We start from the raw sequence: 47,313 nt of genomic DNA, 5'->3' as shown, positions 1-47,313 counted from the left end.
ACAGAAGTTAAGCTCTTTAGCGCCAATGGTAGTTGGGGGCTGTCCCCCTGCGAGAGTAGGACGTTGCTAGGCACACTTAAAAGCACAACTGTTTATTCAGTTGTGCTTTTTCTTTTGGCCTATTTTATTAGAATTTCCCTCCTTATCTTACAAATGTAAAATCTTTTATAAAAATCCTACTTCATTTATTTTGTTCTACCTTTTATAGAACAATTTTGTTATACTAACTATATAACAGAAATGGAGGAATTTTATGTTTCTTCAAATTGAACCGTATTCTGATATTCCTATTTATACGCAAATATCACAACAAATTATAGAGGGAATCGCTAATAAAGATATTATCCCTGGGGATTCCTTACCTTCAGTACGTTCCTTAGCAGCAGATCTAGGTGTTAATATGCATACTGTTAATAAAAGCTATCATGAATTAGAGAAAAAGGGCTTAATCACCATCATTCCAAAAATAGGTGCTGTAGTAAATGTAACAAGAGAAGAGGGAGGGGTTAAAGGAGAGCAATTAGATCATATGGAGAAAATGCTACGACCTGTTGTTGCAGAGGGTATTGTTTATGGATTAGGTTTAAGTGAATTTGAACTATTAATTAAAAGGCTAATGAAGACATTACAATAGGGGGATTGTTATGGTTGGATATTGGGTTTCGATTGCAATGCTTAGTTTGTTAGGGGCAATTCAAATTTTTATACCATATATGTTAAAGAGTACGATAGTATTTGGTGTTACAATACCAACATCGCAAATAAAACATGCGACAGTAAATCAAACAAAGAAGACATATAGTGTTGCAATGGCTATTATTTGGTTATTAATGATTGTTAGTTATTCCATTTGGGGATTAAGTATAAACCAAAATGGAGAGCTTCAAATTGTTGTTGGAGTATTCACCATGCTTCTTTTTATATTAATTAGTTTGTTATTCTATACGTATTTTCATCGTAAACTGCAGGTAGAAAAGCAGCAAAAGCAATGGGGAGCAGACTTAACTGAAGTTAAAATAGCAAGTACAAATAAGCAAGATGATATGTTGCCACTTTCTTATTTTTGGAGTTTAGCTTTAGTATCAGTGATACTCATTATTTACACATATTATCAATACCCTTTACTACCTCAGCAAGTCCCCACGCATTGGGGTCCAAGTGGAGAGGCTGATGCTTTTACTGAGAAAAATTATTTTTCTGTAATATCTCTGCCTTTAATTATGCTAGTTACACAAATTTTGTTTGCTACAATATCAGAGGGGACAAAGCGTTCGGGAGTTAAGATTAGTGCACTTAATATGCAAAAGTCTGCTTATAATCAGGGTAAAAAAAGACAGTATACTAGTAGTTTTTTGTTTTTAACGGCTTTTTTGATAACCTTATTATTCAGCTTTTTACAGTTGACGACGATACATCATGCCGCCATTGGAAAGAATTTTATGTTGGCTATATTTATAGGCTTTATCGTGCTGACTTTTATGGGGAGTACTATTTTCTCGATTAAATTTAGTAAGTTAAATAAAGAAATTGCCCCCTCCAATATGTCTAATGGTTTGACAGATTTAGATGATGATCGTTATTGGAAGGGTGGATTAGTTTATTTCAATAAAGAGGACCCATCTTTATTTGTAGAAAAAAGATTTGGAATTGGTTGGACGATTAACTTTGCAAGGCCAACGGGCTATATTATACTATTTGGACCAATTCTTATTATTTTTTTCATAGCGTATTTTTTATAAAACTGAGCGAGTGGCTATAGTCCATCTCGTTCTTTCGTTATAATGGAGAAAAAACTAGAAATGAGGCAATGAGAGTGTCAAAAATTTTAATTGTGGATGATGATAAGAATATTTTAGATTTAGTACGTATCCATTTGACACAAGCAGGCTATCAGGTACTAAAAGCAGAAAATGCAGTTCAAGCACTCGGAGTATTAGAAATGGAGATTCCTGATTTAGCAGTAGTAGATGTAATGATGCCAGGAATGAATGGTTATGAGTTAACAAAACGTATAAGAGATCAATTAGATATTCCCGTTTTGCTATTAACTGCAAAAGGAGAACTGGAAGATAAAGAAAAGGGCTTTTTGTCTGGTTCAGATGATTATATGGTAAAACCATTTGAGCCTAAAGAGTTATTATTCCGTATTGCAGCCATTTTACGACGCTACGATAAACCAAGCGAGACAATTCTTCGAGTTGGTTCGATGACGATAAATAGAAAAAGTTATGAAGTATCTGTAGGACAAAGTATATTATTGATGCCGCTCAAAGAATTTGAAGTTTTAGCATTGCTTGCTACTCGTCCGAATCAGGTGTTTGAAAGAGCAGATATTATGGAGAAGATATGGGGCTATGATTACGATGGGGATGAACAAACATTAAATACACATATCAAGCGAATTCGTGAAAGGTTGGCTAAGTTTGCTACAGGTGTAGAAATTGTAACAGTTCGTGGAGTCGGTTATAAGTTAGAGGTGCAGGGCCAATGAAGTCTTTGTATAGTAAGTTTTTACTTGCAACTATTCTCATTATGATTTTCAGCTCATTAGCAGGATTTTTACTTACGAACACGTATTATCATCAAGTTACGAAGTCAAAGAATGATGCTAAAAATGTAACAATTGCACAATCTGTTATCCAACATATTAATGAGGTGCAGGACCTTAATTTAGACCATTATCTACAAACACTTGGGGATGTAGGATATCAAATTTATCTAGTTAATGAAAATGGTGATTCAAAATTTTATGGAGGAGATTATCGAGTAAAGGATTTAACGGACTCTACTGTTCAACAAGTGTTGAATGGGGAGATTTATCATGGTATGCGAGATTTCCCGAAAGAAACATTTGTAACAGGATTCTTTGCTAATCATTTGTCCAATACAGTAGGGGTTTCATTTCAATATCATCATAAACGCTATGCAATGTTTTTAAGACCAGATATAAAGTTACTTTTCAATGAAGTACATACAATTATGGGTGGATGGACAATATTTATGGGGTTAATTAGTCTAGCAGCCATGTTGTTATTTGCAAAGCTTTTGATCAAACCAATTACAGAGTTGACGGAAGCAACAAAGCGCATTGCTAATGAACGATTTGATACGCCCTTAAAAATTGAGAGTAAAGATGAAATTGGTCAGCTCGCAACAAGTTTTAATACAATGATGGGGCAATTACAAGAAAATGATCAAATACGAAAGGAATTTATTAGTAATGTTTCTCATGACTTTCAGTCGCCGTTATTAAATATTCAAGGATATGCAGGATTATTGGTATCAGAAAATATTACTGATGAGGAACGCAGGGATTATGTTTCTATCATTCAATCTGAAACACATCGATTATCGACATTAACGAAACAGTTATTATTATTAACTTCTCTTGACCAATCTTCACGTAAAATGGAGAGAAAAATATATGCACTTGATGAGCAGATGAAAAGGACGATTCAAAAATATCGATGGTGGTTGGAAGAAGAAGGCATTAATCTATCTATGACACTTGAACCTACACTGATTAATGCTGATGCAGGCTTATTAGAAAATGTCTGGGAAAATTTATTGACCAATGCGATTAAATATAACAAGGAAAATGGAGATATTCAAGTAGTATTAACATCAACCGATCAAGAAGTTACTGTTCAAATTCAAGATACAGGTATTGGCATGAGCGATACAACAAAAGAACAATCATTTCAACGTTTTTTCCGTGCAGATGATTCTCGTACAAAGGATGGGACAGGTCTTGGCTTAGCAATTGTTGAGCAAATTGTTAAAATTCATGGAGGCAACATCCAGGTGGAAACTCAATTAGGGATAGGAACAGTTTTCACCATAATCCTTCCAAAATTGTAATGTGAAGTTCATATAGAGTTCATATAGACAGTTTATATTTACACCATAGAAAGAAATTCTGAAATCTATGGAGGTAGAACATGCTGGAAAGAAAATGGGGTATACGATTAATCCGTTTGGCTGCCATTTTTGGCTTAGTCGGCGCATATTTAGGGTCACATATGGCTGGATCAGGGAGCTATCAATTTCGTCCAATTCATGCACATATTTTAGTAGTTGGTTGGCTTTCTGTATTTGCATGGGGGATTTTCTACAGTCTCTTTAAGATTAAATCAGCTAAATTAGTCGTTGTACATGGTTGGACAGCAATAATTGGTTCAATTGGCTTGACTATGGGCATGTGGTTTAACACATTAAAGCCATTTGGTATTAATGATACATTTGCGTTAGTTTTTTATATAGTAGGCGGTACTGTTTTGTTAATAAGCTTTGGGCTATTTATCCTTACAACATTTATGATTGATTCTAATAGAAAGTAGGATAATGATGAAAATTTTTAAAGAGAAAAAAAGATGGTTTGCTATTCTATTGATTTGGATTATCGCTGCTGCAGCGTTGTCCGGGATGGCACCTCATGCAAAAGAAGTAACATCACCAAATAAAAACTCAGGTCTTCCTGAAACAGATGCATCAATCCAAGCTGAAAAAGCTTTAAAAGAATATTTTCCTTCATCTGAGGGTGTTCCCTTGTTTGTCGTTGTTCATGACAAGGATGGATTGAAGGAACAAGATGTAAATAAGGCAATGATGAATATTGAAAAGGTTATGACAAATGCAAATAAAGATTTTACCGTTGTGCCTCTTTCAAAAATGCCGGAACAAGCACGTGCTTCCTTCTTCTCAAAGGATAATACCACATTCTTTTTACCAGTATTATTCCCTAAAGGTATGGAAAACAAGGTTGTAAAAGCAACAATGGATGACTTAAAAAAACAAGTTGCTAAAGAACAACCATCTAATTTAAAAACCTATTTTACGGGTCCTGCTGGTATCGTAGCAGATACGTATGAGATGTTCTCTAAGGCAGATGTGGTATTAATATTAGGTACAGTTGCTTTAATATTTGTTATTTTAATTGTTATTTACCGTTCACCGTTGCTTTCATTTATTCCTTTAATCGGTGCGGGTATAGCCTATTCTGTTGTAGATCGCTTATTAGGATTGATGGGGAAAGCAGATTGGTTTGCAATTGATAGTCAATCGTTATCTATTATGATGATTCTATTATTTGCAGTTATCACTGATTACTCATTATTATTATTTTCACGTTTCCGTGAAGAGCTTGAAAAAGGCTTACATGTCAATGAAGCAATGAAAAACGCATTGAACTTTGTAAAAGAGCCAATCGTATTTAGTGGCGGTACAGTATTTCTAAGTATGCTAACATTATTCTTTGCTGTATACGAATCATACCGTGGTTTTGCACCAGTATTTGCAGTAGCAGTTGCTTTAATGCTTGTTGCGGGTTTAACTTTAATGCCAGCTTTGTTTGCGATTGCAGGTGAGAAATCATTCTGGCCATCTAATCCACGTAAGCGCGCTATAAAACGTGCAGGTAAAGAAAACTTTTGGCACAAGCTTGGTCACTTTGTTACTGAAAAACCATGGCTTGCGATGATGCCGATTATTGTTATCTTAGTGATTTTTGCCTCTATGATTAGACATGTAAATTATTCATTTAACTTATTGGACTCTTTCCCAAAAGAAATGTCCTCTATTCAAGGGTATAACGTATTAAATGATGCATTTTCTGCAGGGGAAATTGCTCCAAGTACAGTCATTATAAAAGCAAAAGATGATTTAACTAATAAACAATTAACGTCATTAGTAGATAAATTGAATGATCAAAAGAGCGTGAATAAGGCTGAAATTCAAGGAAATCCATATGCTGATAATCATCAAAATGTAGCAAAGATTAATCTTGTTTTAAACAATAACCCTTATACAGAAAAAGCCTTTGATGATCTTGAAAAGTTAAGAAAAGATTCAAATCAGATTTTACATGATAGTCATATTAATGACGCAAATATGCTAATAGCTGGTGAAACGGCTCAAAATGCAGATATTCGTGCAGCAAGTCATGGTGATGAAATACGCATCATTATTTTAATGACAGTATTAATCATGGTAATGCTTGGCATACAAACTCGTTCGCTTTTAGCGCCAGTATATATGATGGCAACTATTCTATTATCATATGGAGCGGCACTTGGATTTACTGTATTCTTCTTCCAAGACTTACTTGGCCATTCCGGAATCAGTTATCGTATTCCACTTTACACATTTGTATTTTTAGTAGCGCTTGGTGTGGATTATTCTATTATGTTAATCTCGCGAATTCGTGAAGAGAAAGTACATTTACCGATTAAAGATGCTGTACGTGAGGGAGTAGGTAAAACAGGGGGCGTTATTTCTTCTGCAGGTTTGATCTTAGCAGCGACATTTGCCGTGTTAATCACACAACCGGTTATGGAGCTTCGGGCATTCGGTTTTGCAGTAGCAGTTGGGGTGCTTGTCGATACATTCCTTGTGCGTCCAATCGTCATTCCGGCTTTAATCGTTATTCTGGGCAAGTTTAGTTTTTGGCCAAAAAAATTAAAACATGATGCATAGTTTAAAAAGTATAGAAAGGCCTGTATGGATAAATTTCTCCATACAGGCTTTATTTGATTGATTTAGTAAAAAATTTTACTTTACGAGAAAGTTTTTCACTTCATGACTATGAAGGCCATCATCATTTTCAACATGCAATTTTAATTGATATTTTCCAGCTTGGCTGAAGGTATATTTTGCTTCATATGTACCTTTGGATGTTTCATTTAAAGTAATCCAAGTTGGTTTACCATCGTCAAATTGAGGAAGGATTTGGTAGTGTACGCTTGCACCTGATAATACTTTATCATCATGTTTTAAAGATACATTAAGCTTTACTTCCGAATCTTTTTTTACCGAATGCTTGTGGTTGTAAGTAATCGCTACATCATGATGGTGTTCATGTTCCTCTGTAGTAGATTTAACAGAAGTATTTTGAGTCGCATGTTCTGATTTTGTAGGGGCATTGTCTACTTCTATTTCAGTGTTTGGCATTACATGGTTGCCGTCCTTTGCAGAGACGTGAGCAGTAATATTATACTTTCCAGCATCTTGTACTTTATAAGTGGCAACATATGAATTATCCATAAGTTTAGCTGCTATCATTTTGTCGAAATTAGTTTTGCTATTTTCAATTTCAAATGCCACATCTTTTGCATCTGTAAATGCTTTACTTTCTTTAGTCACAGTTACTTTCAGTACAACTTTGTCTCCAACTTTAGCCGTATCTGGAACCGTTAATGTGGCTTTTAAAGGTGCTTCTTCTTTTTTACTATCATTTGTTGCATGGTTATTGTGATCATTATTATTACAAGCTACAAGAGCTATTGAAGTAGTCAATGCTATAAATAACATAATCATTTTTTTCATATTAAAAAAACTCCCTTCTTATGACAATAATCATTGTAACAAAAGGATAAAGGGAGTTTGCGAAATAAGTGTGAAATTCTGCTATTTAGTTGAATTTTTTTGTAAAATTGTCGGTAATACCATACCAAATAACACCAATATAATACCACCTACTTGAAGCATTGTTAGTTTTTCGTGAAGAACTATGACAGAGGCAATAATGGCTACTGGTAGTTCAGTTGCACTTAAAATAGACGCTACTCCTCCACCGACTTTAGGAACAGAAATGGTGAAGAGTAGGATTGGTAATATAATACCAAAGAAGCCTAGGGCGAGACCGAAGTATAATAGCTCAGAGGCAAATAGTTTCCCATTAATTATTATTTCTGGTGTTTGGAAAATGCATACTATTAGCATGGCGAAGAATGCCATAATCGTCATACGACCAATCTTCGATACTCCCTCAACTGGTTTGGAATTGAATTGCATGAAGCAAGCAAAACTAAGAGCTGATGCAAAACCAAATAACCACCCACGTATATCGAGTCCACTTAAATCTGCATCTAAGATACCTGCTGCAAGAATTGTTCCAGCTACTAAGAAGACAAGAGATAATAACTCAATACGTGTAGGACGTCTACGATGGATGATGCAATCTAAAAAGAGGCCAATCCATGTAAATTGAAATAGCATAACAACTGCTAGTGAAGCAGGCAAATAGTGAACAGCCTGTCCATATACAATTCCTGTATTTCCAGTAAGTAAACCGGAAATCATAATTATTAAAAAGCCTTTACCAGTAAGCTTTGGTAAAGTGCGTTGTGTAATAATAAATAGCAAGAATGCTAGTAAAAAACCAATCACATATTGACTTGTAACGGCTTCGTTCGTTTCAAAGCCTCGACCCATCGCAACTTTTATAATTGTTGATAAAATCCCATATGAGCTTGATCCAATCACGATAAGCAATGGGTATATGAAATTTTTGTTCATAAGTTGACACTCCAGTTGTAAAAAATCTCAAAGAAGAATTATATCACAAAAAATTCATTTGTTCGCTAAAACATAATTGTCCTTTGCTTTTATCATCATAACAAGGACATTTATAATGAAAAAGGACATATGTCCGAAAGGAAGATTATAGATGAAAATTATCGAAGACACGTCACTACTTCATAGAAAATTAATTGAATATAAGTTTCAGCAGATTTTTGGAGATGTTGATGCACGACCATTTTCACTTCTAAGCTACAAAGAAGGGGAAATCATATTGCACGAGGGAGTTGAGTTGCAATCTTTACTTTACTTAGTTGAGGGGAAGATAAAAGCAACATCAAGTGTAGAAACTGGAAAGTCCCTATTATTACGTTTTAGTAGACCTCTAGCTATAATAGGAGATTTGGAATTGGTTCGGCATGTGCCGGTCCAATCGCAAATTACAGCTGTCACAGATTGTTTTTGCATCTCGTTACCATTCGATTATATATATAACTTTGAAATGAATAACCCACTATTTTTACAGGATCTTTTAAAACATTTAAGTTATAAATTACAAACGAGTACTACAGCTTCTCGGGTTAATTTATTAGCCTCAGTAGAAAACCGTTTTGCGAGCTATTTATTGTCTATAACTGCACCTAATAATGAGTTTGGTTTAGAATTAAAAACAACAAATATAAGTGAAATTGCAGATTTACTCGGAACAACACATCGTCATCTAAATCGTGTTATTCGAGATTTATGTGAACGTAAAATTATTAAAAAGGATCGTAAAGTTATACGGATATTAAATGAGATGCAATTAAAAGAACTTTCACAAGGTATTCGATATGAATAACGATAGTATTATTCTATCTTTTATATTAAAATTAAGCATAATAATATTAAAGGTAGGTAAAAAATGAGAAAAAATATCATATCGTTATTAACTCTAGTTTTTTCTATTGCATTTGTTTTTGGAAACGAACTTGATGCATCAGCAGCTACGTCACTATCTAAACCTGTCATTACGGTAAAGGCAACAGGTACAACAAAGATCAAAATTTCTTATAAGAAGGTAAAAGGTGCAACTTCATATCGCATTTACCGTGCAACTTCAAAAAGCGGTAAGTATAAACGCATCATTTCAACGAAAAGTACATCCTATACAAATAGTAAGTTAAAATCTTCTTTTAGATATTACTATAAAGTTCGTGCTTTAAAAAAATCAGGAAAGAAAACTTATTATAGTAAATATTCAACTGTGAAATCTACAAAAACACTTATTCCATATGCAAAATACGCAGGTTCATATAAAGTAGGGAAAGATATCTCTGCTGGAGAGTACATGATTTTTGGTAAAGATGTATACTATGAAATTTCAAAACAACCATCCAATTTCGATGCGATTTTGACAAATGATTTTGTGTACAATCAAGCGTATGTCCGTTTATCAGTTGGACAATACTTTAAGCTATCTGATTACGGTACAGGAGCGTACTTTATCCCTTCTTCAAAAGTAAAGCATACACTTGCTACATCTGTTAAAAAGCCAGGTATGTATAAAATAGGCGCAGATCTAAAAGCTGGTACGCACAAAATCTCATTTGGTAGCTATTATGAAGTCATCAATAATTCTTCAATTTTAGATATGGAAGCTCTTGAGTATAATGGAGAAATTAATGGAACAGAGTATGTAAAAGTGAAAAACGGACAGTTTTTAAAGATTAATCCATCTTATTAAATAAGTATTTGTGGATATATGTTAAATATCTTTACAAATTGCTAGAATTATAAAAAAGATCACTATAAAAATGTAATAAAGATGACTTCAATATATTCGTGAAGTCATCTTTTTTGAGTGGAAAAATGGAGAGGCTATTCGTCTCCGTCTTTATTGAACTAAATAACTAAATACCTTTTACCATATGATCAAATTCTTCTCCAATAATCATCCAGGGTTCTGAGAATACAAATCCCATTTTCTCATATAAATGTCGAGCACGTACTTTTTGCTTTTCAACACTCAAGGATACTTTTTGGTAACCTTTTTCTTTAGCAATATGATCAGCGTATTGTAATAGTGTAGTGCCAACTCCATGTCCACGGTATTGCTTTGCGGTGCAAATTGTATCAATGTAGAATTCATCTTCACGGGCTTCAACTTCAATAGTTTGAACTCGAGCACCTTTAGCAGCTAACCATGTTTCTAAGTTTTTATCTAAAAGGGGTGCTTCATCACCGCCATAAACCACCATAATTCCAGCAACTCCACCATTTATTTCAGCAATATATGTGTTTTTATAAGAGTGTCTGTTATCTGTACGTGTAAATAGCTCTTCTAGTGAATTGAGAATAGCTTTTGGTTCATCTTCACCTGTAAGACGATTCGCAATTTCATCAATAGCTTCTACGATTAAAGGTGCAACAAATGGTGCGTCAGCTAACTTAGCTTCTCTTACATTAATATCCATATTTATCAATCTCCTTCAGGATAAGTATAGCAGAGGGCATAAAGTTCTGCTGGAAATAGGATTTTTTTGATTTGTAGAATGTGAAAAAAGTATCTTTTTTCATTTCTTATGATGTAATACCTAAATTATTTCATAAGTTACTTTTGCGTTGTCAGACTTCATGGTACGATAGAAGGAAGATATGTGTGAAGGAGTTTGTAAATGTTAGAGTCCAAAAAAGAATTCGTTCTCGTCTACGGGGATGCATTTGTTGATTTTATAGCTAATGATACTACGAATACAACGTTTACCAAGTTTTTAGGTGGGGCAACAGTGAATGTTGCTGCAGGTATTAGTCGAATAGGTGCACCTGCTGCACTGATTACTTTAACCGGAGATGACGAAACATCTGAATTTGTCCGTCATGAACTAGACAATGAAGGCGTTATTATGGATTATGCCAAAATTATTCCAGAAAAACGTGTTAGTGGAGTTCATGTTCATTTAACTGAGAGACATGAGCGTATTTTTACAAATTATATTGATGATACACCGGATCTTCAAGTAGAAAGTGGGCATTTGCAAGAAGAAGCTTTCCAACGTGCTTCTATTTTTAATTTTTGCTCTAATACAATGTTCCATCCAACTGCTTTAGAAACTACCAAAAAAGCGGTTGCTCTTGCCAAAAAACATCAAGTATTAGTTGCGATGGATGCTAATATTCGCCCCTTACGATGGGAAAGCCCACAAATTTGTCATGATACAATTGCTACTTTCTTAAAAGATGCTGATTTATTAAAATTAGCAGATGAAGAATTATTCTTTTTAACACAATCCAATACATTAGAAGAGGGCATTCATGCTTTAAAGAGATTTGATATTCCATTAATCATGGTGACAGTTGGTGATAAAGGTGCATATGTAATCTTTAATGATGAGATGAAACATGTACCTTCTATTAAAATAGAATGTGTTGATACAACTGGTGCGGGGGATGCTTTTATGGCAGGTATACTTCGCCAAGTTCACTTATATGGCATGCCAAAAACAATGGACGAAGCTTTTAACTATGTACGTTTTGCTAACCAATTGGGTGCATGTGCTGCAACAAAAGCAGGTGCGATAACAGCAATGCCTCATTATGAAGAAATTAAAGAATTACTTCACGAAGGAGAATGAAATCGGTGAAAAACTATCAGGAATTAGTTAATAACCAGATTTTCTTTGGAGGAGCTGCTGACGTAGAAGAAGCAATTGCCAATGAACAGATTGATATTGTAATAGATCTACGAGTTGCAGAGCCAGAAAAAGTGGGATATACAAGAGTCCACGCTCCAATTGCTGATAAAGAGGTAGATATAGTTCCATCAATTCAAAATGCAGTTAATGAAGTGATGAAAGCATATCATGATGGGAAGAAGGTCTTTTTCCATTGTGGGAGTGGAAGCGGCAGAGCAGGTACGATAGCTACGGCAACATTATTAGAATTAGGACAAGCAAAAACGGTGGAAGCGGCAGAGCAAAAAGCAAAGGCTATCCGTTCAAAAGTTAATGTCCGTGAACCCCTGAAAAAAGCATTAAAAGAAATTTACGAATAAATCAATGAAAGAGTAGCTCCTAATTAGGAGCTACTCTTTAGTTTTGTATTAATAATATATTTCCTGGGGAATTTTAGTGCTTTTTGGCGAATGGTGTTTAATGTTCATGAGAGAATAACTTTGAGAAGATGCAAAAGATTAATTTTGTTTTGTTTTATCGTTGTTAGAGGCTTTATTTTCATCTCTTGTACAAATATATAGGGATCCATCTGGTTGTAGCTGTGCATAAAAGACATCTTCAACCTTTTGAATATTCTTCTTCTTGAGTTTCTTCATTAATGCCTCTTCAGTTAAATTCATTTCCTCCATTGATTTCCATATAATTTTCCCATCTCCTATTAGTTCTATTGGAATGTGAGGTGGAATGGATACGTCTGCTTTTACGTCTTGTTTGGTAGCTGATTGTTCTGCTGGTTTCTTTAATATACTTAATTGTCCATTTGTCTCTAATATCGCATAATGTATATCCTGAATGGAATAGACAGATTGTTCCCGAAGCATCATGACTAAATCATCCATGTGGAGTTTAGAAGTTTTTAAAGCTTGTACTGAAAGTTCACCATTTTTAATGATAACCGTTGGGCTTCCGTCTACGATATTCCTCATGAAAGACCATTTTAGGGTAATCACACTGGCGAAATATGTTAAAGCTGACCACCAAATGAGAGAAATGATTCCATCAAGAAATGGCGTTTCTTTTACGGAAGCAATTTGAGCAGCAGTGGACCCAATTGTAATACCGGTAATATAGTGGAAATAGGTTAGCTGACTTAATTGTTTTTTTCCGAGTAGACGGGCAAGAATGAGCAATACTATAAAAGAAAGTGTTGTTCGTAGCATCATTTCCCAAAAATTTATTTCTAAAAAGTCACCCATTATTTTCACCTCTCTTTTTATCGCACTTAGTATGAACATGAAAGAAAGGAATATTCTTTTAAAAAGATATTTGAATTTTGGAAAAATTGTTATAATAAATGAATATATTTCACCAAGATATAAAGGAAGTGTAAAGCTTATTATGGCAACGACATTAGTAAGAACGAAAAATCTCACAACGCCTATTTATCCTGTGATGGTTGCAATTGGTATTTGCCATTTATTTAATGATACATTGCAAGCTGTTATACCAGCGATGTTCCCGGTATTGGAAAAGGAGATTGGTTTAACGTTTACGCAACTCGGTCTTATAACATTTGTATTGAATATGGTATCTTCTGTTTTGCAGCCGGTAGTAGGGTTTTTTAGTGACCGTAATCCTAAGCCATATGCTTTACCATTGGGAATGAGTTGTACATTCATCGGACTAGCAGGAATAGCTATTGCACCGAATTACTGGATTATTCTTTTATCGGTTATCTTTTTAGGGCTGGGCTCCGCTATTTTTCATCCGGAAGGTTCAAAAGTAAGTTTTATGGCTGCTGGTTCAAAGCGTGGATTGTCTCAATCTATCTACCAAGTTGGCGGAAATTCAGGACAGGCATTAGCACCATTAATCAGTGCTTTTGTGCTTGTACCATTTGGTCAAATAGGGGCGGCGTGGTTTTTGATTGTAGCAGCTATCGGGATTGTTCTGCTATCTCGAATATCTAGTTGGTATAAAAACCAATTAGAAGAGGAGCGTTTGACGAATAAGAAAAAGACATTGATTTCAAACTTGCCCAATTTAACAAAAAGGCAAGTCGGAATAGCACTAGGCTTATTAATGGCTGTTATTTTTGTTCGCTCGTTTTATGTAACGAACATGACTAACTTTTATATTTTCTATTTAATGGATAAATATCAGTTAACGATTCAAAATGGTCAAATGCTTATTTTTATATTTCTCGGAATTGGTGCTGTTGGAACATTTTTTGGAGGTCCAATGGCAGATCGTATAGGTAGAAAAAATGTAATATTGCTATCATTTTTGGTTCCTATGCCATTAGCGTTGCTTTTACCATACCTTCCTTTGTGGATAGTTGTTGTATTTTTAGTGGTTATTGGATTTTTCATCATGTTGAGTTTTTCTGTAACAGTTATTTATGCGCAAGAACTTGTGCCCAGTAAAGTAGGGACAATGGCGGGCCTAACGGTGGGACTTGCGTTTGGCATGGGAGCAATTGGTTCAGTAGTAATTGGTATGATGATGGATTCGATGGGGATTTTTAATACAATGATATTCATATCTGTGTTACCTTTATTAGCAATTGTCGCATTTTGGCTTCCAACAGATCATAAAATAACAACATAGTTAGATAAAAAATACGGTGAAATCCTGTTTTCATCAAATTTTGTAGGTTCCAATAAAAGGGATACATTTTTTATCAATTTTGCAATACGCTAATCGAGTAAAGTACGAACGTTGCGTCTTGTCGATTCACTGTGTAAAGTCTGCTAGCAGGAAAGTCAATTTACTCGATAGGTTCCACGTGACAAGTTTTCAAAAGAAATAGCATAGGATAAGCATTATGAACAATATGGAAGGCGGAATGCTGTGTATTATCATAACATGCATCAAAAATCACCCGGAGTATCACGTATTATTTCAGTAACGGGGCATGGAAATGTATCTGCAACACCTGATTTTGTTCAACTACAAGTAGAGATAGTAACAAAAGGAAAAGAGGTAAGTAAGGCAACAGAAGATAATGCTGAAATAACGAGCCGCGTGATTGAATCTATATTGGCATTAGGAGTAGCGCGAGAGGATATTCAAACAGCTTCGTATATGATTTCACCCAAGTATGATTACATCGAAGGGAAACAACTTTTTAGGGGATATGAAGTAACAAATGCGATTAGCGTAAAAGTTCGAAATATAAGTCAAGTAGGTATGCTGATTGATACGGCGGTAAAAAATGGGGCCAATAGTATGTCTGGGTTACAATTTAAACTAGAAAATCCGGACTTTTATTATCAACGAGCTTTAATAATAGCCTATGATAATGCACAGATGAAAGCAAATACAATAGCAGAAACTATGCACTTACATATGCCTCCACAACCTGTAGAAATCGTAGAAGAAAGTATGGCAGAGCCAGTTTTATTCAAAACAGCTATGGCCAATCAAAACGTAACAACTCCGATTGAAACGGGGCTTATTACGATTAGCGCTGTATTAAGAGTAAAATTCCGATATTAAACATTGTTATAAGTTAGTTCTATATTTTTTTCTTAAGATTACACTATTCTATAGGATAGACTAATAAGGGTGGAGATGAAATGGCAAAAAAAATTGGCATAATAATGCTCATATTATCTGGAGTTTATGCCGTAGGAATGTACTTTTATATATTTCATAGTGGAAATGGTGAGATTCCAAATTCTTTAAAAGGAACGGTTGCCGATCCAGCGGTTTTTATGTCCAGTCATGAGCTATTGTTAAGTGAAGACTATTCAAAAATAAGGAACTTTCTTTTCTTCGTTGTAACACCACTTGAATGGTTGATTTATTTATTTATTTTACTTTTAGGATTGTCCCGCTTGTTTGAAAAAAAGGCAACTTCAAAAGCAAAATCAACACTTTTCCAGACAATAATTTATGTATTTTGGTTATCTTTGCTACTGTATATTGTAATGTGGCCAATGGATTATTATCGGTATCAATTGAGTAAAGAATATGGAATTAGCACACAAACTGTCTCTTCTTGGGTAAAAGATGGTTTAATCGATTTTGGAGTCAATTATATGATGTCTGTTATCATGATGTCGGTTATTTATTGGCTTATACGAAAGAGTACGAAAAGATGGTGGCTGTATACATGGCTGCTATCCATACCATTCTCTATTTTTTTAATGTTTGTACAGCCTGTCATTATTGATCCGCTTTATAATGACTTTTATCCTTTACAAAATAAAGAATTAGAAGCTAAAATTCTGGCGTTAGCTGATCAGGCGAATATTCCATCAGACCATGTATATGAAGTCAATATGGCTGAAAAAACAAATGCTTTAAATGCATATGTTACTGGTGTTGGAAGTAATTCACGAATTGTACTATGGGATACAACATTGAATCGGTTGACAGATAAAGAAATCTTATTTATCATGGCGCATGAAATGGGGCACTATGTTGAAAAGCATATCTACTTTGGGATAGCTGGCTATATATTATTAACATTTGTCGGTCTTTGGCTCACTTCTAAAATTATGGACTGGATTATTCTGCGATATGGTCAAGCGTTAAAGATAAAGAAGATAGGTGATGTAAGTTCAATACCACTATTTTTACTCGTTACTTCGTTTTTAATGTTTGCATCGAGCCCTCTGTCGAATTATGTTTCTAGATATCAGGAATCACGAGCTGATGAATATGCCATTAAACTAACAGAAGATCATGCAGCGGCTGTCTCATCATTCCAAAAATTAACAAAAGCAGGATTGAGTGAGGTTAATCCACCATTACTTGTGAAATGGTTCCGCTATACACATCCTCCAATGCTTGAAAGAATCAATACGGTTTATGAAAAAAATCCAAATATAGAACAAGAGAAAAAAGAAGAGCGGAAAAAGGGGAAATAGATAGTGAAAACTGTTCATGGGAATTATGATACTCATGAACAGTTTTTTTAGTTATTTTGCTGTACATTTAGGAATCACATTTTTGTCTATCGCAAAGCTCTCAATTATTTGTATTTCATGCATTTTTCCTTCATGCATAAATTTGAAAATACCATTGTCAAAGTCGGTACCAATCTCTTTGAAGAATATACCCGTATGACAGATTTCTTTTGGACATGTAAATACTACTTTGTATTGTTTTTCTTCACGTACAAGATAACCTCTTACACCCTTTTCATAAACTGTGTCTTCTTCATTATGGATAAAACGTTCAACAGATACAACGTGCATATCAACAAATGGGATTTCCCTTAAGAGTAAGTTCATAAAAGACCCCTTTGTAATTTCCTCCCATCGACTTTGGGCTGTTTGACCAATAATAACTTGTGTAATATTAAGGTTATTCGCAACCTCAGCTATGACCGATTGAATAGGCCTTTTTTCATTATCACGAATGATAAATTCTTCTACTTTGTATTCTTCACAAAGTTCTTTCCATTGTTCGATGTATGCGAGTTTTTCGGCATCTAAATCATCATAAGGAAGTGAGTCAACAGTTAAAATATAAAAAGGACAGTCTAGCATCTGAGCAATTTTATGTCCCCTTTTTATCAACCTTTCACCATTTGGTCCATAATAGACACATACTAAAATACTTTCATCCATACGTCCATGCAAATGTTTCACGTTTCTTTCCACCTTCTTTTTAACAATTTTATGACTATTAATAAATAAAAATAAGAAAATATGAGTTTTATAGGGCTTAAAAATATGAATTTAGAGAAAATAATGTATAATTTAAGTATGCGTAGTTTTATGCAACCCCCTTATTAAAGGTACTCCATGCTCCACGTCTTTTATTTTTTGCGTTATTTAGCTACTTATTATGATGGGACCACTAAATTTCGTCAAGCATATACTTATTTGTATTATATTCCCACATCTATTTTGAAGATAGGAGGAAGGTTTATTGACAATACATGTAGCAATTATATTGCCGTTTTTGATGGCGTTTATTATTTCGATAATAAATAAGAAATTCACAAAAATACATATTGGTTGGCTCGCTTTGACAGTTCCAATCATCGTCTTCATCATACTTGCTAGACTAATTCCAATCATAGCAAGTGGCAACCCTTATACGCATACTTATCAGTGGATTCCATCTTTAGACATCAATTTTACGACGTACCTAGATGGTCTTAGTATGATTTTTGGTCTTTTAATCTCTGGAATAGGGAGTTTGGTTGTTCTATACTCCATTTTCTATTTATCTTCAAAAGAATCCCTACAACATTTTTACTGCTATTTACTTCTTTTTATGGGCGCTATGCTAGGCGTCGTATTTTCAGATAATCTCATGGTATTGTATGCATTTTGGGAATTAACAAGTGTGTCCTCTTTTCTATTAATCTCATTCTGGCATCATAGAAAAGCATCTCGTGCGGGTGCTCAAAAATCAATGTTAATCACTGTTACAGGTGGAGTGTCGATGTTAGTTGGATTTATTATGCTGCATATGATGACAGATTCTTATAGTGTGCATGAAATCATCCATCAAATAGAGCATATTTCTGAACATGAATTATTTATTCCAGCGATGATACTTATTCTTTTAGGTGCATTTACAAAATCAGCACAATTTCCGTTTCATATATGGCTACCTGATGCGATGGAAGCACCAACACCAGTTAGTGCATATTTACATTCAGCGACTATGGTAAAGGCAGGGATTTATCTTGTTGCACGTTTGTCCCCAATTTTCGGTGGAGAAATGCTATGGTTTTGGATTGTAACGACGGTAGGACTAATAACTCTATTCTGGGGATCATTTAATGCTGTGAAACAGACTGACTTAAAAGCTTTATTAGCATTTTCAACAGTTAGTCAGTTAGGGCTTATTATGAGTTTGGTCGGTATGGGTTCTGTTGCATATGCACTCGATTTTGAAGCGGATACGGTTATTTATACGCAGGCAACTTTCGCAGCTTTATTCCATTTGATCAACCATTCTACATTTAAAGGTGCGTTATTTATGATGGTAGGGATTGTGGACCATGAAGTTGGTACAAGGGATATTCGACGATTAGGCGGATTAATGTCCATTATGCCACTAACATTTACTGTAGCTGTTATTGGCAGTCTTTCCATGGCAGGAATGCCACCATTTAATGGTTTTTTAAGTAAGGAGCTGTTTTTCGCTGCTGTACTCCATATAAAAGATCTGAATCTATTTTCTATAAGTAGTGTCGGAATTCTATTTCCTGTTATTGCTTGGATAGCTAGTGTGTTTACGTTTATCTACTGTATGATAATCATTTTTAAAGCTTTTTTAGGAAGACCGTTAATTCAGAAAGTAGAGAGGCCTGTTCATGAGGCTCCTTTTCCTTTACTTGTCGCTCCATTTATTCTTTGCATAATGGTAATTAGTCTATTCTTTTTTCCAAATACATTAGGAAAGTATATTTTAAAGCCAGCGATGGTAAGTATTTATCCTAATTTAGCACCAGCTCAAAAACTAACACCTGAAATTCATGCTTGGCATGGTATTAATACAGAAATACTAATGACCATTGCAGTCATTTTGATAGGAGCGATATTGTATCGTTTGTTAGGAAAATGGATGGGGATATATCGTTTTTATCCACCAAATTGGTCTTTGAATGCGTTATATGTCAACGTTATTTTTGGTTCTGAAAGTCTAAGTAATAAAGTGACAAATAGCTATATGACAGGATTGCTAAGGCACTATGCTTTTTATATTTATAGTTTCTTTATTTTTTCGGTTGGGGTTTTCTTTTTCTATAGTGGTGCCTTTTCATTTAGCACAGAGAATAACGCATCTATTGAGTGGTATGAATGGATTTTGATTGGTGTGATGTTATTAGCTGCTATTTCCATACTATTTGTGAAATCACGCATCACCGCTGTTATTTTAAATGGTGTATTAGGTTTTGGCGTTACTTTCTTTTTTGTCTTATTTAGGGCACCTGACTTAGCTTTAACACAACTTGTTGTGGAGTCTGTTACGACCGTATTGTTCTTACTTTGTTTTTATTACTTACCGGAGTGGAGTACAGAGAAATTATCAATCTCTACGAAAATATCGAATAGTATTATTTCAATTACTGTAGGAGCATTAGTAGTGGTTATTTCATTGGCAGTACTAAACTTTGATAAGTTTGAGAGAATATCTAAATACTTTGAAGATGCATACAATCTAGCTGGTGGTGCAAATATTGTGAACACCATATTAGGTGATTTTCGTGGGTTTGATACTATGTTAGAAGTGGTTGTCCTCTTTATAGCTGGACTTGGTGTATATACATTGATCAAGTTTAAAGCGAAAAAAGGAGGGACCGATTTTGAAGACTAACGATGTCATTTTAAAAACAGTAACAAAAGTTGTTGTATTTATCATTTTAACGATGGCCGTCTATTTATTTTTTTCAGGTCATTATTCTCCTGGAGGGGGATTTATCGGAGGACTAGTATTAGCTTCAGCTATCGTTTTGATGTATTTAGCAGCAGGTATAGAAATAGTTCATAAAGGGATGCCTTTTGATTTTAAGATCATTGCTGCTATCGGTGTATTATTGGCAACTGGAACTGGATTTGCTTCTGTATTATTTGGTCAAGATTTTCTAACTCAAGCTGCGATAGCAGTACATTTTCCGCTTATAGGTGAAAAAGAGTTGGCAAGTGTAGTGCTGTTTGAAGCGGGCGTTACGTTAACGGTAGTTGGTGTTGTAGTAACAATCATTTTGAATATTAGTGAAGGTGGTGAGTAGTGATGGAGACAATGATGATTTTATTAATCGGTGTACTAGTTTCAGTTGCTACTTATTTAATTCTTTCAAAAAATGTGATTCGAGTTATTTTAGGGACTGCAATATTGTCTCATGCAGTTCATTTACTTATTTTAACGATTGCAGGCGTTAAAAAAGGTAATGTACCTCTTTTAAAAGAAGCAGAAAGTCCCTATACAGATGCTCTTCCACAAGCATTAATTTTAACAGCCATTGTAATTAGCTTTGCTGTGACAGCATTTGTGTTAGTTCTTGCCTTTAGAATTTATCAAACAAGTAAATCTGATGATTTTGAAAGTTTAAGGGGGCAAAAGTATGAATAATTTAGTTGTTATGCCTCTCGTTGTCCCTATTATGATAGGAATTGTTCTAGTATTTCTTAAAAATCATATCCGAGTACAAAGAGCTCTTAGTTTGATAACAATGCTGTCCCTTATTTTCATCAGTATTGTTCTATTGGAGAATATTCAAGCAAGTGGCATTATGCGTTTGGATTTTGGTGGTTGGCTACCGCCTTATGGTATTTCATTTGTTGCTGATTCCTTTGCCATTTTACTTGTTTTAATCGCTAGTATTGTTACATTAATTTGTTTAATATATGCCTATTCATCTATAGGGGAAAGACATGAGAAGATGTATTTTTACCCATTTGTTCTTTTTATGATTGCAGGGGTAAATGGTTCGTTTATGACAGGAGACATCTTTAATCTGTTTGTTTGTTTTGAAGTAATGTTATTAGCGTCTTATGCATTAATCGCACTAGGTGGTAACAAGAAACAACTTAGAGAGTCTTTAAAGTATGTCCTGATTAATGTCCTCGCTTCATGGTTTTTCCTTGTAGCACTAGCCTTTTTATATGGCACCTTAGGAACACTCAATATGGCTCATCTTTCTGTTCGCGTTGCTGAGGAGGGACAGGATGCACTTCTTACAACCATTAGTTTGCTATTTTTAGTTGTTTTTGCTTTAAAGGCTGGCTTATTATTATTCTTTTGGTTGCCAGGTTCATATAGTGTGCCACCAACTGCAGTTGCAGCATTGTTTGGAGCGTTATTAACGAAGGTGGGTATTTATGCTTTGATTCGAATGTTTACATTGGTTTTCTATCATAAGCCAGAAGTGACACATATATTAATCGAAGGAATGTCTGTAGTTACCATAATAGCAGGGTGTTTAGGAGCAATTGCGTATAAAGATTTAAGACAGGTTGTTGCTTACAATGTTGTTATTGGTGTTGGATTCGTTTTAATGGGTCTTGGGGTAGCAACAGATTCTTCGTTACAAGGTTCGATCTATTATTTAATGCATGACATGATTGCGAAGGCTATGCTATTTCTTATTGTTGGTACGATGATTAACTTAACAGGTGAGAAAAGATTTGATCGGATGAGTGGGCTAATTAGACATTATCCGTTATTCGGTTGGCTCTTTTTTATCGTTATGATATCGCTTGCTGGTATTCCACCATTCAGTGGATTTGTCGGGAAAATATTGATAGGACAAGGATTAATAGAAGCAGAATCCTATGTTGTGTTAGCCATTGCATTTTTTTCTAGTGTTGTTGTGTTGTACTCATTATTGCGTGTGTTTCTACAAGCAATATTTGGCGAAACTTCTGTTAGTATTGGTGACGAAAAACCTCTTCCAAAGGGGCAATTAATACCTATTTTGTTACTTGCATGTTGCACATTTGGATTAGGATTTGGTGCAGAGGGTTTTTCAAGTTTTGTGGAGGATGCTACTAAAACTATTGTAAATCCGGAAATCTATATTCAGGCAGTATTAGAAAAATAGAGAAGAGGTGAACGTGTGCCAACACAGTTTCTATTAAATATTTTTATAGCAGTACTTTGGATGCTTTTAAAGGATGAAAATGAAGCACATTTTACAACGTTCTTTACCGGATTTTTAATTGGAATTTTGATTTTATATTTAATGCACCGATTTTTCGGTATGCAGTTTTATTTAAAGAGGATTTTTGCTGTTGGAAAATTAGTATCGATATTTGTATGGGAATTAATCTTATCTAGCTTGCTTGTGCTACGCCAAATATGTAGCCCAAAACTTAATATTACACCTGGTATTTTTACTTATAAAACTGCTTTGCAAGGTGAGGGTGAAATTACAACATTAGCTCTTCTTTTAACATTGACTCCTGGCTCTGTCGTAATGGAAGTTTCACCAAATGGAAGGAAATTTTATATTCACGCTATGGACATTGAAAAATCGAAAGGTTCTGTACTCCGCTCGATAGAAAACTTTGAAAAGGTCATTATGGAGGTGACCCGAAAATGACAGAGAAAATCTTGATCTTATCTTTAGTGTTATTTTCAATCACGATTATAGTTGCCCTTTTTAGAATTATTAGAGGCCCTTCTATGCCTGATCGCGTTGTGGCGCTAGATATGATTGGCGTTACATTATTATCGATGATTGCAATTGTATCAATTCTACTTAAAACAAAAGCCTTTTTAGAAGTTATTTTAATATTAGGGATTTTATCATTTATCGGTACCATTGCCTTTTCAAAGTATTTGGAGAGGGGGAAAATTATTGAGCGTAAATCCGATTCTTGAATGGACAGGTGTTTTGCTGATTTTAGTTGGAAGTTTGATGAGTGTTGTAAGTGCGTTCGGAATTATTCGTTTACCAGATATTTATACTCGATCACATGCAGCAACAAAAAGTTCGACATTAGCTGTCCTACTATCCTTACTAGGAGCCTTTCTGTATTTTTGGGCGCATGATGGATTTTTTAGCATTCGAATTTTGCTAGGTATTCTTTTTGTTTTTTTAACAGCGCCAGTCGCAGGGCATCTTATATGCAGAGCAGCTTATCGTTCAGGAGTAAAGCTAGCAGAGGGGTCTGGTGATGATGAATTGCATCATGTGCTGTTTCCAGATAAAAAAGACGATGATAGTAGTAATCGTTCATCAACCATTACAAAAGAAGAGTCTCTTCTATAAGGGGAGGCTTATTTTTATAGCAGATTACTTCATAGTAAAAGACTTGCCTCAGTAGCTATTTTGTATAAAAGTACTTAGAAATTAAAATGAATGGACGATATTTTAAAGGTATAGGGACTTAACAATTTCTAGACATAAGAGTATAAAAATTTACATATATATTTCATCGCTTTTTATGTGCAAAAATCATTTTATTTGTAAGGAAAATGCTAAATGATAAAATAATGATTAGAATAAAGCTGGAAGGGGAAATTATAAAATGAGACTGGCTGTTTTGGGTGCAACGGGAAGAGTCGGTGGAGAAATTGTCCGAATGGCACTACAAGATGGACACAAAGTTACCGCTCTTGTCCGCACTCCTCGCACTCCGTCAAAACTAGAAGAACATAACCATTTAACCATTTTGCAAGGAAATGCTTTGAGTATAGAAGATGTTGAGCAGACCATTATTGATGCAGATATCGTGATTAGTGCTTTAAATGCAAATGGTACAACCACATTATCTGAAAGTATTCCACATATTATTTTGTCCATGAAGAAACATGATATAAAAAGAATCGTCACTATAGGCACGGCAGGTATTTTAGATAGCCGTATAGAATCTGGAAAGTTTCGTTTTCAAACAAGTGAATCTAAACAGAAAAAGACATTTGCTGCAGAAGAGCATGCAAAGATTTTTCAAATGCTAAAGAAATCAGATTTAGACTGGACAATTGTTTGTCCAACATATTTACCGGATGGGGAAGAAACCGGAAAATATAGAATAGAAAAAAATCAGCTACCTCTTAATGGACAAAAAATTACAGTAGGTGATACTGCGAGATTTGCCTATGAAGAATGTTTTAAAAAACAATTTTTACAAACGAGAGTAGGAATTGCATATTAGTGAACGAAAGCAAATGGGAATGAGGAAAACACATGAAAAAAAGACATAAAGCTGCAATGGTCGCATTGTCTTTAGGATTTGCCTTAGTTAAATTTACAAAAGATAAAGATACTAAACAAACATTATTGAATGCTGTTCATCAACAAGATGTATATGCGGTAAAAAAGCTAATTCGTTCCGGAGCAGATTTAGATCAAAGAAATGAAAGAGGACGAACTCCACTGATGATTGCTACATATAATAATGATGTGGAAATTGCTAAAATTCTTATTGCAACAGGTGCCGATGTGAATATTCAAGATGATATGCATAATACACCATTTCTATATGCCGCTGCAGAAGGTTATTTGGATATTCTTAAATTATCGACAAAAGCGGGTGCTAATCCAACCAGTACCGATCGATATGGAAACACAGCGCTAATACCAGCAGCTGAACATGGTGATATTCATGTTTTGCGTTGGTTATTAAATGAGACAACAATAGATGTTAATCACATTAATAACTTAGGATGGACAGCGTTACTAGAAGCAGTTATCTTAGGTGATGGCAGTAAGAAATATCAAGAATGTGTCCAATTATTATTGCAACATAAAGCAAATCCAAATATTGCAGACAAAGATGATGTCACACCACTTGAACATGCAGAAAAATTAGGATTTAAAGAAATCGAATACTTATTAAAAAATTCAGTTACTAAAAATATTTATTGATGATAAGAAAAAATATAAATGCCTCTTCAACAAGCTTATCTTAGTTGAAGTAGGCATTTTTTATTTAGCTGATATGTGGTTATATGTATGCAGAATAGTGAAAATATCGTGAAAATTGCTAGTTTTTTAATTTGAATGTATAAAATTCTCTAGTTTAATACAATAATTATTGATAGAATATCCATAATGATTAATAGATTTGGTCTGTAACATTACAAAGGGGGCCCTTACAAATTATGAGGGAACATGATCATTGGCCTTTATCTCCACTGTCTATCGATAAATTGAGTATCGAAAATGAAAGAACGAATTCAAATAGTAATTTAAATTTTGAAATAATAGAAAAACTAAAAGAACAATATAAAAAATATATTGAAAAGAAAAAACCTCAGCATTTCTCCGCAAATAAGTGGATGAAGGTTCAAGCACTCACTCAAAGTGAAATTGAAACGAATGGATTACCAAAGGATATATTTTGGAAGATGGTTGAATTTAATGTGAGTGCGCGAGGTGGTGTTTCTTTTGAAAGAATTGCCGCTATTAGCGAACATATTAACTATCTAGCATCTGAATATATTACGTATAAAGCAAGGATTGAACGTGATTTTGATGGTGAAGAAAAAACAACGCATCTTGAAAAACTAAATAAGATTTTTGGGCGTGGATTTGATCGCCTTTCAAATGCTTACGTAGATACAGTAGGTACGTTCTTTGAACTAAATGAAATTGATGGAGAAAAAGAATTACTTCGTCAATCAATTCGAGCTTTATATGAACGTAAGATTCAGCAATATGATCAGTTTATCAATATTAATCCAGATTATGCCTATATTCAAGGGACAAAAGATGAATGGTTGGAAAGAGATTCTTACTTTATGGGTGATATTCTACGTTTAGCCGTTTCAAAAATTTATACACAATGTATATACTTGCCTGAAGGATTATACACAACGCTAGATCTCGCAGCTGCAGGAGCTTTTTATCAATCAGCGTTTAGATGGCTCATTAACCAAAAATCAACGGCAATTAGCGAAGAACAGTTAGGGATAGAGCTAGGCTATTTAGGCATGAAATTAGAAATTTTGTTGCGTAAGGATGGATTATCTCCAAAGTTGAAAGAAAAACTTATAAAAGTATATCAGTCCTTTACTAAGTATAAGATTGAAGATATTAATAAACGACAAGAAGAGGCTAAGCATTATCCTTATTCACGCCAAAATACAAAGTATGCAAAGTTAGATGAAAATGTTGTTTTATATTGGGCGAATAGAATGCGTAGCCAAATACAAGAAGAGAATATTGAAATAATCTTTTTAGATGTAATACCGAGCGCTTTTGAAGAATTTCAAAAAAAGGTAGAAGCAGGAAGTTTGCTCGAACGTTATCAGGAACAAAATGATTGGGATGAATTTTATTTGGATGCAGAGTCTATTACGTATCCTGCAGGAAAACCTGATGTCTTCCACTTCTACACGATGATCGAAGATTGGAATCTTTTTATCACAAACATAATATCTGAGCCGTCCATGATTTTCTCACCAGGTAGTATAACTGACTAATCTAGGAGACAAGTTTCTATTTGAACTGTGAGTGCACAAAGTGTATTCACAGTTTTTTAGTATGATTGTACATGTACATACACTAATATCTGTGGGATGAAGAAATTCCCACAGATGAGAGGTTCACTTTACATTAATATTCTTATCATTTCTTCTAATAGTTCTTCAGCTGAAATAGTAGGTTCACCGCCACCTTGTACAAAGCTATCACTACCGCCACCTTTACCCTTGATGATTGGAAGAATCGTATTGGTGATTCTTTTCATACTATCAGTTGGCGCTGATTGTCCTTTTGCTGCCACGAATTGTACCCTATCTGTTTGCTCTGAAACGAATAACACTGTACTTTTTTCATCTGCTGCAACGATTGCGCGCGCCAATTGTTGAAGTTCTTGCACGGAGCGAGAAGTGAATATCTTATGGATTAGGTGATTAGATGCTAGATGTAATAATTCTTTAGCCTCGAAGGATAAAATTCTTGCATGTGCATCTGCTAATGATTTTTCAAGTGATTTTTGTGTTTGCAAAAGCTTTGTTACCGCTCGAGCTGTTTCTTCTTCGGGTGCATTTGCTAGGCGAGCTGTTTCAGATAGTTCCTTTTTTCGCCAGTGAAGTTCTTGAAGTACACGCCCCCCGCAGACAAAATGTATACGAGTTTTTTTCTTTTGTTTTTCGGTGGCTAATATTTTAATCGCTTGAACTTGTCCAGTAGAAGTTGGGTGAGTCCCTCCGCAGCCGTTATAATCATAATCTGGGATAATAACAAGTCGAATTTCCCCTGTAACCGCCACAGCTTTTCGTAACGTATAGTTTGTAAGTTCTTCTTCTGTTACCCATTTTGTTTCAATGGGACGGTTTTCTAAAATGATGTCGTTGGCTCTTTTTTCAACAATAGCAAGTTCCTGATCAGAGAGTTTAGGGGCATCAATATCGATTGAGACAGTTTCAGTTCCAAGGTGAAAGCTAATTGTTGGGTAGTTTAAAAGTTCGACAAAAGCTGCTGTTAAGATATGTTGACCAGCATGTTGTTGCATATGATCAAAGCGACGTTGCCAATCTAGTACACCATGTACTTTTGTGGAGCCTTTTGGCAATAATTCGCTTACATAATGTCGAATCTCACCATCGACTTTTTCTACATCAATGACTTTAACATCATTTAACATACCTGTATCATGGGGTTGTCCACCACCAGTTGGATAAAAAGCAGTATTATCTAAAACAATATATTTTCGTCCGTCTACATCTGTTTGTTGTGATTGAATAGTTGCATCAAATTCTTTCATCATCACATCTTGATAATAGAAAAGCTCTTGCATTTTCCAACACTCCTTATCTTTTTGCCCATTTTCATCATAAAACTTTACTAATTGCCAATTTCCTATATTATAAAGTAATGAAAGATGTAAAAGGAGCGATATTATTGGATATTTTAGCATATACAATGGAAGAAATCTTAGATCCAACTCATATAATTGAAGGCCAACGTTATGAATTTGTTTTGGATATCAATGTTGATGAAGAGGATGAGCTTTATACAGAAGGTGGCCTTGAAATCCGCGTGATTATTGCCAAAAAAGATGAAGAGATTTCATTGGCTAATTACTTTATCACGGCAAAAGTAGATGAGAAACTATTAGACTTCGCATTGGAAGATGATGAGGAAGAAATGATTTTGAGCTTTTGTAAAGAACATATTATAACTGGTGAATAAGGATCAAACAGCTATAGGCTTTAGTGAATAGACATTCGGGAATACTCAAGTGTAGGATTTCTGGATGTCTATTTCCGTTCAAATGTTTGTTAAGGGAGATGTAAGAAATGGATACGTATATCCAACCAATTTATGCAGCAATCATTGTGTTTGTTTTGTTGGCAGTTGTCATTTGGATTCCGTGGCTTATTTATACATATCGAAAATATGGATTTATGCCATTATCTACGACAATCATTTCATTTTCATTTGTTTTCTATTTTTTATCAGCCTTATTTCTCGTTCTTTTACCATTGCCAGCAATTCGTGATACTTGTTCGATGCAAGAGCCAGGAACACAACATTATTCATTCGTCCCATTTCGTTTTGTATCGGAAATTTTCGACAGTGGTAATATCGTTTGGTCTAAACCCGGGACGTACATGAACTTATTTACACAATCCGCTTTTTATCAAGCATTTTTCAACTTTTTGTTGTTAATGCCATTAGGCGTTTATTTGCGCTATTTTTTAAAGGAAAAGAAAAAATGGGGGAAAGCGTTAGGGATTACATTCCTTGTAACATTATTTTATGAAATAACACAGGTAACCGGCATTTATGGTTATTATAATTGTGCTTATAGAATTTTTGATGTGGACGATTTAATACTAAATACATTAGGTGGGATTGTTGGCTTTTTCATTGCTCCTGCAGTGTTAGCATTTTTCCCGTCAAAAGAAAGAATACATGAAAAAGCAGATCGCTTATTAAAATTAGATGAAGTCAAACCGATGGCTGTATTACTAGCAATGATTGTTGATTTGTTTGTCTCAGACTTATTGGCACAAACATTCTTGGATATTACGAGTACAAATGATATCAATGAATTTCTTATTCGGTCTGTCTCTTACTTTTTCTTCTTCTTTGTTATACCAATGATATGGAATGGTCGAACGATAGGAACATATATACTGCGTTTCCGATATGATAGTAAAATTAGTAAGATGACTACAATAAGCCGTCTTTTTAAACGATTTGCTGCAATATATGTGACATTTTTTGTAACATTCGTGGTGAATGTCTTAAATCAATCACAAATCTCAATGGCATCACCTTATTATCATGTATCGGTATTCCTTCCACTAGGGATAAACTTATTGTATTTCATCTTAACGATTGTTCTATTTATCCATATAATGTTGGTTGTATTCGGAAAAGGAAAACGTCGATTTTATTTTGATGAGGCATCTGACTTGTACACGACCAGAAAAAATTAGTTCGATAGTTCTTACAAATATTGTATTTTGTATTAGTTGGTGCTACTATAAAAGCAGTTCTTTTTAAAGGAGGAATCTAAATGTCTGCATTATTTTGTAATGCATACTCTAATGCACGAAACTTCATGGTCAAGGAAATCTCCATCGAAGTTTTATAGAATATTCATGTTGGATCATTTCTTTAGGCCATAAAACCAAAAACAAAAAGCCTAAAAAATTGGAGTGATTTCAATGGAAAAACAAACAATTCAACCTTTCTTATCCGTAGCAAATTATCATTTAATCGAACAACAGATGAATAAGCTTCTAAATGCTTATAATACAACAAAGGATCGCAATGTATTACTTGCTGTTAAAGGGCTTGTTGAAACAGAAATTGAAAAAAATATTCAACCATCCGATGTTCAATTAACTGTAATTGAGCAATTATATAAGATGAAAGATCGAACACAAGCTGAATTATATTTGGAGAGCTTAAAACCTTTTGTCATACCTTTTAAAAAAGTAACGACCAGTAATTTAAAGAGTCTTTTTAAAAAGGAAAAGAAATTAAAATTACCCAACATAGAATCTATTGATTTTCGTCATATATGTTATTTTACGTGGCACGATGCCAGCACACATCGAAAATATATCGTTGTTGAACAACAAGGCAAGCTAAAGGCTATTAAAGGCCAGGTAGAAGCAAATACGATTAAAGGAATTTGTGCAATATGTCATCATCATTCCGATGTTAGTTTGTTCACAACAACGAAAAAGGGGAAAGCTATCGATACGTTTAAAAAGCATAGTAATTATATTTGTTCGGACAGTGAAAGTTGTAATCGGAATATTGCCGATTATACAAGAGTCAATGACTTTTTTGAGCGAGTAACAGAGTGATATGCTTTAGCGTTTTAGAACAAGTAAAATTAGTATTAATAAGCGCTTGATCTCCGAAAATAAAAAAACAGGGCCCATGAAATGTTTTTCATGGGCCCTGTTCTTTTTATTTAGAATTATGTTAGGTTTTTGAAAAAGGAAAAGGCGGTTCCTATTATAGCTCCTAGGTAGATTAGACATAAATCATGAAGTTTTTAACTCTAATCTTCTTGCTACAATGGATAGAACGTAATTGACAACCCAGTACATTAATGCTGCAAGTATGAAAATAGGAATGATAAAGTTGACATTTTGTGCATTAATCACTTGTGCATTATGCATCAGTTCCGGTAGAGCGATAACCACTGCTAATGATGTATCTTTTAATAGTGATATAAATTGACTGACAATTGGTGGGACCATTCTTCGTAATGCTTGCGGTAAAACAATATGCCATAATGTTTGAACATAAGTCAAACCCGAAGAACGTCCAGCTTCAATTTGCCCTTTATCAATAGAGTTCAAGCCACTACGAATAATTTCTGAAATCATTGCAGCCTCAAAAATTGTTAGTGCCACAATAGCAGCCATTTCAATACTCATCTCAATACCGATTTCCGGTAAAGCAAAAAAGGTAAAGAAGATAATTAAAAGTAGCGGCAAGTTTCGAATTACTTCAACGATGACAGCGAACACTTGAGAAACCACAGGTATTTTCGTATAGCGAATCACACCAACAATTGCTGCAATAACAAAACTAGCAATAATTGATATAACAGCAATTTTTAAAGTAATTAGAAAACCATCGAACAAGAACTTTAAATGATCTGGAGTATAAGCACCAGTAAAATCCATAGACTCGCCCTCCTTTAATTGCTCTTTGCAAGGCGTTTTTCTAAATAGTTAACACCAGTGCTAAGAGGTATAGTTAGAACTAGATAAAATAATGCAACGAAAATGTAAACATCGAACGTAACAAAAGTTCTAGTAGAGATTAAATCAGCTTGATACATTAAATCCCCGGCAGCTAGAATTGTTAAAATAGATGAGTTTTTAACAAGATTGATAAATTGGTTACCAAGAGGTGGAATAACAATTTTAATCGCTTGTGGTAAAACAACAAGATTCATCGTTTGAATATATGTTAAACCTGAGGATCTAGCTGCCTCTGTTTGCCCTTTAGGTACAGATAAAATACCAGCTCGGACAGCTTCTGCTATAAAAGCAGATGTGTAAATAATAAGTGCTAACGTTCCCGCTTTAAAACCATCTAATTGTATACCAATTGTAGGTAGGGCCGTAAATAAGAAAAATGCAATAATTAATAACGGAATATTACGGAAAAACTCAACATAAATCGTTCCAATCCAATTTAAAGGTTTAAAAGGCGCGATTCGAAAGACAGCTAAGATCGTTCCAAATACAAAACTTCCAATAAGGCCAATTACACTTATATAAATCGTGTTTATAAAGCCTTCTATGTACATATCCCAATTTTCGGTCAAAATTGAAAAGTCGAGCATTCTGGTCACTCCTTACTCAATACGTGTAGTTTAAATTCTAAGCAGTAATACCAAGAAGGAACGGGCAGTAACAACCTAATATCTAATTACATCCATTAGAATAGGTGACTGCCCGTTAAAATTTTCATGGCCATATTTATGCGTCTTTTATAGAGCCATTAGTAAAGATTCTTTAATAAGTAAAACTTTATGAATGAATAGGATTAGTTACTTGTTTTAATCCACTTTTTATAAAGTTCATCGTATTTACCGTTACTTTGTAACTCTTTTAATGCATCATTAATCGCTTTAACTAACTCTGGGCTATCTTTTTTCACAGCAATACCATAAGGTTCATCCGTGAAGATGTCCCCAACCACTTGATAGTTCGGATCTTCGTCTACCATACCGTAAAGAATGGCGTTATCTGTTGTTAACGTATCACCTTGTTTCGCTTTTAAAGCGGTAAAAGCTTCAGCATAGTTTTCAAATTCTAAAACTGTTGCATCGGGTGCTTTTTCGCGAATATTAACAGCTGAAGTCGAACCCTTTACAGCAAGAACCTTTGTCCCTTTTTTAATATCTTTAATACTTTTAATTGGACTCCCTTTTTTAACAAGTAGAGCTTGACCCGCTTTGAAATAGACATCAGAAAAGTCTACTTCTTGTTTACGCTCTTCAGTTATTGTCATCGTAGCAACAATAGCGTCAATATCGCCTTTTTGTAACATAGGTATACGCGTCTTTGAAGTTACTTCTTTAAACTCCGCTTTGGATTCATCACCTAAAATAATCTTTGTGATTTCTTTAGCGATATCAATATCGAATCCTTCAATATTACCAGTTTTAGGATCCTTTAAACCAAATAAGCGGGTATCATTCTTTACACCAAATACAATTTTATCTTTTTCTTTAATGGCTTCTAGTGAATTTTTACTTTCTTTTGAACCACTACCACTGCCTGATTCAGAATCATCCTTAGTACCACAAGCTGCTAACATAAGAACTGAAAGCATTGCTAAAAGTAACACTGTTAATAAACTTTTTTTCTTTTTGAACATCCATTTCTCCCCCTCAATTTACATTAATGATTTAAAATCCGACTAAGGAATAACTTAGCGCGTTCTTCCTTTGGTTCTTGGTAGAACGTTGTCGGATTTGCATCCTCAAGTATTTGACCCTTATCGACAAAAATAATGCGATCGGCCACTTCTTTTGCAAAGCCCATTTCGTGTGTGACAACAACCATTGTCATGCCTTCTTTCGCTAAATGTTTCATAACATCTAGAACTTCCCCAATCATCTCTGGGTCGAGTGCAGATGTAGGTTCATCAAAAAGCATAATTTCTGGATGCATCGCAAGTCCTCGGGCAATAGCGACACGTTGTTGCTGACCACCTGAAAGTTGTGATGGATAAGCATCTGCTTTTTCTGGGATTCCTACTTTTTCTAAATAGGCTAATGCTGTTTTTTTTGCTTCTTCTTTTGATTGGCCAAGTGCCTTAACAGGTGCCAACATAATATTTTCTAGTACCGTTTTATGTGGATAAAGGTAAAAGTGTTGAAATACCATACCAATTTTACGACGTAGTTTGTTAATATCTGTTTTTTTATCGTGTAATTCGACACCATTAATCGTTAATGACCCATCAGAGATTGTTTCTAAACGATTCATACAACGAAGAAGTGTACTTTTACCAGAACCAGATGGTCCAATGATGACTACAACCTCACCTTTGTTAATAGTGAGATTAATATCTTTTAATACTTGGAAATCTCCGTAATACTTATTCACATTTTTAAACTCAATCATGGTGAATCCCCCTAACAAACGAAGACGGAATATTTCGATATTTTTTGGTAGTTCACGAACATATTACGAAAGTCCATCCACCTTTTACAGTATTTGTGTTTCTATAATCATAGCGTATTGTATATTTATAGCGCAAGGAAATTATATAAAAATATTTAAAAAATTGATATATTTTACTTTTTAGTAAAATGTGTAGTTTGGAGAATTATTGATAAATTAAGTGATTTATAGCAATTTTTAGAATAGATAAGAAGATATAAAATGTTTACGTAAAAGTACTATTAGCAAATTAGTGTATAACTATTAAAACTTAGAAAGATGATTTTTTCTTTTTTAGCAAATATAGAGGTGAATGTGTGTATAAATATACACTTGAACGAATATAATCAGCTTTAGAGATGTAAATATTTTTGAAGTGTAAGAGAAAGAGGGAATGATCCTGTGCATAACTAAAATAATCTTGTGAATAAAATCTAGTCCATACCTTGAAATTTGACTTTACAGTGAGGAAGAGAGAAATATTCTGTCAAGAAGTTATACTTTATACACAGATGACTAAAAACTTATGCACAAACTGTTCGTAACAAGTGATTAAAAATAAGTTAATCACTTGTTATCCACAATTTTTGAGGAGCTCTATACATTATCGAATTCTATATTGTGAATAATCTAACCGATAAATGAATAAGCTGAAAGTGTTTGATTTCTGAATCTTTTTTTCATGGGAGACGTAGATTTAGGTAAGAAACAATTATGAGGAGGAAAGTTTTATGTTAAAAAAATTAGCATCTGATGCCTTAGGATTATCTGATATTGGAATCGTCGTACCGAAAGAGGAATTTGATAAAACTGAATCTGATGATTTTGTTATGCATGAATCAGGAGAAGTTGTTTACTTCTTGATCAAAACAAAGTCAGATGAATATTGCTTTACAAACCAAGCACTCATCCATGTTGATGGAGATTCCGCTCTTAGTAAAAAACGTCTATTAAAACGTTATGATTATGAGCATAGTACAATTTCTGATGTTATGTTAGAAACAGCAGGTACCATAGATCTTGATATTGAAATTAAGTTCACTATTGATAACATACCAATGTCAATTGATATCCATAAAAAGTTTGATACTGAAATCAAAGATCTATATAAAGCATTACATGCAATTTCAGTAGAAATGATTCGCAATAAGAAGAATCTTGAAATAGCGCAAAATAGCTTAAGCTATGCTGCTCAATCTATTGGAAAAGTAGAGGCTAAAGATGTGACACCTGCACAATCTTTTGAACAGATTACAAGGTTCGCAAATGATTGGGTTCTAAAAAGCAAAGAACAATATTTGAGAAAAGACTATGGCGACCTATTTGAATTGTATATTAACCGATAAATTATAGAAGAGGCTGGTACAGAATAAAATTAATCCTTGCTAAATCCGAATAATTGAATAATAGAATTAATTTCATAAAGCGTCCTTCTTTAGAAAACACAATTATTTGTTGATGAGCATCACTTAGAATGGCGTGTGTGAAGTGGAGGACGGCGACTCCTGCGGGAATAGCTTGAGCTGAAAGCCCCGCAGGAACGTAGTGACGAGGAGATTGAAGCCAAGCCCGCGGAAAGCGCCGTCTGGAACGGAACACAAAACTAATTGTTAAGAAAAAATATATAATGTGAAATTTAAAATAGAATTTCACATTATAGTTCGTATTTTTCATTAGCTACAATATTTTTGTCCCAAGCTCGTTACTTACTTATGAGTAGATATTCAATATATGCAAAAAAAGAGTCTTCAGCAATTTGCCAAAGACCCAAAAATTAGGTTTATACTCACACGAAAGCTCGGTATTTTATCTAAAAATAAAATACTGAACTTTTAGGATTCTAACATACTATTAAATAGTGTTCAAGCTTTGTAATGATTTTGATAAAATTAGGGTAAATATTAACTATTTAGCCATTTTATAGGCGAATATATGCGCCATTTTTACGCATCTTTTGGTTTTTCATAACTGAAAACCGCTACCACAATATAAAGCAATAAGAAAAGGACTATCGAGCCAGTCCATGTAATATCAATGCGATTAAAACCTGCCACGATAAAATTTTTAAAAATGAAAACACTTACCACATATTGGACTAGAAAACTAATTATATCAATGAATTTGGTTAATTTGAAATTGAAACTTGCAATGGTAAAAAGACAAACAAAATCTAGTAAAACAATCATAGAAAAAATTAATAATATAAACCAACCAAAATAGAAAAAATTTTGATAGCCTTTTTCAAAGATTTCAATATTAGCTAAATCATACATAGCCATTATATTATACAAACCATAAAATCCGAAGTAAGGTATTGTAATGACCAAAGTAAGGGATATGCCAATAATTGCTATAAGCAGTAGCAAGGCTGGCCATCCAGAAACATGAATTTTAATTTTTTTATTCCTAAACATGGAAACCCCTTCTTCACCTATTCAATCTAGGTTTCAATTTGTTCTTATTAGTAGTTATAAAGCTAACTCAATATATCACATTATAGAACAGTAGAGACAACATTGCACTTGAACAATGTAATTTCCAGATCATATTGGTTATTTTTTGGATTAACCTAAAAGGCAATTTAGGTTTGGTTTTGAAAACTTCATATTTTACAATATACAATTCACGTTGTTACAAAAATTTAATAGGCTTGTAAGATAACCAATTCCCTACTACATGTTACTATAAAAGCATCTAAAAAAGACCTAAAAGATATTGGAAATATACATAAAAAATACTAAGCAAAACTAGGTGAAGTTATGTGGAAATATAGGAAATGGTGGATGTCTTGTCTGTTAGCCATCAGCATCGTCTCTTTTCATGCTCAAGATACCTCGGCGTCTGCATCTGAGTACAATGATGTAATGGTCGTTTATAACAATGCAAAAGGAAAGGAACAGGTGAAGAAACTAGCATTTTCTATTGAAAATGATTTTGAAACGTTGAAAATTATCCAAGGAAATTTTAACTCAGAAAATCTTGCACGTTTAAAGCAATCTAAAGATATCCAAGTGATTGAAAAAAATCCAACTACTTTGAAAACAAGAGGGTTGTCCTTAGGTAGCATTACACCATTAGTAAATATGAGAATAATGGGTGTTCAAAATGCGTGGAAACAAAATAATACAGGGAAAGGTGTAAAAGTAGCTATTTTTGATACAGGTGTAGCAGATATTCCTGCTCTAGCCAACGTCAAAAAATATTCGTTTGTTGAGGATAATGAGGAGACTCCTGAGGATGAAAGTTTACCAATAGATACAGATGGGCATGGTACCGCTGTAGCCGGTCTGATTGCCGGTCAAGTTAGTACTCGTTTAAATGATGGATACTTAGTTGGCGTAGCACCAGATGTTGATCTTTATAGTGTGAAGGTTTTTGAGAATGATGGTGCTAATATGGTGACTATTCTAAAGGCTGTTGAATGGGCGATAGAAAATAATGTTGACATGATTAACATGTCTCTAGGAACAGTGAAGGATGACCTTATTCTCCATCAAGCTATAAAAGAGGCATATGAAGCAGGTATTACAATGGTAGCAGCAGCTGGAAATGATGGAAATGCACAGCCAGTACAATATCCAGCGAATTATCAAGAAGTTATTGCAGTTTCTTCAATCGATCAATATAGAAAAATTTGGCGTAAATCTAACACAGGGAAACAGATAGAATATACTGCACCTGGGGTTGATATTAATGTACTCGATTTAACTAAACCCTATACGGAAATGTCAGGTACTTCTATCGCAACTCCACATGTAGTCGGTATGATAGCTTTGATCAAGCAACAATATCCAACATATACAACAAGCGAACTGAGAAATGTACTTCGAAATTATGCAATGGACTTAGGGGATATGGGGAGAGATTCTTTATATGGGTATGGATTACTTACTACATCTATTAAAAATCCAAGTAACGTTAGCAAATTATCAACTCTAGCTATAAAAAAGACATCGGCAATATTACATTATGAGATGGCTCAAAATACTATAGTACCAGTACAAAAATATAGATTAGAGGTAACAGGTAAGAAAGCTATCATTACAACAGATAACAACTATACTTTAAAAGGTTTAAAACAAGGTACAACGTATAAAGCAAAAGTAACGGCCATTAGTTCTCTTGGCAAAGAATCTACTGGAAAAACAATATCATTTACAACAGCTAAGGACTCGGTATCTAAAATTTATGTGAATAAGAATAAAACGAAAACCAATAATACCATCAAGAAGATTCGGTTAGGAAAAAAGCTAAGTTTGAAAACAGAATTTTTGCCAGTATACGTAGTATATAATGACTTAACATCTTCTCAAAAAAAAATAGTGAAAAAATATCGATATAAACAAAACATAACTGCAATATCTCCTGTTACAAAGTCGAAGTATGTAAAAGCAACAAATCTATCGAATATGAAAAATAAAAAGTATACTACTATTACTTTTTCAAAGGCTATTAAACCAGCGGTGTTAAAAGCAAGTCATATATATATCAACTATTCAGGAAGTAACATGAATGGTTTCAGTTTATCTAAAAGTAGAAATGGCAAAATGATTAAACTATCAACCAAAAAAACACTTAAAGCAGGGAAATATGTGATTTTTATTGACCGAAAAGGACTGAAAACTTCAAAAGGAAACACATATAAAAATTCAATTGCAGTAAAATTTACAATAAAATAATTTAGAAAAAATTCTATTTTCAAACAATTTTTAAACATATTAATGAAAAATAATAGTCAAACTAAATCGACAGATGAACCGGAACAGCAATTGTAAACCGGTTCATTTTTTATTATATAGAAATTTCATTATTAACGATTACAATTTAAGTCTTAAAAGTAGAGTCCAATGCTACTTTCATATTATTTTTAAAATTATTCTTCCATTTTCAATAAAATGTGTTAACCTATTATTAAAATAAGTTAACACAAAGGGTGAGAAATAAATGACAGTAAAAGTTTCTGGAACAAAAAGTAAGCTTTCTACATTAGACATTGTCTATTCAGGGTTGTTTGCAACTTTAATGATGATTGGGGCGAATATCACGTCTTTCGCACCATTTCTAGTGGTTGGTGGGGTGCCAATTACTCTTCAACCGTTATTTGCTATATTAGCAGGTCTCGTTTTAGGTAGTCGTTTAGGTGCTATATCAATTACAGTTTATACACTACTTGGTTTGGTGGGGGCACCTGTTTTTGCAAAATTTAGCGGTGGGTTTTCTTCTATACTAAGTCCAACATTTGGATTTATCGTAATGTTTATATTATCAGCTTATGTAGCAGGGAAAATGGTAGAATACCGACGTACAAAAACAATGTATATTTCGGCAGCACTTGTTGGGATAGCTATTGACTATTTGTTTGGTACAAACTGGATGTATTATGCATATAAACTTTGGGCATCTGCTCCAGATGGATTTACTTACAAAATGGCATGGTTATGGATGGTTCCACCACTTCCAAAAGATATTATTTTAGCTGTATTTGCAGGGATTTTGGGCTTCCGTTTACAAAAAATTATAAAGGTAGGTCATTAATATGGATTATGCCAAATTAGCTCAGCAAGTAATTGATGGATATAAAATCAACGATGAAGAAGCACTATCTATATTAGAGAGCCAAGATATTGATCTATTAAAATTACTTGATGCATCCTATCAAATTCGTCATCATTATTTTGGAAACAAAGTCAAACTAAATATGATTATCAATACAAAATCAGGGTTGTGCCCTGAAAACTGTGGATACTGTTCACAATCAATTGTCTCTAAAGCGCCAGTCGAAAAATACCCAATGATGAAGAAAGAAGAAATTATGGCAGGAGCAGATCGTGCAGCGACATTAAATGTAGGTACATATTGCATTGTTGCAAGTGGTAGAGGACCTGTGAACCGAGAAATTGATATTGTTGTAGATTCTGTAAAGGCGATTAAAGAAAAGCATAAAGACATGACCATCTGTGCATGCCTGGGTATTTTAAAACCAGAGCAAGCAGAAAAACTAAAAGAAGCTGGTGTAGATCGTTACAATCACAATATCAATACTTCGGCTAGAAATCACTCTAATATTACAACATCACATACGTATGATGATCGCGTTCAAACAGTTGAACGTGCGAAAGCAGCTGGCATTTCGCCATGCTCTGGCGTAATCGTTGGCATGAAGGAAACAAAACAAGATGTTATTGATATGGCAAGAAGTTTACATGTGTTAGACGCAGATTCTATCCCAGTCAATTTTTTAAATGCAATTGATGGTACACCGCTTGAAGGTACGCATGAACTAAACCCTAGGCATTGTTTAAAAGTACTAGCACTTTTCAGATTTATAAATCCTACAAAAGAGATAAGAGTATCAGGTGGCCGAGAAGTCAACTTAGGATCACTTCAACCGTTAAGTTTATATCCAGCAAATTCTATTTTCTTAGGTGATTATCTTACAACTGATGGACAACCAGGGGATGCAGATAAGAAGATGCTTGAAGAAATGGGTTTTGAAATTGATTTAAATCCCCTTAAAGTATAAAAGGGGAGAGGATTGCAATCATTAGACCAAAGGAATTGTTTTTTTAGATGATAAGACTTTTTGAAGAAATTAGTATATAAATACGCATTTGAAAGTCCATCACTTTGTTATGAAAATTTGAATTTGATTCAAAGGGAAGAATATATTACTTATATAAAGAAGAAAGTCACTATTAATGCAAAAAGCAAAAATAGTGACTTTTTAGTAGATTGAAATAGTTAAATATGGGGGTTAATGGGATTTCAATGCCCGTGTACGTTAAGATGAAGCATCTGAAATCCTGACAATAGTAATAGATGCAGAAACGGAATCTCTGCAAGAAATAATTGTTTCTTCATCCTTGCTTTTTAGCTTTAATTTTAAGCTAGAGTTAGCAGGGATATTCACAATGACGGACATTGTAAAACCATCATCTTGAGAAAACAGAGTGGAAGGAGTGAGCTCTTGACCATTTAATTCTAATACAAAAGCACTTGTACCTTTAAAATTAACAAAAGCGTTTATGAGGTAGAATCCTGGTGTAGTGACCTTGATGCTAGTAGGGTGATTAGAATTTATGTTAATGCCTGAAGAACCAAGGATACTTTTCCACCTAACATATGGGCAATTCTTTGATAAGATTTGCTTCTTATTTCGTCGAATATAAGCAAATGGAGAGTTTGACGAAGAACCAGTAGCACCGTTACGCCCGGTAGCACCAGTAGCACCAGTAGCGCCGTTACGCCCGGTAGCACCAGTAGCGCCAGTAGCGCCAGTAGCACCAGTAGCACCAGTAGCTCCACTACCCCTGAATCCCCTTGGTCCTCTTTCACCTCTTGGTCCAGTAGCACCGGTAGGCCCTGGTAATCCATCCTCGCCTCTTGGCCCTCTGGATCCTCTTGGCCCTTTATTTGTAGTTTCGTTAGAATTACTACAATTACATAAATATCTGTGACAACTAGAACATTTTTTCTTTTCCAAAATCAATTCACCTCCAATCTTAGTATCATATTCAAACGGAAAATATCTATATGAGACAACTATCTATATCTAAAATAAATAATAGATTAGGTGAATAAAATAAATTAAAAAGCCGACACATCAAGTGAATTGATGTGTCGGCTTAATTTTAGGGAGTATTTAGCTTAGTTTTTTGATGAACACGACTTTTAAATAATTAAATTCTGGAAAATCGCGATTTGCTCTAAAGTCTTTAGGGAGTCCATATTGATCAATAATTTTATATTTAGTTTTAGTTTCTTTAAACGCTTTATCTATAAAGGTTTTAAATTTTTTCATACCAAAGCTTGCGTTATTAGTAGAAGCTACAATCACACCATTTTTTTCAGTAATCGCAATAGTATCTGCCAATAGTTTTGGATAATCCTTTGCCGTAGAGAAAGTAGCCTTTTTTGTACGTGCAAAGCTTGGTGGATCTAGTACAACTAAGTCAAATTTCAGATCATGTTTTTCCGCATATTTAAAGTAATGGAAAACATCCATAACTTTAATATCTTGAGCTTCATAGTCAATTCCGTTAACGCTGAATTGTTCAATTGTTTTAGCTAGACTACGTTTAGCTAAATCTACACTTGTTGTTTTTGTAGCACCACCTAATGCTGCTGCTACTGAAAAGGCACCAGTGTAAGAAAACGTGTTAAGCATATTCATATCTTTTGCATAATGATCTCTAATTGCACGTCTAACATCACGTTGGTCAAGGAAGATACCTGTCATGGCACCATCGTTTAGATCAACCGCAAAGTTCATGCCGTTCTCTTTGACGATAATAGGGAAGTCGCCTTCTGTTCCCATTACAAAATCATCCTGGTCGATATATTGTCCTTTTGTGTCAAAACGTTTTTTCTCATAAATTGCTTTATATTCAACAAGTTCGTTAAGTGCTTTGTAAATATATTCTTTAAATGAATAAATGCCTTCACTATACCAACTTACCATATAATATCCATCAAAGTAGTCAATCGCTAAGCCACCGATACCATCGCCTTCGCCATTGAAAACACGAAAAGCAGTTGTTTGGCTATTTTGGTAAAAATCTTCACGATGAGATAAGGCAACTTTCACTTTCTTTGTAAAGAAAGCTTGGTCGATTAATTCATGTTCTTTAGTTGTTAATATCCAGCCAATCCCTTTGTTTTGATGACCATAGTAACCTGTTCCGATATAACGGTTATGTTGATCAACTAAGCGAATTAGTTCACCTTCTGATTCTAATAATTCTTTGTTTTGGATTGCGTCTTTTAAGATAAGTGAATAGCCACGGTTTAAATCCATAGTATATTTAGGGTCCACTCGTAATGTAATCATATTTGTCATCGTGTCATCCTTAATGTTTTACACCATTATCGCATTTTTTTAGAGAAATAAGAAGCAAAGTGAAATGAATTATATGATATTTATTCTGCAATTTACAATGACCTTAAGCATATTATATTGTATAGGCTCTGGTAGAGATTACATTCCTTATTAAAATTCATTGATGCAAGCAACATAAAAAGACAATCAAAATAGCCTTTGTCTTTTAGAGTATCCAACTGACCAAGGTGGATATTTCTTTTTGGAGCCTAGTTGCTATCTATAAAGGGGCGTATACGGATGGAATCCTATATGCCCCTATATTTTGAATTTGAAAATAAGTTGATAATATATTCTAAAAAGTTATAATTTTTATAATAATTAAATCACTAGGGAGTCTTTTCATGGGAAAATATGATGTAATTGTAATTGGTGCAGGATCTATGGGAATGGCAGCTGGATATTTTCTTTCAAAGAGTGGAAAGAAAACATTGTTACTTGATGCATTTAATCCGCCACATGACCATGGTAGTCATCATGGAGAAACAAGAATTATTCGCTATGCGTATGGTGAAGGTCACGAGTATGTTCCTTTCGCATTACGTGCAAGAGATTTATGGAAAGAACTTGCTCAAAATGTACATAAAGAGCTCTTATTGGAAACAGGAGTTATTAATGTAGGGGAAAAAGATGATCCATTTATAAAGAATGTTATTTCAAGCGCCGAGAAGTTTAATTTACCTTTAGAGGTTTTATCTGCAGATAAAGTACATAAAAAATGGTCAGGGCTAAAGATTCCAGAAGATTTTGTTGGATGTTTTGAACCGACTTCAGGGGTTTTAAAAGTGGAGGAATGTGTGTCAGCTTTTCGTGAAATGGCGATGAGAGAGGGAGCAGAAATTCGAACAAATAGTAAAGTAACGAAAGTCGATGCCAAAGAAAATGAGGTAACAATTACTATTGCTGATGGGACGAGGTTTACTGCGAATGCCGCCATTTTTTCTGTGGGAGCTTGGGCACGAGAGTTATTAAAGCAATTAGATCTCGAATTACCATTAAATCCAATTCGCAAAACATTTGCTTGGTACGATGTAGAAGAAGATTTATATAGTTCAAATAATTTTCCAGCCTTTGCTTTTAAATTACCCGATAGTTGTTATTATGGCTTTCCAAGTATTGATGGAACAGGATTGAAGGTTGGAAGACATGATACTGGGGAGTCAATTGACCCTAATAAGGACAAGCTTCCTTTTGGCGAGGTTAGTGGGGAAAAGGAAGATTTGGAAAACATCCTTGATAAGTTTATGCCTCATCAACAACATACATTAAAACACGGAAAAACTTGTATGTATACAATGACGCCTGATGAAGATTTCATTATTGATCTTCATCCAAAATATAAAAATATTGCAATTGCAGCTGGTTTTTCAGGCCATGGGTTTAAATTTGCAAGTGCTGTTGGGGAAACTCTAAGTAATCTTATTTTAAAAGGGAAAACAGATTTAGACATTAAGCCATTTTCGTTACAACGCTTTTTATAGTAGAAAATGAATTGAATTTTTACTACGACGAACCAATGTTAGCTTTCATTGGTTCTTTTTTTATGCTATTTCCATCCAAATAATAGAAGTGACTATCGATTAAAAGGAAAAATATTCCATATTCATTACTGAAATATTAAAAATAACGTAATTACCAAATACTTTGTATTATTTGTAATAAAAAGTAATGACTTTGTAAATGAAATCGCATTGTTTCTTCATCAGAATTTCAATAAGATTAATACATAAGTTAATAAGAATTTTATGAAATACATCGAATATATCAAAAAAAAGCTAAAAACGGAGGTAAATAATCTTTATGAATATAAATAAAAAAAGGTTTTTGAAAGTAATTACAGCTAGCACGTTAACCCTGTCATTAGGACTTGGAACAGTATTAGGAGCAGCTCCTGAAGAACAAGCCCAAGCTAAAGCGAAAACAACAAACATAGAAAAAACTTCAACTATTACAACTGTATCTAGTTCAAAGGCTGTTAAAATTTCAGGTAAATATAAAACTAAAGCAGCGCTTAATATGAGAAAAGGTGCTTCAACAAAATACAAACGAGTTATGACACTAAAAAAAGGTGCAGTTGTATCAGCTACATATAAGAAAACAGTAAATAGTAAAAAGTGGTACAAAGTAAAATACAAAGGCAAATCTGGATGGGTTTCCGCTTCATACGTTAAAAAGTACAAAAAAACAAAAAAAGTTTCTAGTGCAGTAGCAGGAAGTAAAGTTATTAGTGTTGGTAAACAATATTTAGGTGTACCCTATGTTTGGGGAGGCATGTCTCCGTCAGGATTTGACTGTTCAGGCTTTACAGCATATGTTTACAAAAAAGCAGGTTACGGTACATTACCTCATAGCAGTCGTACACAGTATTCTGTCACAAAACGAGTAAGCAAACCGGATGTTGGGGATTTGATCTTCTTTGGTGCAACACCTGGGAGTGGTTCAATTACACATGTAGGTATTTATGCAGGGAATAATCTAGTATTACATGCGGCAGGAAACAAAGTTCAAATTCAAAGTGTTGCAAAAGGAAGTTACTGGGCTCCACGTATTATTGGTTACGGCTCACTATAATTATATATTAAATAACGCTGATAAAAGAAAGTCACACACATCTAAATTCAGATGGAAGTGTGACTTTTTTTATGTTTAAGTTTATCTCGAGTTGGCTATTGCTGAATGTAGTAAAAATTAAGGAGGAACACCAAATGAATATCAATCAACAACAAAAGGGTGGCCAACCTGCTCAAACACAGGATAAACAGCCAGGTAAAGAAAGCCTTATGAATCCTTCTCCCATTCAGCCATTCGATTATGTGGGTAGTGGCAAACTTAAAAATAAGGTAGCTATTATTACAGGTGGTGACTCAGGCATTGGACGTGCAATAGCAATTGCTTTTGCTAAGGAAGGTGCACATATAGTTATCAATTATTTAGACGAACACGATGATGCAAGTGAAACGAAGAAATTTGTTGAGCAGGAATCGGTAAAATGTCTGCTCATACCAGGAGATATTTCGCAAGAAGCAACAAGCCAAAAAATTATTGATCAAACAATTACAGAGTTCAATAAAATAGATATTGTAGTAAACAATGCAGCGGTTCAATATCCAGTGCAAAACTTAACGGATATAACTACAGAACAATGGCATAAAACATTTTCGACAAATATAGATTCAGTGTTTTTTCTCAGTAAGTATGCGATGCCCCATTTAAAAGAAGGGAGTTCCATTATTTCAACAACTTCAATCAATGCCTATAAAGGAAACAAACAGCTTATTGACTATACAGCAACAAAAGGAGCAATAGTAGGATTTACAAGAAGCCTTGCTGAAAATTTAGTAGGGAAGGGGATTCGTGTCAATATGGTAGCACCCGGTCCTATATGGACCCCACTCATTCCATCTTCTTTTGATGCACAAAAAGTAGCAAAATTTGGAGCTGATAATCCCATGATGCGAACTGGCCAACCACGTGAATTAGTAGGAGCTTATGTACTACTCGCATCAGATGAAGGGACATATATTACTGGACAGTGCATCCATGTAAATGGAGGAGAACTCATGAGTTCATAATAGCGGATAGATGGCTAATCTATGAGTAAATGGGATGTATAATATCAAAACATAATGAAAAAATCTCTAGTAGTTATAACTTACCTTTTACTAGAGATTTTTAGTTTCTATATAAGCTTTTAGAGCGGTGTTATGCAAGACAATCAATTCTATAATGCAAATGAACGAAAAAAAGCATAGTAGTTTTTAACGGCGATTGACTAAAAAATATATTACTCAACAACCATAGAGTGAATGCTTAAAAAACCGTCGATTGCAAACGCTGCAGCTCCTATTGCTGCTGAATATGTTGCTAAATCAGAGAAAACAATTTGCACAAGTGATTCATTAAACCATTTATTATTATTGGAAACAGTTTCTTGAATAGGGCGTTCAATATATTTTCTTGCAGTAGCCAACGCAAAAGTTCGAAGAGGATCATTTGAACCGGACGATTTATTTTAGGGACACATTGCAGGAATGGATAGTTTTGCAATCGGTTTAAAAGTAGTCCAAAAGTTAAAAGATGATAGAGTAATAGAGGATTTTATCAATCAGCGATACAACAGTTATTCGTCGGGTATTGGTCAAAAAATTATCTCAGGGGAAACTTCATTAAAAGAACTAGAAAATTATGCATTAGATTTAGAAAATATCCAAAACACATCAGGAAGAACAGAATTACTTAAATCTACGATCAACCAATATTTATTAACTGTCCTTTCAGAAAAGGTTAATGCCTAATTTTAATCGAATCCATACAGCAAAATAGTTGTTAAAGGGGTATTCAGTCTATTTTAAGCATACCTTTTTAATGAAAGCCCAGGGGTGAAATGTCAATCATAAAAATTATTGAAATTGGAAATTATTAAGCCATTCAACACCTGAAGCTCAA

47 protein-coding genes and 1 pseudogene are annotated in these 47,313 nt (G+C 34.2%); 34 read left to right on the top strand and 14 right to left on the bottom strand.

The genetic code is table 11. The features are described 5' to 3' along the window. Positions 1-253 precede the first annotated feature (253 nt). From Q0977_RS14035 to Q0977_RS14010, 6 genes are all read left to right on the top strand, one after another. Complete coding sequence (locus Q0977_RS14035) at positions 254-634, top strand: GntR family transcriptional regulator (RefSeq protein ID WP_119417200.1); 381 nt, start codon at positions 254-256, stop codon at positions 632-634. 10 nt (positions 635-644) lie between these two features. Beyond that, positions 645-1,739 (top strand): DUF1648 domain-containing protein, encoded by a 1,095-nt coding sequence (locus Q0977_RS14030; RefSeq protein ID WP_299515133.1) that lies wholly within the window; start codon positions 645-647, stop codon positions 1,737-1,739. Positions 1,740-1,813: 74 nt separating this feature from the next. Continuing rightward, entirely contained in the window at positions 1,814-2,491 is a 678-nt protein-coding gene (locus Q0977_RS14025; protein WP_299515131.1) for a response regulator transcription factor, read from the top strand. After that, positions 2,488-3,861 carry a HAMP domain-containing sensor histidine kinase gene (locus Q0977_RS14020; RefSeq protein WP_124218212.1) on the top strand — a complete coding sequence of 458 codons (1,374 nt, stop codon included), beginning with the start codon at positions 2,488-2,490 and terminating at the stop codon, positions 3,859-3,861. Before Q0977_RS14025 ends, Q0977_RS14020 begins: the two co-directional genes overlap by 4 nt. Positions 3,862-3,944: 83 nt before the next feature. Further along, on the top strand, positions 3,945-4,340 hold the full coding sequence (locus tag Q0977_RS14015; RefSeq protein ID WP_119417212.1) for a hypothetical protein: 396 nt from the start codon (positions 3,945-3,947) through the stop codon (positions 4,338-4,340). Positions 4,341-4,347: 7 nt separating this feature from the next. Beyond that, a complete protein-coding gene (locus Q0977_RS14010) occupies positions 4,348-6,474 on the top strand; it encodes an MMPL family transporter (RefSeq protein WP_158582418.1) in 2,127 nt (708 codons plus the stop codon). A 75-nt stretch (positions 6,475-6,549) separates the two neighbouring features. Here the strand turns inward: Q0977_RS14010 and Q0977_RS14005 are convergent, their stop codons facing one another. Next, a complete protein-coding gene (locus tag Q0977_RS14005; protein ID WP_124218214.1) occupies positions 6,550-7,323 on the bottom strand; it encodes a FixH family protein in 774 nt (257 codons plus the stop codon). Between the two features lie 81 nt (positions 7,324-7,404). Beyond that, entirely contained in the window at positions 7,405-8,295 is an 891-nt protein-coding gene (locus Q0977_RS14000) for a DMT family transporter (protein ID WP_119417206.1), read from the bottom strand. A gap of 151 nt (positions 8,296-8,446) precedes the next feature. On the opposite strand from Q0977_RS14000, the gene Q0977_RS13995 reads away from it, so the two are divergent. Both Q0977_RS13995 and Q0977_RS13990 read left to right on the top strand, forming a co-directional pair. Further along, positions 8,447-9,139 (top strand): Crp/Fnr family transcriptional regulator, encoded by a 693-nt coding sequence (locus tag Q0977_RS13995; protein WP_119417207.1) that lies wholly within the window; start codon positions 8,447-8,449, stop codon positions 9,137-9,139. 63 nt (positions 9,140-9,202) lie between these two features. Next, a complete protein-coding gene (locus Q0977_RS13990; RefSeq protein WP_299515124.1) occupies positions 9,203-10,024 on the top strand; it encodes a hypothetical protein in 822 nt (273 codons plus the stop codon). Between the two features lie 166 nt (positions 10,025-10,190). On the opposite strand, the gene Q0977_RS13985 is transcribed toward Q0977_RS13990, so the two are convergent. Next, positions 10,191-10,754 carry a GNAT family N-acetyltransferase gene (locus tag Q0977_RS13985; RefSeq protein WP_119417209.1) on the bottom strand — a complete coding sequence of 188 codons (564 nt, stop codon included), beginning with the start codon at positions 10,752-10,754 and terminating at the stop codon, positions 10,191-10,193. 201 nt (positions 10,755-10,955) lie between these two features. Between Q0977_RS13985 and Q0977_RS13980 the strand changes: the two genes are divergently transcribed. Beyond that, a complete protein-coding gene (locus tag Q0977_RS13980) occupies positions 10,956-11,912 on the top strand; it encodes a carbohydrate kinase (protein ID WP_119417210.1) in 957 nt (318 codons plus the stop codon). Then, a complete protein-coding gene (locus Q0977_RS13975) occupies positions 11,909-12,331 on the top strand; it encodes a dual specificity protein phosphatase family protein (protein ID WP_119417211.1) in 423 nt (140 codons plus the stop codon). Before Q0977_RS13980 ends, Q0977_RS13975 begins: the two co-directional genes overlap by 4 nt. Positions 12,332-12,469: 138 nt before the next feature. On the opposite strand, the gene Q0977_RS13970 is transcribed toward Q0977_RS13975, so the two are convergent. Further along, complete coding sequence (locus Q0977_RS13970; protein WP_233548096.1) at positions 12,470-13,207, bottom strand: DUF421 domain-containing protein; 738 nt, start codon at positions 13,205-13,207, stop codon at positions 12,470-12,472. Positions 13,208-13,349: 142 nt separating this feature from the next. Here Q0977_RS13970 and Q0977_RS13965 point away from each other — a divergent pair, with 142 nt between their 5' ends. The 3 genes from Q0977_RS13965 (at position 13,350) to Q0977_RS13955 (ending at position 16,831) form a co-directional block, all read left to right on the top strand. Then, positions 13,350-14,561 carry an MFS transporter gene (locus Q0977_RS13965; RefSeq protein WP_119416294.1) on the top strand — a complete coding sequence of 404 codons (1,212 nt, stop codon included), beginning with the start codon at positions 13,350-13,352 and terminating at the stop codon, positions 14,559-14,561. A gap of 243 nt (positions 14,562-14,804) precedes the next feature. Further along, positions 14,805-15,452, top strand: a complete 648-nt coding sequence (locus tag Q0977_RS13960) for an SIMPL domain-containing protein (protein WP_119416293.1) — start codon at positions 14,805-14,807, stop codon at positions 15,450-15,452. Positions 15,453-15,532: 80 nt separating this feature from the next. Next, positions 15,533-16,831, top strand: coding sequence for a M48 family metallopeptidase (locus Q0977_RS13955; protein ID WP_299515119.1), 1,299 nt, complete (start codon positions 15,533-15,535; stop codon positions 16,829-16,831). Between the two features lie 51 nt (positions 16,832-16,882). Here Q0977_RS13955 and Q0977_RS13950 read toward each other — a convergent pair whose 3' ends face one another. Continuing rightward, positions 16,883-17,557, bottom strand: coding sequence for a histidine kinase (locus Q0977_RS13950; protein ID WP_119416291.1), 675 nt, complete (start codon positions 17,555-17,557; stop codon positions 16,883-16,885). 283 nt (positions 17,558-17,840) lie between these two features. On the opposite strand from Q0977_RS13950, the gene Q0977_RS13945 reads away from it, so the two are divergent. From Q0977_RS13945 to Q0977_RS13900, 10 genes are all read left to right on the top strand, one after another. Beyond that, on the top strand, positions 17,841-20,246 hold the full coding sequence (locus Q0977_RS13945) for a Na+/H+ antiporter subunit A (protein WP_299515117.1): 2,406 nt from the start codon (positions 17,841-17,843) through the stop codon (positions 20,244-20,246). Further along, positions 20,236-20,661 carry a Na(+)/H(+) antiporter subunit B gene (locus Q0977_RS13940; RefSeq protein WP_119416289.1) on the top strand — a complete coding sequence of 142 codons (426 nt, stop codon included), beginning with the start codon at positions 20,236-20,238 and terminating at the stop codon, positions 20,659-20,661. Before Q0977_RS13945 ends, Q0977_RS13940 begins: the two co-directional genes overlap by 11 nt. A 2-nt stretch (positions 20,662-20,663) precedes the next feature. Further along, positions 20,664-21,002: a Na(+)/H(+) antiporter subunit C gene (locus tag Q0977_RS13935; protein WP_119416288.1), complete on the top strand. Its 339-nt coding sequence runs from the start codon at positions 20,664-20,666 to the stop codon at positions 21,000-21,002. Beyond that, positions 20,995-22,473 carry a Na+/H+ antiporter subunit D gene (locus Q0977_RS13930; RefSeq protein WP_119416287.1) on the top strand — a complete coding sequence of 493 codons (1,479 nt, stop codon included), beginning with the start codon at positions 20,995-20,997 and terminating at the stop codon, positions 22,471-22,473. The genes Q0977_RS13935 and Q0977_RS13930 overlap by 8 nt, the downstream gene beginning before the upstream one ends. Positions 22,474-22,488: 15 nt before the next feature. Continuing rightward, on the top strand, positions 22,489-22,974 hold the full coding sequence (locus tag Q0977_RS13925; RefSeq protein ID WP_119416286.1) for a Na+/H+ antiporter subunit E: 486 nt from the start codon (positions 22,489-22,491) through the stop codon (positions 22,972-22,974). Beyond that, positions 22,971-23,255, top strand: coding sequence for a Na(+)/H(+) antiporter subunit F1 (locus Q0977_RS13920; RefSeq protein ID WP_119416285.1), 285 nt, complete (start codon positions 22,971-22,973; stop codon positions 23,253-23,255). Before Q0977_RS13925 ends, Q0977_RS13920 begins: the two co-directional genes overlap by 4 nt. Further along, positions 23,233-23,646, top strand: coding sequence for a Na+/H+ antiporter subunit G (locus Q0977_RS13915; protein WP_119416284.1), 414 nt, complete (start codon positions 23,233-23,235; stop codon positions 23,644-23,646). Before Q0977_RS13920 ends, Q0977_RS13915 begins: the two co-directional genes overlap by 23 nt. 259 nt (positions 23,647-23,905) lie before the next feature. Further along, complete coding sequence (locus tag Q0977_RS13910; protein WP_299515113.1) at positions 23,906-24,532, top strand: NAD(P)-dependent oxidoreductase; 627 nt, start codon at positions 23,906-23,908, stop codon at positions 24,530-24,532. A 32-nt stretch (positions 24,533-24,564) separates the two neighbouring features. After that, a complete protein-coding gene (locus tag Q0977_RS13905; protein ID WP_119416282.1) occupies positions 24,565-25,245 on the top strand; it encodes an ankyrin repeat domain-containing protein in 681 nt (226 codons plus the stop codon). A gap of 236 nt (positions 25,246-25,481) precedes the next feature. Further along, a complete protein-coding gene (locus tag Q0977_RS13900) occupies positions 25,482-26,804 on the top strand; it encodes a hypothetical protein (RefSeq protein WP_119416281.1) in 1,323 nt (440 codons plus the stop codon). A 128-nt stretch (positions 26,805-26,932) separates the two neighbouring features. Here Q0977_RS13900 and Q0977_RS13895 read toward each other — a convergent pair whose 3' ends face one another. Beyond that, entirely contained in the window at positions 26,933-28,243 is a 1,311-nt protein-coding gene (locus Q0977_RS13895) for an alanine--tRNA ligase-related protein (RefSeq protein ID WP_299515137.1), read from the bottom strand. Between Q0977_RS13895 and Q0977_RS13890 the strand changes: the two genes are divergently transcribed. The 3 genes from Q0977_RS13890 (at position 28,228) to Q0977_RS13880 (ending at position 30,656) form a co-directional block, all read left to right on the top strand. Continuing rightward, the gene (locus tag Q0977_RS13890) at positions 28,228-28,518 is read left to right on the top strand and encodes a DUF6509 family protein (RefSeq protein WP_299515101.1); all 291 of its coding nucleotides are present in this window, start codon (positions 28,228-28,230) and stop codon (positions 28,516-28,518) included. The genes Q0977_RS13895 and Q0977_RS13890 overlap by 16 nt on opposite strands. 107 nt (positions 28,519-28,625) lie before the next feature. After that, positions 28,626-29,774: a VanZ family protein gene (locus tag Q0977_RS13885; protein ID WP_119416277.1), complete on the top strand. Its 1,149-nt coding sequence runs from the start codon at positions 28,626-28,628 to the stop codon at positions 29,772-29,774. A 231-nt stretch (positions 29,775-30,005) separates the two neighbouring features. After that, positions 30,006-30,656, top strand: coding sequence for a FusB/FusC family EF-G-binding protein (locus tag Q0977_RS13880; protein WP_299515099.1), 651 nt, complete (start codon positions 30,006-30,008; stop codon positions 30,654-30,656). A 183-nt stretch (positions 30,657-30,839) separates the two neighbouring features. On the opposite strand, the gene Q0977_RS13875 is transcribed toward Q0977_RS13880, so the two are convergent. The 4 genes from Q0977_RS13875 to Q0977_RS13860 form a co-directional block, all read right to left on the bottom strand. Beyond that, positions 30,840-31,490, bottom strand: a complete 651-nt coding sequence (locus tag Q0977_RS13875; protein WP_119416275.1) for an amino acid ABC transporter permease — start codon at positions 31,488-31,490, stop codon at positions 30,840-30,842. A 14-nt stretch (positions 31,491-31,504) separates the two neighbouring features. Further along, positions 31,505-32,158, bottom strand: a complete 654-nt coding sequence (locus Q0977_RS13870) for an amino acid ABC transporter permease (RefSeq protein ID WP_119416274.1) — start codon at positions 32,156-32,158, stop codon at positions 31,505-31,507. 203 nt (positions 32,159-32,361) lie between these two features. Next, entirely contained in the window at positions 32,362-33,198 is an 837-nt protein-coding gene (locus Q0977_RS13865; RefSeq protein ID WP_119416273.1) for a transporter substrate-binding domain-containing protein, read from the bottom strand. Positions 33,199-33,221: 23 nt separating this feature from the next. After that, the gene (locus Q0977_RS13860; protein WP_119416272.1) at positions 33,222-33,950 is read right to left on the bottom strand and encodes an amino acid ABC transporter ATP-binding protein; all 729 of its coding nucleotides are present in this window, start codon (positions 33,948-33,950) and stop codon (positions 33,222-33,224) included. Positions 33,951-34,720: 770 nt separating this feature from the next. Between Q0977_RS13860 and Q0977_RS13855 the strand changes: the two genes are divergently transcribed. Then, a complete protein-coding gene (locus Q0977_RS13855; RefSeq protein ID WP_299515093.1) occupies positions 34,721-35,335 on the top strand; it encodes a PH domain-containing protein in 615 nt (204 codons plus the stop codon). Positions 35,336-35,932: 597 nt separating this feature from the next. On the opposite strand, the gene Q0977_RS13850 is transcribed toward Q0977_RS13855, so the two are convergent. After that, positions 35,933-36,403 (bottom strand): hypothetical protein, encoded by a 471-nt coding sequence (locus Q0977_RS13850; RefSeq protein WP_299515090.1) that lies wholly within the window; start codon positions 36,401-36,403, stop codon positions 35,933-35,935. A gap of 369 nt (positions 36,404-36,772) precedes the next feature. On the opposite strand from Q0977_RS13850, the gene Q0977_RS13845 reads away from it, so the two are divergent. The 3 genes from Q0977_RS13845 (at position 36,773) to bioB (ending at position 40,512) form a co-directional block, all read left to right on the top strand. Next, a complete protein-coding gene (locus tag Q0977_RS13845) occupies positions 36,773-38,668 on the top strand; it encodes a S8 family serine peptidase (protein WP_299515087.1) in 1,896 nt (631 codons plus the stop codon). Between the two features lie 265 nt (positions 38,669-38,933). Further along, complete coding sequence (locus Q0977_RS13840; RefSeq protein ID WP_299515084.1) at positions 38,934-39,524, top strand: biotin transporter BioY; 591 nt, start codon at positions 38,934-38,936, stop codon at positions 39,522-39,524. Position 39,525: 1 nt separating this feature from the next. Then, positions 39,526-40,512, top strand: coding sequence for a biotin synthase BioB (gene bioB, locus Q0977_RS13835; protein WP_299515081.1), 987 nt, complete (start codon positions 39,526-39,528; stop codon positions 40,510-40,512). Between the two features lie 258 nt (positions 40,513-40,770). On the opposite strand, the gene Q0977_RS13830 is transcribed toward bioB, so the two are convergent. Together Q0977_RS13830 and Q0977_RS13825 are read right to left on the bottom strand one after the other, a co-directional pair. Then, the gene (locus Q0977_RS13830) at positions 40,771-41,472 is read right to left on the bottom strand and encodes a collagen-like protein (protein ID WP_299515078.1); all 702 of its coding nucleotides are present in this window, start codon (positions 41,470-41,472) and stop codon (positions 40,771-40,773) included. 159 nt (positions 41,473-41,631) lie between these two features. Continuing rightward, entirely contained in the window at positions 41,632-42,828 is a 1,197-nt protein-coding gene (locus Q0977_RS13825; RefSeq protein WP_124218222.1) for a class I SAM-dependent rRNA methyltransferase, read from the bottom strand. Positions 42,829-43,211: 383 nt separating this feature from the next. On the opposite strand from Q0977_RS13825, the gene solA reads away from it, so the two are divergent. The 3 genes from solA (at position 43,212) to Q0977_RS13810 (ending at position 46,439) form a co-directional block, all read left to right on the top strand. Then, on the top strand, positions 43,212-44,348 hold the full coding sequence (gene solA, locus Q0977_RS13820; RefSeq protein WP_299515073.1) for an N-methyl-L-tryptophan oxidase: 1,137 nt from the start codon (positions 43,212-43,214) through the stop codon (positions 44,346-44,348). Between the two features lie 319 nt (positions 44,349-44,667). Continuing rightward, complete coding sequence (locus Q0977_RS13815) at positions 44,668-45,438, top strand: C40 family peptidase (RefSeq protein WP_119416264.1); 771 nt, start codon at positions 44,668-44,670, stop codon at positions 45,436-45,438. A gap of 134 nt (positions 45,439-45,572) precedes the next feature. Beyond that, positions 45,573-46,439, top strand: coding sequence for an SDR family oxidoreductase (locus Q0977_RS13810; RefSeq protein ID WP_119416263.1), 867 nt, complete (start codon positions 45,573-45,575; stop codon positions 46,437-46,439). Positions 46,440-46,651: 212 nt separating this feature from the next. Here the strand turns inward: Q0977_RS13810 and Q0977_RS13805 are convergent, their stop codons facing one another. Then, the gene (locus tag Q0977_RS13805) at positions 46,652-46,837 is read right to left on the bottom strand and encodes a hypothetical protein (protein ID WP_147414503.1); all 186 of its coding nucleotides are present in this window, start codon (positions 46,835-46,837) and stop codon (positions 46,652-46,654) included. Here Q0977_RS13805 and Q0977_RS13800 point away from each other — a divergent pair. After that, positions 46,836-47,162 (top strand): annotated as a pseudogene (locus tag Q0977_RS13800) (xylose isomerase); the annotation flags it as partial. The gene Q0977_RS13805 and the pseudogene Q0977_RS13800 sit on opposite strands and share 2 nt — an antisense overlap. Positions 47,163-47,313: the final 151 nt, after the last annotated feature.

It is taken from the genome of uncultured Rummeliibacillus sp., from assembly GCF_934216135.1.
Lineage (GTDB): Bacteria > Bacillota > Bacilli > Bacillales_A > Planococcaceae > Rummeliibacillus.
Note: the sequence above shows the minus strand (reverse complement) of the source record. Positions and strands in the feature narration are given on the sequence as shown.

Excerpts from the sequence above, each read along its gene's own strand:
- Q0977_RS14035 (WP_119417200.1), top strand. The coding sequence starts at position 254 with ATGTTTCTTCAAATTGAACCGTATTCTGATATTCCTATTTATACGCAA.
- Q0977_RS14030 (WP_299515133.1), top strand. The coding sequence starts at position 645 with ATGGTTGGATATTGGGTTTCGATTGCAATGCTTAGTTTGTTAGGGGCA.
- Q0977_RS14020 (WP_124218212.1), top strand. The coding sequence starts at position 2,488 with ATGAAGTCTTTGTATAGTAAGTTTTTACTTGCAACTATTCTCATTATG.
- Q0977_RS14010 (WP_158582418.1), top strand. The coding sequence starts at position 4,348 with ATGAAAATTTTTAAAGAGAAAAAAAGATGGTTTGCTATTCTATTGATT.
- Q0977_RS14005 (WP_124218214.1), bottom strand. The coding sequence starts at position 7,323 with ATGAAAAAAATGATTATGTTATTTATAGCATTGACTACTTCAATAGCT.
- Q0977_RS14000 (WP_119417206.1), bottom strand. The coding sequence starts at position 8,295 with ATGAACAAAAATTTCATATACCCATTGCTTATCGTGATTGGATCAAGC.
- Q0977_RS13995 (WP_119417207.1), top strand. The coding sequence starts at position 8,447 with ATGAAAATTATCGAAGACACGTCACTACTTCATAGAAAATTAATTGAA.
- Q0977_RS13990 (WP_299515124.1), top strand. The coding sequence starts at position 9,203 with ATGAGAAAAAATATCATATCGTTATTAACTCTAGTTTTTTCTATTGCA.
- Q0977_RS13985 (WP_119417209.1), bottom strand. The coding sequence starts at position 10,754 with ATGGATATTAATGTAAGAGAAGCTAAGTTAGCTGACGCACCATTTGTT.
- Q0977_RS13980 (WP_119417210.1), top strand. The coding sequence starts at position 10,956 with ATGTTAGAGTCCAAAAAAGAATTCGTTCTCGTCTACGGGGATGCATTT.
- Q0977_RS13975 (WP_119417211.1), top strand. The coding sequence starts at position 11,909 with ATGAAATCGGTGAAAAACTATCAGGAATTAGTTAATAACCAGATTTTC.
- Q0977_RS13970 (WP_233548096.1), bottom strand. The coding sequence starts at position 13,207 with ATGGGTGACTTTTTAGAAATAAATTTTTGGGAAATGATGCTACGAACA.
- Q0977_RS13965 (WP_119416294.1), top strand. The coding sequence starts at position 13,350 with ATGGCAACGACATTAGTAAGAACGAAAAATCTCACAACGCCTATTTAT.
- Q0977_RS13955 (WP_299515119.1), top strand. The coding sequence starts at position 15,533 with ATGGCAAAAAAAATTGGCATAATAATGCTCATATTATCTGGAGTTTAT.
- Q0977_RS13935 (WP_119416288.1), top strand. The coding sequence starts at position 20,664 with ATGGAGACAATGATGATTTTATTAATCGGTGTACTAGTTTCAGTTGCT.
- Q0977_RS13930 (WP_119416287.1), top strand. The coding sequence starts at position 20,995 with ATGAATAATTTAGTTGTTATGCCTCTCGTTGTCCCTATTATGATAGGA.
- Q0977_RS13920 (WP_119416285.1), top strand. The coding sequence starts at position 22,971 with ATGACAGAGAAAATCTTGATCTTATCTTTAGTGTTATTTTCAATCACG.
- Q0977_RS13910 (WP_299515113.1), top strand. The coding sequence starts at position 23,906 with ATGAGACTGGCTGTTTTGGGTGCAACGGGAAGAGTCGGTGGAGAAATT.
- Q0977_RS13905 (WP_119416282.1), top strand. The coding sequence starts at position 24,565 with ATGAAAAAAAGACATAAAGCTGCAATGGTCGCATTGTCTTTAGGATTT.
- Q0977_RS13900 (WP_119416281.1), top strand. The coding sequence starts at position 25,482 with ATGAGGGAACATGATCATTGGCCTTTATCTCCACTGTCTATCGATAAA.
- Q0977_RS13895 (WP_299515137.1), bottom strand. The coding sequence starts at position 28,243 with ATGCTAAAATATCCAATAATATCGCTCCTTTTACATCTTTCATTACTT.
- Q0977_RS13885 (WP_119416277.1), top strand. The coding sequence starts at position 28,626 with ATGGATACGTATATCCAACCAATTTATGCAGCAATCATTGTGTTTGTT.
- Q0977_RS13880 (WP_299515099.1), top strand. The coding sequence starts at position 30,006 with ATGGAAAAACAAACAATTCAACCTTTCTTATCCGTAGCAAATTATCAT.
- Q0977_RS13875 (WP_119416275.1), bottom strand. The coding sequence starts at position 31,490 with ATGGATTTTACTGGTGCTTATACTCCAGATCATTTAAAGTTCTTGTTC.
- Q0977_RS13870 (WP_119416274.1), bottom strand. The coding sequence starts at position 32,158 with ATGCTCGACTTTTCAATTTTGACCGAAAATTGGGATATGTACATAGAA.
- Q0977_RS13865 (WP_119416273.1), bottom strand. The coding sequence starts at position 33,198 with ATGTTCAAAAAGAAAAAAAGTTTATTAACAGTGTTACTTTTAGCAATG.
- Q0977_RS13860 (WP_119416272.1), bottom strand. The coding sequence starts at position 33,950 with ATGATTGAGTTTAAAAATGTGAATAAGTATTACGGAGATTTCCAAGTA.
- Q0977_RS13855 (WP_299515093.1), top strand. The coding sequence starts at position 34,721 with ATGTTAAAAAAATTAGCATCTGATGCCTTAGGATTATCTGATATTGGA.
- Q0977_RS13850 (WP_299515090.1), bottom strand. The coding sequence starts at position 36,403 with ATGTTTAGGAATAAAAAAATTAAAATTCATGTTTCTGGATGGCCAGCC.
- Q0977_RS13845 (WP_299515087.1), top strand. The coding sequence starts at position 36,773 with ATGTCTTGTCTGTTAGCCATCAGCATCGTCTCTTTTCATGCTCAAGAT.
- Q0977_RS13840 (WP_299515084.1), top strand. The coding sequence starts at position 38,934 with ATGACAGTAAAAGTTTCTGGAACAAAAAGTAAGCTTTCTACATTAGAC.
- bioB (WP_299515081.1), top strand. The coding sequence starts at position 39,526 with ATGGATTATGCCAAATTAGCTCAGCAAGTAATTGATGGATATAAAATC.
- Q0977_RS13825 (WP_124218222.1), bottom strand. The coding sequence starts at position 42,828 with ATGACAAATATGATTACATTACGAGTGGACCCTAAATATACTATGGAT.
- solA (WP_299515073.1), top strand. The coding sequence starts at position 43,212 with ATGGGAAAATATGATGTAATTGTAATTGGTGCAGGATCTATGGGAATG.
- Q0977_RS13815 (WP_119416264.1), top strand. The coding sequence starts at position 44,668 with ATGAATATAAATAAAAAAAGGTTTTTGAAAGTAATTACAGCTAGCACG.
- Q0977_RS13810 (WP_119416263.1), top strand. The coding sequence starts at position 45,573 with ATGAATATCAATCAACAACAAAAGGGTGGCCAACCTGCTCAAACACAG.